This is a genomic window from Lederbergia ruris (assembly GCF_018332955.1).
Taxonomy (GTDB): domain Bacteria; phylum Bacillota; class Bacilli; order Bacillales; family Bacillaceae_C; genus Lederbergia; species Lederbergia ruris.
This window is the reverse complement of sequence record NZ_BORB01000030.1, coordinates 1-55,345: the sequence shown is the minus strand read 5'-3', so window position 1 is coordinate 55,345 and position 55,345 is coordinate 1. Positions and strand designations below refer to the sequence as shown.

The window sequence follows — 55,345 nt, the reverse complement described above, 5'->3', positions numbered from 1 at the left end:
ACAATCATTTTTCGGAAATCATCGTTATACCGTTTCCCATTATTTTTCTTACTCATCGGACACATCCTCCTTAAAAGTCATTGTATAAATTTAACTTAGATGTGTCCATGAAACTATACTAGCATCAATTATTTTTCTTTTTAATAATAAGAGGTAGAAATACATAAAATTCATTGGAAACCTTGGCGCTTAAATATAGATCAGCTATATCCTTTTACACTCCAACTGCGTTATCTTAAAAATGCGCCGAAAACTTTAATTATGATGATGCTCGATCTTTAACGAAACAGTGTATGCTATTGTAGGCAATAAATGTATAAACGAAATGTTTTGATTCAGTATTTTAAATAATTCCATTTTGTTATATTTCCATTAATCTAATTTAAAAAAAGATTTTCAGTAAAAAAAGGAATTAAAAGTCTTTCTGAAGGTGTTTTAACAACTAAATCCATTATTAACCACAAGGCAACGCTTCCTATTACAGTAGTATTAAAAGCAAATTTGTAAGGACTTCCCTTATTAATTTTATTTGAAGCTATACCGTAAATTATAAAATTTAAAATCAAAAGATTTCTAATAAGACGATAAAAGTGAACATTCATGATAAATAGTGGTATAAAAACAGTTGATAGTACATTAATCCAAAAAATCAAATTACTAAAATTTAGATCCCTATAACCACTTTCATTAATAAGTTCATGACCTTCCGTTGAATTAGATTTACGTGCTATAATTTTCCGAGCCCAATTAAGAAGCAAAAGATTCGTTATTTGTAATAATACCGGGATTAAAAAGCCGATATCAGTACTAGTACTCAAGTATTTTTCTGCCTTTTCCACATCAACCAAATTTATTATCTGCTGTATAAAAGGGATCTGATTATTATTAAGGACAATTACTATAGAAAAAAAGATTGTTAAAACTGCAATAGTTTTTATTAATTTATTTTTATGTTTTGTATTAACAAATATCAAAATAGCATAAAATATAAATGATGTATGAACCGCTGTAGCGACGAAAACTAATATTAAAAATTTTAATTTACCTTTAAACGAATCCTTTTCTAAAAATATTATAGCTACTAGAAGGATGGTCATTGCAATAAAGTTACGAAACTGCTCACTATCGATAATCATAGGATACATTATATACAATAGAAAGACATAGTTTGAATTACAGCTATATCTTTGAATTACTACTTTATAAATTATTATAAAACATATTCCGGTAAGAATGACTCGGAAGGTGAAAAAGTCTAATTTAAAGAGTGTACCAGCCTTCATAAGAGCAGTGTACAGAACCTGTAAATTATCAAAAAGCCCAGTTATACTAATTTCACCGTAATGTCTAAGGTAGTTATCATAATCGCTCCAAAAGGTATAGCCTGGACCAGCATTTCCGACTAATAATATTATTACAATTATAGTAATTATTGTTAATATTTTTGAACCCTTATTTCTAAACGCGAATATTAAGTTTAGGAATAATATTAAAAGATACACAAATAGAGTCATTTTTTTTCCTGCTTTTTATTTATATATTTGTTTAACTTTCATTAAAGAAACTAAACTACCACTTTTCCCCAAAGAGGGAATTATTAAGCTTTAACATATTCAATAATAGCTTACTCTTTCCGTTTCCATAAAGAAACGTGAACAGAGCTTGACTTGGGCTTTTCCTGAATATTTCCATTAAGCATTTATTATCTAGTTTATAATGAAGATGTGAATTTTCCCTGAGTGAAGATATTAATTGTATCTTTTCTTCCTTGTTTAAATTACAATCTTTATGCAAGAGCTGATATGTGATTATACTCATAATATATTTATTAATTGTACAGATAATCTCAATGTTATTTTCTTTAGTTTGATCTAGTTTTCTCCAGATTCTCTCTTCAGTTTTTGCAGTAGATATTAATGAATCAACTTTATTTAAATTGAACTTCCGTGAGGTTGAGGATGCATTTCTTCTAAAATGTGTATAACAAATATTCGGATTTAACACCAATACTTTTGTGTTAAGAAAGGCACGCATTGTAAAATCAGCATCCTCACTTCCAAATTTCATTTCTTCATCAAATTTAATCCCATTATCACGTATCATTCTAGTTCTATATAGACCATTCCAAACATTAATAAGTGTACCAAAGGATCTAATAAAAAAATAGTTTGTCTTTAATTCAGCATCTTTGTAAACTAATAACTCAGGTATGTTTGTTTCCCTCTCCCGTACTACTTCACCATTGTCAAGTACATCGACAAGTTTTCTACCAAATTTCACCATGTCGGCATTAAACTCTTTTGCCAATGTATAATTAGCCTCTAACAAATCTTGGGAGTAGAAATCATCATCATCACAAAATGCAATATACTCTCCTTTTGCAATATTTAGCCCACTATTTCTAGCTGCACAGATACCACCATTAGTATCATGATGAATAACTCTTATTCTAGAATCATTTCCACTTAACTTGTCACATAGTTTCCCACTATTATCATTAGATGCATCATTGACTAGAATCAACTCAAAGTCTGTAAAAGTTTGTTCTAATATACTTTGTACAGCTTCTTGTAAAAAGTCTTCAGAATTGTATACAGGCATAACAACACTAATTTTCACCATTTTATTTCTCCTTAAAATAATAAGCTAATTTTCCACAATATGAGGAACACCGACTTGAACCTTACTTTAATCAAGATTGTTCAAACTTTTGACGGTAAATCTCCCTTTTGCATTTCTAAATTCTTTAATAAAACCTCCCTTAAGATTGTAGAAGAAGTTCCTTTAGTATAAGAAAAGTACCTAACACTAACATTTCTCTTTGCAAATTCCCTTTCATACTCTTCCCACTTAGGAGTACCTTTCCAATCGTCCCCTTTAAAAATGACATCAAACTTCAAGTCGTTCCAAGCGGCCAACTTATTAGTATTATTTTCCGCTACCACTTTATCAACGTATTTTATTGATTCGACTATCTTTATTCGCTCATCAAAGGATACTATAGGTCTTTTATTCTTCACCCTAGAAACCTCGTCATCAGTGGTAACACCAACTATTAAATATTCACATTGGGACTTTGCCTTTTTTAATATATTTAAATGCCCCACATGAAATAAGTCGAATACACCTGTTGTATAACCTATTTTATATTTTTTCATAAAAAAAACCACCTATTCCTACACATTTTATTTTATTTGATCTAAGATATATTCCGCTACTTTTTGTGACGCCTGTCCAGTCTCTTTTGTTCCATAAAAGTTCAATATCTCCTTGCAATTTCTTCCAGTGCTTCCCCATTCTATATTTTTCAAAAGCTCAATTAATTCTTCATTATTTTCTGCAATCCAATATGGTGAATTATTTAAATCAAAATATAGTCTTTTGCCCCCCATTATATATTTTTCCCTGTCGGGCTGAAATAATATAATTGGTTTGTTGAGTAATGCGAAATCTCCTGCACTGGAAGAATAATCTGTTATGAGAAAATCTGATATTAATAATAATTCGTTCATATCATCAATTAAATTACCATTAATTATTTTTTCATTATTTTCTGGAATGTTATCTAAACCTCTAATAGAACTATGTGCTCGCACAATGCAGATCCATTCATTTTTTGTGAGATCCTCTAGTTCTTTAATGGTATTAAGCAAATTAAAAGTACTGGGTTGAAGTTTGTTTTCGTTTACTGCATTATGTCTGTAGGTTGGTGCATACAACAAAACTTTCACATTTTCTTCTATACTAAGTAGTCTTTTTATTCTTTTCTTCCTTAACGGATTATTTTCAATTAACATATCATTTCGTGGACAACCATACTTTAAAATTTCTCCCTGATAATTAAATGCGCTTCTAAACTTTTTATCTCCATAATCAGATCCTGACACCATTAAATCACAAATTTTACTTTCTAAAATTCTAAAGTCCTTCGTAACATGAGGGGAATCAAGAACAACCTTTTTAAAACCTCTATCACCATGCCACGTCTGAATGTATTTCTGTTTCTTACTTTTATATATAAATAAGGGCTTGCAACTATTATCTACCCACACTTTAGCGGTTGCTAAAGCCTTTATGCCTGTAAGTGAATATACTTTCTTTCTTATTACATATTTAGGAACTACATCATTCTTTTCATCTGGGTCATGAAATAACCACACAATTTTCAGATTCGAATCTAGTTGATTTAACTTCTCAGAAATTGCTTTTGGATTACCAGAGTAATATTTTCCTCCAAAACTAATAAAAACAATTTTATTATTATCAACACCCAAAATTTTATTGCAGGTAAACATAAATACCTTTAAGATTGTTCCAATTGAATTCATAAAAAGCTTTCTTATTAATGGTTTTCTTTTTATTCGCTGTATAATAACGTTCAAATTCTTCCACCTCATTTTTTAAACGGATTGATGTTAGAGTAGTCCTGCGAACATACAGCAGTTAGGTAAGTAATATTATTCCTAGAAGGTATGTCCAATTGTAAACAAAAATACAGGTAAAGGATTTAATGGAAATTTCAAAAAGAAAGTTGTTGTAATTTTTCATGTCGAAAACTTACCAAAAGACATTCTAATAAGCGAAATTCCTTTACTACATACCTTATTAATAAATACTATCAAAGGATATGAATCCTCTACGTAGAGGATAGGTATTATCAGAAACAACTTCATAGAAGTATTAGTACAGAAGTACACAGGATTGTTAGGCAGACAGCTTAATCATCTATCTAGCATCTAAGTCATGACTTTCCAGGAAATAACGGATAAATAAGTCCTGTTCGTCGCACCACATAAAAACTAGTTTACTGCAGAAGTATAGTAGCTTAGAGCTCTCAACTTCCCAAGAATCATTTTAATAACATCCATCACTTAACCTTTTTATCTATAATATTGCATTTTAGATTAGTGCCAGATAGCTTTCCTTCTTTTTAATATAAATTTTAAATTAGTACCAGTTATCAAATGCTTCATCATATCTATATGTTTAAAAGATTATATATTTTGTTTTACTTAGCTAGTATTGTATTTATTTCTTTTATGTAGGAATCTACTACAATTTCTCTATCAAATTCCCTTTCTACTTTTAACCTTCCCTTAAGTCCCATATTTATTTTTTCTTTATAACTGAGCTCTAAAAATTGTTCGATTTTTTTAATAAGATCATTACTATTTTTTTGTTCAATTATAAAGCCATTTATTTTATCATCAATAATTTCACGACAACCACTTCTATCAGTTGCTATAATAGGTCTACCGCACGCTGCACTTTCAAGTAATACATTGGACATTCCTTCAGGATAATACGTTGGATGGATTGTACAGTGACATTTTTTCAATACCTCTCTAATATCCCGAACCATTCCGTGATATTGAATAACTCCTTTACTTTGGAATATACTTAACTTTTCTTCGTAGGTTTCCTCACAGAATCCACAAATATGAAATTCTGTATTTGGATATTTATTCTTTATATATTGAGCAGCCTCTAGATATTGCTCAATTCCCTTTTCCTTCATTATTCTCGATATAAAAACGAAATGAATCACATCATTCGGTGGAAAGTCTAAAACAGTATATCTTTTAAGGTTAACTCCCGAACCTGGAATTAACTTATGTTTTTCAATAGATATCTTATTATCAATAAAGAATTGCATATTTTCGATATTTTGAAAAAAAACGCGATTAATCTTTTTAAAAGAAATTCTATATAATATAATTGATAGTTTTTGAATTAACCCCTTATTTTCAACAGCTGTACCTAAACCCGTAATATTAGCTATGTAAGGCACACCTAATAATCTACAAGCCATCCCGCCATAAATATTAGGTTTTATTGTAAAAGAAAGTACTACATCAGGGTTAATTTCTTTAATATTTTTTTTGTAATAAAATATTAGTTTTAAATCTTCAATAACATTTTTTCCATGACGTGCTAATGAAACAGGTATATATTTACACCCCATAGAAATTAACTCATCAATTTTCTCTCCATGGGGAGAGGAAATATATACCTCATATCCCTCATCAAGTAAACGTTCAACCAGTTCAAGTCTAAAATTATATATCACTACTTCGTGGTTAACCAAGATAAATATCTTTTTTGCCATTGTAATTATTCCCTGCTTTCAGTTTGCTCTATTGAGCTCCTAAAATTCCTAACCCTATAATTATCTTTGTATTTACTGATTTTTTGTTCATAAATTAAATTACCAAACACCTTATTAATCATACTACTTTTATTAATCAAAACTCTTAAAAACGGGTTAAAAATTGTTACTAATCTAATGCTTTTTCCATGAATCATGGCAATTTCCTTCACCATCTCACTTGTCTTCACATACTCCCTATTTTGTGGGAAAAACAAGCCACTCTCCTCATTCTCGATCATAAGCTTAATAAATTCACTTAAATTATCAATATGAAGCATACTTCGCTGATTGTCGACGTTAGGGAATATTGGTAGTTTCCTAGCTGCTTTTGCTAACTTTGGATAATTTCCTTTAGAATCTTTTCCATAAATCATTGGTGGGCGAATGATTACAATATTAAATTTGTTATCTCCAAATTCTTTAATGCCTTCCTCAGCCTGAAGTTTACTGTTTCCATAAAAATTACTTGGTTTAGGGATCGTGTTCCTATCGATTATTTGTTTATCCTTTGTGCTATCACCGTAAACAATGATGCTGCTTAGAAAAATAAATTGCTTTACACCCTCTGCTTTTGCCTTCTTTGCAATCTCTATCGTAAGATCACGATTGACTTTATAATATTGCTCTTCCATTTTGGGGTCTGTTGAAACATGCGCAATTCCAGCAACGTGCAAAATAACATCGAAGGATGAAAAGTCCTTGTTTCTCCATGAATCATCTCTCATACTCATTTTTTCTATAGAGTATTTGTCAGATTGATTAGCCACCCATTTTTCGAAAGAATTGCCAACATAACTATTTTTCCCAGTGATAAGTATTTTTTTCATTTGGATAGGTTCTCCTTACCGCTAGCTATTTCCTTTCTTGTACCAGTTCCACCTTCTACAACACCATCATGTTTCAGTACACTGATAATTGTTCCAAAGAAGCATCTAATATCCATCCCTAATCCAATTTTCTCTACATATTCCCCATCCAATCTAGCCTTTATATCAATGGGGAGCTCATCTCTACCATTAATTTGTGCCCACCCGGTTAATCCTGGTGGTATATCGTTCGCACCATATTTATCTCGTTCTTCAATCAAATCATATTGATTCCAAAGGGCAGGACGGGGTCCGATAATACTCATTTGTCCAACAAAGATATTCCAAATTTGTGGAAGCTCATCTAATGAGGTCTTTCTTAAGAACTTACCGACCTTTGTTATGTATTGATCTGCATCCCCCAGTAAATGAGTGGGCGTATCCTTCGGTGTATCGATTCTCATCGTGCGAAACTTTAAAATATGGAAATGCGTCTTGTGTATCCCCACACGTTTTTGTTTAAAGAAGACGGGACCTTTTGAATCTAGCTTAATCGCAATAATAAGGATCAAGTAGATCGGTGATAAAATGACTAATCCTATTAGCGATAATATAATATCTATTAATCTTTTTACTTTAAGATACATTTCTATTGCACTCCTTGGGTGTTTAGTGAATTAATACTTAGCTTGTACGCATAATCAAACTAACTACTAATTCACTAATTTATTTCATTTTTAATGCTCCAACTTAAAAAAAACTCTGTCCATATAGTTTATTTTAAAATGAACAGAGGTCCTTTATTATACTATTTCTTTCTCTTTTACAATCCCTTGTAAATAAGTGAACAGCTCATCCTTCAATTCATGATCTTGCAAAGCCATTTCAATCGTTGTTTGAATAAAGCCCATTTTCTCTCCTACATCATATCGTTTACCTTCAAAATCATAGGCATAGACCTTTTGTAATTCATTTAAATGTTGAATAGCATCTGTCAATTGAATTTCTCCACCAGCCCCGATTTCTTGGCGGTCTAAGAAAGTAAAGATTTCTGGAGTAAAGATATATCTACCCATAATCGCCAAATTAGATGGTGCTGTCCCTGCCTTCGGCTTTTCAACGAAATTCTTCACTTGGTAACGTCGCCCTTCTTGAGTGGAAGGATCAACAATCCCATAACGATGGGTTTCATTCCCTGGCACTTGTTGTACACCTACGACAGAGCTTTGTGTTTCCACAAATTGTTGAATCAATTGTTTAAGTCCGGGCGTTTCCGCTTGAACAATATCATCTCCTAGCAAAACCGCAAAAGGTTCATTACCGATAAATTTCCTCGCGCACCAAACAGCATGTCCTAATCCCTTAGGTTCCTTTTGACGGATATAATGAAGATCTACATTGGCAGGTTGCTTCACCTTCTCGAGCAAATCATATTTCTCTTTCTGGACAAGATTGTCTTCCAGTTCAAAATTATGATCGAAGTGATCTTCAATGGCCCGTTTTCCTTTTCCTGTGACGATGATAATATCTTCAATGCCAGAGGCTACTGCTTCTTCGATAATATATTGAATCGTCGGTTTATCGACGATCGGAAGCATTTCCTTCGGCATTGCTTTGGTTGCTGGTAAGAATCTAGTTCCCAGACCAGCGGCAGGGACAATGGCTTTTTTGACAGTTCTCAATGAAATATCCTCCTATATTTATCCTTAACTAATCCCAGCTTTTACTTTTTCTTTATTCTTCCAATTGGCTGTTGCTAGTACGGTATCTCGTGTTTCTTCTATATTTAAGTGCTCAAAGCGATCAATGATCTCAAATAGCTCAGCTTTATCCATTGGCTCAGCTTTCCCAATATGAATCTTCGGAAAGACCTGTTCCCTTTGTACTTCATTTTCATTAAGAAGTTCTTCGTACATTTTCTCGCCAGGGCGAATGCCACTATATTCAATGCCGATTTCTTCTAATGTATATCCTGATAAAGTGATTAGATTTTTCGCTAGGTCGGAAATTTTGACGGGTTCGCCCATATCTAAGACAAAGACTTCCCCACCACGGGCTAAGACGCCAGCTTGGATGACAAGACGTGAAGCTTCCGGGATCGTCATAAAGTATCTTGTCATATCCGGGTGTGTGACGGTGACCGGTCCACCTGCTTCAATTTGCTTTTTGAATAAAGGAATCACGCTACCGCGACTTCCCAGCACGTTCCCGAAACGAACCGCTACAAATTTCGTTTGGCTTTCTTTCGCCAAGTTTTGAATAATCATTTCCGCAATCCGTTTTGTCGCGCCCATTACATTTGGTGGATTGACCGCTTTGTCGGTTGAGACGAGTACAAATGTGTGAATACCAAATGTGTCACATGCTTCCGCCACATTTCTTGTGCCAAATACATTGTTTTTCACAGCTTCTCTTGGGTTATATTCCATTAGCGGCACATGCTTATGAGCGGCTGCGTGGTAGACAACATCTGGTTGATAGTCATTCATTACTTCGAAGATACGACTACGATCTTGCACATCGGCAATGATAGGGATAATCTCCATTTCCTGCCCATATTTCTTTTTCAGTTCCATATCAATATTATAAATGCTAAATTCACCATGTCCTAATAGCAATAGTTTTTTTGGTGCAAAATGACAAATCTGTCGACAGATCTCCGAGCCAATTGAACCACCTGCCCCTGTGACAAGAACTGTTGCCCCTGTAATCGATTCCGTAATTTGACTAATATCTAATTTCACTGGGTCGCGTCCTAATAAATCTTCTACTTCTACATTTCGAATCGCACTAACGGATATTTTACCGGTTATGACATCTTCGATAAGCGGCATGATTTTTACATCTGCGTCTGTTTGTGCGCAAACCTCATAAATTCGTCTAATTTCTTTTTTCGATAGCGAAGGGATCGCAATGATAATATCTTCAATCTCTCTTTTCTCGACAATGTCAGGAATTTGTTCAATGGTACCGCAAACGGTCAGTCCGAATATTTCCAATTTGTATTTCGTAAGATCATCATCAGCAAAGGCAACAGGAATTTGCTCCCCTTCTTCATGATGAAGCAATTGCCTAGCGACCGTTGTCCCGGCAGAACCAGCACCGACAATTAATGTCTTTCTCTTTTCCACTTTTGATTTAATCAAGCGATCACGGACCATTCGCCAGGAAAAGCGCGACCCGCCAATTAAGAGGATATGTAACATCCATGTAATAAACAGCACACGCGTATACACATGTCCAACTGCAATCAATTGGGCTACTGCCGCCGTTAAAATCGAAAATGTCACGGCTTTGGCAATACTCATTAATTCTCCAACACTCGCATACTCCCAAACTTTATTGTACAAACGATAGATAAAAGCAAATAGATGATGACTAGTTAATAAAATGAGCGAACTCATTAGGAGTAATTTTGATGTGTAAAAGTCTGAGTATGGGTGCAAAATAAAATACCCGATATAAATCGAAAACAACACAATGGCAGAATCCAATAGAATCAGCAACGATAATCGTTTTGGATACGTCAATGAACATCCCTTCTTTTCATCATGATATATGTATAAATAGGCAAATTTAAATGTCTAACGAAAAGGCAAGTTAGCACTTGCTCATTCGTTAGACATTTAACTAGGAAAACCGAAAGTTAAGGATCAATAAGGATGAATAAGGACCAAAGGCTAAGGTCGCGCCATCCTGGCGCAACGCCTTTGTGACCAACGTCCTGTTGGCCTCGGGCATCTAACCCGTCCTCACATCACCCTCTTGACAACGAATGTGTCTAAGGAGAAGGTTGTACTCCTCCCACAGGATGACCGAGTGCCCCCGTTGATAACGGATTGGAGACATAACCGAAAATCTATCTGCTTTTAGTCCTAGTTCCTTCGGGTTACTCACTATATCGGTATAACTTTATAATTGAATCGTCTATTAAGCAGAAGAATGAACAGCTAAGAACGCGCTGTTCTGACCAACATCCTGTCGGCCTAAAAAAGTCCTAGAAATTTCTTCTTTTTAACTGGCTTAGGGATATCGCGATCAATGTCTTGTCCATCTAGAATTAGTTCTGCATTTTGCAGAAACATGTCCACATAATCTAGACCGTATTTTGTTTCCACTAGATCAAATGCCTCGGCCATTTTAAATCCCCGAGTCGTTGTATTGTGCGCATCTGAGGCTAGAAAATGGGTTAAATTGTTTTCTATTAATTCAAAGCTAAACTTTTGGATTTTTTTGCCGAAGTAACCTGTGAGGCTTCCTGTTGTTACTTGGGAAGCAGCGCCATTTTTCACTAAATGATAGAGTTTGTTCGGGTGTTCGATTAATTCCGTGTTTCGTTCTGGGTGGACAATCACTGGAATTAATCCTTTCATCTGAATGTCATAGCAAAGTTGATCGGTATAACGTGGTACATGGTTGGTTGGGAGTTCGATAAATACGTAGTGAGAGACATTCCCTAGCGTGAGGATCTCTCCTGCTTGATAATCCTCGATGATCTCCCCGTAAATACGATTCTCTTGACCTGGCAATATCTCAAGATCAACATGTTCAGATTGTAGATATTCGTTTAATTCTTTTACTCTTTCAATTATATCTACCTTTGTATTGTCATAATGACCATTTTTATGATGGGGGGTCGCAATGATCGTATGGATCCCTTCACTTACGGCCTGTTTCGCCATTAATAAGCTGTCTGTATAATGACTTGCGCCATCATCTACGCCAGGAAGTATATGGCAATGGATATCAATCATTTACCTCTTCTCCCTTCATGAATGTAAAGTACTTTTTCTCAAACTCTCAACTGAATGTTGCAAAGTTTTAAAGCGTAACAGCCTGTTGGATATTTTTTAAAAAAGCGACTGGTTTTTTTAGAACGAACAAGTCTACTATCACGCTGATCTAAATGACCTTACGATCTCAATAGTCCAAATTGATCACGAAGGTCATTTTGGACTATTTCACGTAGGAATGTCAATCCTTTTTAAAAAATGTGAAGAAACGTTAATTTTTATGGAAAAATTTGGGGTTTTAATAGAAATATCAGGAAACTCTTTACCCTAAATAAAGAGATATCCCACTCTTTTAAAGTGGGTCTTTTCTAGGTTAATTGGTCCCATAATAATAGTAGTAATCGGTCTTTTCCATTTTCTTATTATTGAGAACGACTCCTAGTAGTTTCGCTTGTGCGGCTGATAGGAGTTCTTTTGTTTTTTGCGCAGATTCGAGTTCTGTTTTGCCACTTGCCACAACCAAAACGGTTCCATCACACTTATTTGCCAAAATCTGCGCATCTGTGACCGCTAATACAGGAGGTGTGTCAAAGATAATCAGATCGTATCTTTCTTTTGCCTTTTCAAAGAAAATCTGCATCCCTTTGGAACCAAGCAATTCCGCTGGGTTTGGTGGGATTGGACCGGATGGCAATACGTTTAAATTTTCGATATCGGTTGATCTTGCCGCTGCTTCTAAAGTCGCCTGACGAGTGAGAACATTCGTTAATCCTGTCGTATTGGTGACACCAAAGGTATAGTGTACAGTTGGTTTTCGCATATCGGCATCGACAATCAGTACCTTTTTCCCTTGTTGGGCAAAGACGACCGCTAAATTGGCTGTCGTTGTCGACTTTCCTTCTGCTGGACCGGATGATGTCACCATTAAGGTACGGATTTCTTCATCGACCGCAGAAAATTCGATGTTTGTGCGAATCGTTCGATATTGTTCCGAAATTGGTGATTTCGGATTCGCTTTGGCGACTAATTTACGTCGTCCCGATTGCGGTGTTAGATTTTGTTTAGCCAACTTGCTCACTCCTTACTCGTGTACTGCGACTACTGTTGACTTTCCTTTGAATTTTTTGATCTTCAATATTCGCTACAGCCCCGAGCATCGGTAATTCAAGCAGTTTTTCAATATCTTCGGCTGTTTTCACGGTGTTGTCAAGGTATTCGAGTAAGAAGGCGATCCCCACTCCGAGCATCAAGCCAACAACAGCGGCAATCGCAATATTTAGCAGCGGTTGTGGTTTGACTGGCGAGACCTCTGGGCCTACTTCCGCTTTTGTTAAGATATTTACGTTATCGACATTCATCAAATCGACGATGTCTTTTTCAAAGACGTCTGCGACTTTATTGGCAATTGTAACGGCTTGATTGGGATCAGGATCTTGCACCGTCACGTTCACAACTTGTGAGTCCGTAGCACTTTCCACACTGATTTTATCTTTCAATTCAGTTGCTGTCATATCGAGATCCAAATCCGCGATCACTTTGTCCAAAATTCTCGGACTTGTCATGATTTGATTGTATGTATTAATCAACTGCAAATTGGTTTGGATTTCCGATGGATTATAAGCTGGCTGATCATCTTTTGATTGATTGACTAATAATTGCGTTGTAGATTGATAGATAGGTGTAAGCACAAAAAAACTGACAGCTCCACTTAGGACCATTGCCACCACTGTAATCAGTACAATTAAGGTCATTCTTTTACGTAGAGTCTGCATCAGCTCTTTTAAACTGATTGTTTCTTCCATAATATCCTCCCTGGATGTTTGTCGACTATTCTATTAACGTGTATTATTATAGCATAGTATACAAGTTTTTGAATGACTATTTTTAATTTTACAGGGGAATTTATACTAGGTAAATATTTTCACTTTTGCTAGAAGAAGGAAGGAGATTGAAACGATGCGAAATTTGTTGACAGCCATTATTGTTTTGGCTTGTCTGGTTTTTCTTGGTTCAGGTTATTTGTATTGGAAAGATCGGACTGGGGTGGTCGCGTCTGAAGTCGATCAGAACCCAAAAAGTGATGACAGTTCAGAATCAGCTAATAAAGAAAGTGATAAGGAAAAGAAACAGAAGGATGTGGATCCTGCGGTTGTTGAGTTGGCGAGCAATTGGCCGGAAGAGGCGCAAGCGGACTTACGTGAAGCTGTTGAAAATGGGGAGCGCTATCCCATCGCGCTTGTCGGTTCCCTTGCCTTAGGTGGTGACGATGGTTGGGCCGCGATGTTGAAGGAGGCATTAGAAGAAAGCTACGGGGAAGATGTGGTTGATGTCAAGCTGTTTGAATATGATCTGACTTCAAGGCAATTTATTAATGAGGAACGATATGAAGAGGTTGTCGATTTTGCTCCTAAATTGGTGTTATATGAGCCGTTTATTTTAGAAGACAATGGGGTTGTCGATGTGGATGAGAATCAAGAAAATATTGAAGCCTTCCTCGATGCGATCCCAGATGCAGTCGTGCTTTTACAACCAGCCCGCCCTGTTCCTGACTCGAGTATTTATCCGCAGCAAGTGAAGGATTTAGAGGCGTATGCGAAGGCGCAAGATATTCCCTACCTTGACCACTGGGAAAATTGGCCAGAGGATGCCTCTGATTATGTGGTGAGTGGAGAAAGTGCTCCGAATAAGAAGGGACATGAAGTTTGGTTTGAATATTTGCAGGAATATTTTATTGCAGAATAAATGGGGCGATTAAGCGATTAGGCGGCGGACCTAGCTGTTAGTGCCTGAATAGAGAAGCTGTTTTACCTGAAAAGCGCAATTGGATTTTCACCTAAAATGTTTGCGGGGGGAAATCTAATTGCGTTTTTTTATGTTGTTTTTGTTTTGTGATTTAATTCACAGATGAAAACGGGGTCCGTTTTAACATTTATATTTTACATACTTTCAAAAAATCCTCATTTGCACTGGATTGTTTGTCCAATCTAATTGACTGCTTCACCGTAGTATATAGTAAGGTCGGCCGGCCTTAATAACTAAAGGGAGATAGGTATATGTATTTTTATGAATATGACGATGATTTTGTTGGCGGCGCTGAGGATAGGCGACGGAGAAGACGACGTGTATTAGTTTGTAGATGCCGCGAAGTAGATGATCGTGATTGTGACTGTGATCGCGACCATGACCGTGATTGTGAGCATGAGCATGATCGGGATCGTGACCGTGAGCGCGATTTTGTTTGTAGGTGCAGAAGGTGTCGCAGACATCGTCGCGATGAAGACGAGTATGGCTGGGACTGATAACTAGCGGGAAGGCTTATTTTTATCCATCACCTATTGGTTTTTGAATTTGCACAGCCGGATTCCATTTCTTCGTACAGAAATGGTGTGACTTTTTGTCTCATGCAGTCGAGATTGTATGCGGACGGAATACAACCTCGGATGGGATAGGTTTGGAGCCGGGTGCTTTGTCTAAACCACTCCTTGTCATGGACAAAAGTACCTACTTAAGATGTTACCCCTGTTATGTCCCTTGCTTGCAGACAACTGTTCACGATTTCCTGATTTAAATTCTTGTCATCGCTTCTATTTTGTTGATCGTTCTTTTCCTAAAGGCAACCGGTGGGCCGGTTGTAAATGATGGAAAAATCAGTAGGGTCTTCTGTGCCCCACTGATTTTTTTTCGTGTTTGGGTGGGAGGGCTAGTATTACGGGGAGGGCGGACATTCCCTGGGGAGAGAAGCCCATTTCATGGCCAAGGGACCCCATTTTTATGGGGAGTGGCGCATTACTCTTGAGGGAAACCCATTTGCCGGGTGAGAAACCCATTCTTCATGGTGGGAAGCCCATTTTCCGGGAAAGAAACCCATTCCTCTGACGGGAGACCCATTTTCCATGGAAGGAACTCATTTCTCCGACGGGAAACCCATTTTCCTAGAAAGAAGCCCATTCTTCCGACCGGAAACCCATTCACCTTGAAGGAACCCATTTCTCTGACGGGAAACCCATTTTCATGGAAGAAGCCCATTTTCCGGGAAAGAACCCCATTCTTCTGATGGAAAACCCATTTTCCCAGAAAGAAGCCCATTTCTCCGACCCGAAACCCATTTCCCTGGAAAGAAGCCCATTACCTCATTTCCAGATGAAAGCCCCTATACTTTCGTGATGAAAATCTTTCTGAAGTAGGCGTTTTATCTTTCAAGTGAATTCAAATTTTTCAATATGGAAGCAACCGGCGCGCCGGTTGCAACCAAATAAATAGGGCAAGGCCGTGGTTTTCGGCTTTGCCCCTTTCCTTTTATTCTTTTATTTTTTCCAAGTAGTCTAAGTTAATGAGTCCTTCAATATCATCACTTTCGATATAGTCGGCTTCTTTGCTAATTTCCGCCATTTCTTTGATGACTTGTTCGTTGACATCTGTGGTTACTTCTAAGTGTTCGAAGGCTGCGGCTGTTTCTTCCGCATTCACTTCTTTACCTGTTAAATCCTTAATGTGCTTGATGACAATTTCTTGTGCTTCTTCAGGGTTTTCTCGGATAAAGTTCACGGCTTTTTGATGGGCCCGAAGATAGGCATGAACCTGATCTTCATTTTTAAGGAAATCTTCTCGGGCGACGACCACGGTATTCGTGGAATCTTTCCCCCACGCAAAGTTTTCCCAATCCAATAAAAGTTTTCCATTGGCTTGTGTCTCGAGTATATAGCCCCATGGTTCCTGTGTTGCGGCGGCATCGACGGATTCTTGGACAAATAAAGAGGCGGTATCCGCAGGGGCTGCAGCATATAATTCCACTGTTCCACCATTTTCTTTTACATTTAGATCGACTTCCTGGAGTGCTTTACGTAACATGACGTCTTGCGTACTTCCGATGACCGGAATGGCCACTCTTTTTCCATCGAGGTCGGCTAATGTCTCGACACCACTATTTTCTCCGGCTACGAGCACCGCTCCCCCATTGACAGCACCTGATACAATATGGAACTGGGGATTTTTTACATAGAAATTAATCGCCGGTCCAGGACCGACTGTGCCAATATCAATTGCCTTCGTTGTCATAGCTTCCATAAAGAGACCACCATTGCTGACGGTCTTTGTCTCAATTTTTGTCTTCTCCCCAAGCTCCTCTTGAAAATACCCTTTTTCCAAACCAATTATCGTCGCAACATGTGTGAGGTTTGGAAAATATCCGATCTTCACGGTATCACTTTTCCCATTTCCGCAACCAGCTAAAACGATTAATAATAATAAACCGATCCATAATTTTTTCATTCCATTTCTCCTCTTTTTTCATATGAAATTCGTATTTTTGTGGGTCTGATCCTAGGGAAACCCATTACTATGAGGAAGAGACCCATTTGCCAAGGTTGGAAGCCCATTCCAAGTGCCGAGAAACCCATTCTTCATGAGAATAAACCCATTTATGCAAAATGAAACCCATTCAATGTGGGAAGTAATCCATTACAAGGGGTAGAAACCCATTCAACGAGCAAGGCCCATTTTTCCGGATAGAGACCCATTTCCTAAGGGAGGAAACCCATTTATCTGAAAGGAAGCCCATTTCCCATGCCAAGAAACCTATTGATACAGAATGAGACCCATTTGACGTGGGAAGTAACCCATTTCTCATGTCGAAAAGCCCATTCAACGCGCAAAGACTATTTTTTCACTGGGAAACCCACTTCCGTGAGGTGGAAACCCATTTATCCAAAAGGAAACCCATTTCCCCAAGGAATGGGCCCATTCTTCATGTTGAGAGACCCATTTATCTGAAAAGAAACCTATTCACCTAGGGAAAAGCTCATTCTTCATGAAAATAAACCCATTTTCCCGAAAGGAAGCCCATTTCTCATGTTGAGAGACCCATTTATCCGAAAAGAAACCCATTACCCACGCCAGAAACCCCATTAGTAGTCAACTTTTTAATTAAGTAACTCCCCATTTAGTTTGGACAGAACGTTCGAGACGCGTGAAGACGATTTGGTCGATGATGGTGCCGATGACGGCGATCATGATCATGACGGAGATGACTAGGTCCATTTGTCCCAATGAGCGTCCTGTTTCCAGTAGTTGGCCGAGGCCGCCGCCTGCACCGAGTAGTTCCCCGGCCATTAATGCGCGCCAGGAGAAGGCCCAGGCGATGCGTAGTCCTGATAGTAGTTGGGGGACCGAGGCTGGTAAAATGACCGTACGGATAAAGTGAAATCCTGTTGAGCCAAATGTTTTTGCCACCCTTTGGTAAAGCTGGGGGACATTTTTAAAGCCGCTCGTGGCACTGGTTGTCATCGTCCAAGTGGCCCCGATGGTGACGATGAATAGAATCGCCATGTCATTTAGTCCGAACCAGATAATCGCCAGTGGGAACCAGACGATACTTGGAATGGATTGTAGGGCTGTAACGAGGAAGCCCAGGGTATCCTCGACCCATTTATAGCGCCAAATGAGATAACCCATTAGTAGGCCGAGCACAATGGCAATCGAAAATCCGATAAGCAGTCGGCTCAGACTTTTTCCAATGGCGACGAGGATTTGGCCATTGAGGATCCCATTGTATAAAGTTTCGAATACTTGGATTAATGATGGAAACATGAAATCTGGTAGTCCTGATAATCTAGATGTGGCTTCCCATATCACCGCTATGATCACGATGAAACTGATTCGCCGTAAAGCGGTAGTCATCCCCCATCTCCTCCTTCAACACTTTTTCAATTTCATTTTGCAAGATTTTTAATACACGCTGTTCGGTATGGAGGGTGACACTATCCGGCATGATGCCATCCTTTGTGACCGGCACGTTGATTAATTCTTTTATGCGACCTGGGCGTGTAGCCATGACGACGATTTTTTCCGATAATTGGACGGCTTCGCGGATATTGTGAGTGACAAAGATAATCGTGACCTTCGTTTGCCGCCAAATTTCCAATAGTTCACGATGCAGCACCATCCGGGTTTGTTCATCCAATGCGGAGAAAGGTTCATCCATTAATAAAACTTCTGGTTCCATGACAAGTGCCCGCGCAATGGCGACCCTTTGTTTCATTCCACCAGAGAGCTGATGTGGATAAGAATCCTCGTAGCGACTTAAATGCACCATTTTTAGAACTTTCCGTGCTCTTTCCTCTGCTTCCTGCTTCGACATCTTTTTCAATAGCAAGCCATAGGTGACATTTTCCAAAACAGTGAGCCATGGGAATAATCCGGATTCTTGAAAGACGACGACCCGCTCTGGACTCGGTTTTTCAATTCTTTTTCCCAGGACTTCAATTTTTCCTTTATCTGGCTGGTCCAGCCCGGCGATTAAATATAGTAACGTGGATTTTCCACAACCCGAAGGCCCCACAACCGACACGAACTCTCCTTTTTCAACTTGTAAATCAATGGAATCTAGGACTAGCAATCTCTCATTCTGCTTATTTGTAAAATTCTTCTCAATCCCTTGTAAACTAAGATACATGCCTTCACCTCTATATATTATTAAACTTAGTGTTTTACTGTAGTTTATGTTTTAAAAAAAAGAAGGGGGAGTCCCCCTATTAAAATTGAAATAAATCACTAGACAAATAGCGTTCCCCTGAATCCGGGGCAATGCATACGACCGTTTGATCCGGCGCTAATCGCTGCGCCACTTGCAATGCCGCAAATACGGATGCTCCACTCGAGGGCCCCAGTAGTAATCCCTCTTGCGCTGCTAAATTCCGCGTTGTTTCATAGGCTTCTTCGTCCTTTATTTGAAAAATCTCGTCATAAATCTCTGTATTCAAAATCGGTGGAATGAACCCGGGGCTGGTCCCCACTAGCTTGTGTTTGCCTGGCTCCCCACCGGATAAAACCGGGGATCCTGCTGGCTCGACAACATGAACCGTGATGTTGGGATCATATGCCTTAAGTGCCTCACCTGTGCCTGTAATCGTCCCACCTGTGCCCGCCGTACAGACGAAGGCGGCTAATTTTTTCCCGTGCTCTTTTGTAGCGGCGATAATTTCTTGAGCCGTTGTTTTTCGATGGATATCAGCATTCGCCTTATTCTCGAACTGCATCGGGATAAAGCTATTGGGAATGCCTGCAGCTAACTCCTCCGCCTTGCGAATCGCACCCGGCATTTTTTCCTCACTCGGGGTCAGTACCACCTGAGCGCCATAGGCCTTTAAAATATTGATCCGCTCTAGAGTGGATGAATCTGGCATGACAATAATCGTCCGATACCCCTTCGCCGCCGCATTCATCGCCAGGCCGATCCCGGTATTTCCAGACGTCGGCTCAATGATCGTCGCCCCTTTTTTCAGGAGCCCGGCTCGCTCAGCTTCGACTATCATATTGTAAGCAGCCCGATCCTTCACACTTCTGCTCGGATTAAAATACTCAAGCTTCACCAGCACCTCCGCACCCGCTGGGGGATTAAGGCGGTTTAAACGGACAAGCGGGGTATCCCCCACCAACTCTGCGATTGACCCAACCTTTCTCAACATCGTGAACACCTTCCTGGTCGTAGAACTTGGTTATAGGAAATTTCGAATAATATTCGAAATACGTTTATTTTATAACTGATAATACATACCAAAATACAATGAATTAAGCGAATCGTCAAGTATTATTTTGACAATTTTTAAAATAGTCCCTTGGAGGGGGATTTATTTTGGGGGTGGGTGGGGTATGGAGGTTCTCTTTTTACATGGATATGGGTTTCTTATGAAAAAAATGGGTTTCTTACCTTAGTTATGGGCATCTTCAATAAGAAATGGGTTCCTTGCCGTAATTATGGGTTTCTTAATCTAAGTATGGGCTTCTCACGAAATGAATGGGGTTCTGACTTAATTCTGATAAAAATGGGGTTCCCGACCAAGTTATGTGCTTCTTACCCTAAGTATGGGTTTCTTATGAACAGAATGGGGTTCTCATGAAAGGAATGGGTTCCTGATTAAATAAATGGGTTTCTCAATCAATTTATGGGTTTCCCCCATTTTTCCCCATACGATCTTCTTCCCCCTGAAAACAAAAATGAAGCAACCGGCGAGCCGGTTGCCTCGATTCAGGGGAATTATTTTTGAAATCCTACATAATGGTAAGTTGTGCCTCTGTTTTTTCCTACTTTTTTTAGATTAGGGAATGAGTTTAATATTTTTTGTGCCGGATAGCGCGAGTGTAGGTGCAGGAATTTTCGACATTCTGCATTTGTGATGGATGGTTTTATAAGTAGGAAGTAGTCTAAGAGCGCTTGGATATGTGCGGTTATGGATGTTTTTTGGCATTTTGGACAGAGCCATTTTCCATATTTTCGCGCCATTGCCAGGTGGCCACAATGTGGACAGTGAACTCCGGTTTGAATGTCGGCAGGTTTGATCGCTAATTTGTTCATTAAATCATAGTTGGGCGGTTTGTGTTGTTTGACTAGTTCGCGACTTAGAAGGTTCATATCTTTCTTGCTAAGGCGATTTTCACGGAAACGTTTTTCTAAGTGGGTCATTTTTAGATAAAGTTGATTGCTGGTGAAGATATGCTGGTAATGTTCGGGATTGCCATTGATTTTGAGAATGGTGTGGGGGTCGCTGAAGATGATGAAGGAGTGTATGGGTAATTGAGGATAGCCATTTTTTCCAAGCCATTGCTTTAGTTGCAATTCGTGGTGCGCTGCTTGAACCGTTGGGCATGCATACCCTTTTTCCGTTCCATCGACAATGTGAATCATCTGTCTTGTCGCCTCTTCAAAAACTACCTTTTCACGGAAATTTTTAATGGAAAGGGGGATGATTCCATATTGAGCAACTAGGATCGTGTCGATTTGAAAATGCGTTCCCGTCATATTTTCGAGGCGCAAGTCGTTTACAATAAGGTAGGTGTTTGGATTTAATAACGAAAGGTGATAATCCACTGCCTTTTCCCCGTTATAGCCCGCTAAGCGAGTTTTATATTCTCTTAAAATTTCTTCCCGATTCCAATGATTTTCAGTTACTCTCCTCCTAATCGCTTCCATTTTTATTAATGCTAGTGGCTTCGTTCTTTGTTTCACAACCATTCCAATTGCTTTCTCCTCTCCTATTTTGGGATTCCCCCCTTTTTATAGGATTCTAGACCGATACTAAAAGTCCTTCTTTTTCATATAAAAGGTCTTCCTGAATTTAATCGGGAAGACCTTAGTTTGTTTTATGCTTTCACCCAATATGCTGCATCATGGCTGCTTGGGGATGGTGGAAATTGTTCACCTTTTTCAATGTCGATCGTTGTGTCATCATTATGAGAATTTCCATTGACGAGGCTGTCTACCTTGAACTTACCACTTTCGGGAGCTTTTTCACCAGTTTTGTATTTGTCTGCCATTTGAAGCACCTCCAAGAAGTTTGTCTAGTAGTTGTATTCCCGCATTGAGTGGGGGTAAACATTTGAGATTCATCATTAACCTCTTAGAAAATCCCCGCAAACATGTATTCTGTGTTATATTTATTTTAAGGAAATAAATTTTTAAAGTATCTTTATTTTAAAGGAGGGCATACACTATGGTAATGATGTATTCAAAGGAGAGAAAGAGGATGACAGATATTTCAGGAAAACGACTCCGCCGTGTCAAGGTATCTAAACAAAGACAAATCAGTATTCCTAAAGAGTTTTATGACGCTTTGAACATAGATGATGAGGCAACGGTAGAATTCACCGGAAAAGAGTTAATCATCCGTCCGTTAATCGCAGAGGAAGAGGATTTCTCAGAGGATATTTTAAGAGATCTGGTAAGACAGGGATATACTGGGGATGAACTTATTCAGAAATTCTCAAAAATGAAGCGAAATATTCCAAAGGCTCTAGACTATATGAAAAAAGAAACACAGAAACAACCTATGGTTTCTGAAAGCTTGGATGAATATTTAGAGTCTTTGGAGGACACTCCGGAAGATGAGTAAACAGCTTCCTATCAAAATTAGTAAAAGAGCTGGTAAAGATCTAAAGAAAATTCAAAGGTCAGACCAAGTTTTATTTAGAAAAATAAGTAAAGCAATTGAAGATATCAGGAAAAATCCCTTTATAGGCGAAGCGAAAAAGGGAGATTTAAAAGGTTGCTTTTGCCTCGATATTCATCACGTAGGAACGAATTATGAACTTTGCTATTCTTTAGAAGAATTAGAAGACGGACAGGTTGTTCTTATCCTTTTAATGGGACCAAGAGAGAATTTCTATTCGCAATTAAAGCGTTACTTAGATCTAATATGAAGCTAAAATGGAAATGAGCCACTTTTAATTTTAATGTATGCAAAATCATTACTTATACTAAAAAGTGAAGATCTAGGATAAAAAAATTAATCAAACGTTTGATTAAGAGGTGGCAATCGGCGCGCCGATTGCTTTCCTTATGGGATTCTTTCTTTTCTCAAGAAGCCTCTTTCCGGATGAAGAAACCCGTTTCCCTCTTGAGAAACCCATTTCCGGACGGAGGAACCCCATTTCTTCCGTGAGAACCCCATTCCCGAACGGAGAAACCCATTTCTCCCTTGAGAAACCCATTCCTGGATGAAGAAACCCATTCCCGAATGAAAAACCCCATTTCTCCCTCGAGAAACCCATTTCCCTTTTGAGAACCCCATTCCCAGACGAGGAACCCCATTTTCCCCTTAAGAAACCCTTTCCTCACGAAGCATCCCATTTTCCTAAACCCTTTTCTCCCCCTGTAGCCCCAACATCTCCGAGTATATCCCTCTCTTTTGACCTAAGTTTGTCAAAATTTAATGAAGTGGACGAGGTTTTTCGTTACACTGTAGGTAAATGTTTTCAGTTGTAAAAGGAGGAGAGGCGGTGGAGTTTCCTGTTTGGATTGATTTTGGTTTGTTCAGGCTGCATCCTCATGTGGTTTTTGAGGCTTTGGGTTATTTTCTTGGTTTTCGTTTTTACCTGTTCGCCCGGCGATCGGAGCGCTTATCTCCTTCTGTTTCCTTGTCGGTGCTGGCCGGGGCGATTGTCGGGGCAGCGCTTGGGTCTAAGCTTTTAGCGTGGTTTTATGATTGGACGATTTTATGGAGTCATCTCCAGCATCCCCTTTTCGATCCTGCTTTTTGGATGGAGGGGAAGAGCATTGTTGGTGGATTATTAGGTGGACTGATCGGCGTGGAACTGGCGAAGAAAATCGTCGGTCATAAGGAGTCGACTGGAGATGATTTGACCCTCCCCTTAATCACTGGGATGGCGATTGGCCGAATTGGCTGCTTTTTAACAGGGATTGAGGATAATACATATGGCATTGCGACCACCCTACCATGGGGAATGGATTTTGGGGATGGGATGTTACGCCACCCTACACAACTCTATGAATTATTCTTTCTCCTAAGTTTAGGCATCATCTTATTTTTAAAAAATAAGCATCCACATAAGGAAGGGGATCTATTCAAATTATTTATGGTCGGTTATTTGCTCTTTCGACTTATGGTTGATTTTATTAAGCCCTATCCGCGCGAATATCTAGGATTGGGAGCGATTCAGATCGCCTGTTTATTAGGGATTTTATATTACACAAAAGATATTCCCCGATTGCTAGGTTTTTTACGAAAAAGAGAAGATTTTAAAGAGGAGAGTGCGTGAATATGCCAGTTCGGCCCTATATTTTTCATGAATTGACGAATAGTATTTGCTCCACTTGCTATCGGAAAGTGGAAGGGAAAATCATTGAGCAAAACGGAAAAATGTATATGATTAAGCGCTGTGCCCATCATGGGACGGAAAAAGTTCTGATTTCATCTGATGCAGAATATTATAAAATGTGTCGGAATTATTTGAAGCCTGCTGAGATGCCGCGGCATTTCAATACCCCGATAAAATACGGGTGTCCTTATGATTGTGGGATCTGTCCTGATCATGAACAGCATAGTTGTTTGGCGATTGTCGAGGTGACGGAGTCTTGTAATTTGGAATGTCCGATTTGTTATGCCTCCTCCTCGCCTCACCGCAAGGCTTTTCGTAGTCTGGAGCAAATTGAAAATATGCTTGACGCTGTAGTGCGCAATGAAATCGAGCCTGATATTGTGCAAATTTCTGGTGGTGAGCCGACGATTCATCCCGATTTTTTCGCGATTCTCGATGCGGCGAAGGCGAGGCCGATCAGGCATTTGATGGTCAATACCAATGGACTGCGGATCGCACGCGATCGTGAATTTGTGAAAAAGTTAGCGACGTATATGCCGGGATTTGAGTTGTATTTGCAGTTTGATAGTTTTGAAAGAGAGACTTTAATGGAGTTGCGTGGCGCTGATTTACGGAAAATTCGTGAAAAGGCGTTGGAGCATTTAAACGAATTTAATATTTCTACGACCTTGGTTGTGACGTTGAAAAAAGGATTGAATGACCAGGAAATCGGAAAGATCATCCAATATGGGTTGCAGCAAAAAGCGGTGCGCGGCGTTACTTTTCAGCCGATTCAAGCAGCAGGACGGCTCGAAGATTTTGATCCCGCTGTCGACCGCCTGACCTTGTCCGAAGTGCGTAGAGAAATTATCGATCAATCCGATCTTTTTCAAGAGGAGGATATGATCCCGGTTCCCTGTCATCCAGACTGTCTGGCGATGGGCTATGCTTTAAAAATGGGTGGCCAAGCGATTCCGTTGACAGGATTGATTGATCCCAATGTCTTGTTGCAAGGTTCGCGTAACACGATCGTGTATGAACAAGATGAAACGGTAAGAGATCATATTTTTTCCCTATTTTCGACAAGTCATTCACCGGAGTCATCAAGCATGTCTTTGAAAAACTTATTATGCTGCTTACCGCAAGTCGAAGTACCGGAAAATATTCAGTACGACAACGTTTTTCGCGTGATTATTATGCAGTTCCTAGATCCCTATAATTTCGACGTGCGCTCCGTGAAAAAATCATGCGTACATATTGTCCATCAAGATGGACGCTTGATCCCTTTTGATACTTTTAACCTCTTTTATAGAGATGAACAAGAAGAGATTTTAAAAGAATTACGTGCAGAAATCGTACCGGAAAATCCGCTGACGGAAGTATAGAGGAGGACGAGCGTATGCCTGATGAAGAACAGGAGAAAACCTATGGAGGAGTAGGCTTTCTTATCCTTGTAGTGATCAATCTCCTTTTATTTATTCTAGTATTAAACTCCATGGATTTCTTGCCCGAAATCTTTTTTTTCTATTTAATGTTTATCGGCGTAGCCCAGCTCATTTACGTCATCCCGCTTATCATTTACGGGAAAAAGAAAAACCTACCTGGCTTCGCCAAAGGAATCATCATCGCCGCCGGGATTACCTTTTTACTGAATGCCGGGTGCTATGGAATTCTTCTCGTGCCACTGTCCAATTTATAAATGGTTAGGGAGCATATTGGAATGTGCTCCCTTCTATTTTGGGAATTTGGGATGGGGAAACCCAATCTTGGGCAGAGAAACCCATTTCTCGGACATGAAACCCATTTTCGAACGGAGAAACCCATTTGGTCCATGGGAAACCCATTCTTGGACGAAGAAACCCATTTCCCCCTTTGGGAAGCCCATTCCTGGACGAAGAAACCCATTTCTCCCATGAGAAACCCATTCCTGGACCAAGAAACCCATTTCCCCCATGAGAAACCCATTTTCGAACGGAGAAACCCATTTCCCTTTGGAGAACCCCATTCTTCGGACATGAAACCCATTTGAACCGCAAGAAACCCATTCCCGAACGGGGAAACCCATTTCCTCATGGAGAGGCCCATTCCTCGAAGGAAAAGCCCGTTTCCACTTTGAGATGCCCATTTCTTCCACTGGAAGCCCATTCATCTTTGTATGAAGCCATACCCGAATAGAGAAACCCATTACCCAATATAACGAATTAACGAAAATCCATTTCTTGATGAAGTAAAAAACGTCTACGTGAGTTATACTTATTATAAGGAGAGTGATATTATTATGATTAAGCATCGCTCGTTAAGTAAGATTGGTCAATTGGAACATGAAATTGATACAAAGCACAATGGCATTTATGCTTGGTCCTCTGGTACGGAGGAAGAACGGCAGAAAACCCGCGACTTAATGAAAAAAGCAATGAAGAAACATAAAAATAAATAGTTTAATTTCAAAATGAAGCAGTTTTTTCCTTTTAAGGAAAAGGGCTGCTTCCTTTTTTATTGGATGCTTATTTCTCCCATCCTTACATACGAGAGATCCATTTCCATGATGAGGAAATCCATTCCTCGGACATGAAGCCCATTTCCGGACAGAGAAACCCATTCCTGAACGAAGAAACCCATTTTCCTCTTGAGAAGCCCATTCCCGAACGGGGAAACCCATTTCCCCCACGAGAAACCCATTTCCAAGCTACAATCCCCATTCATAACGAAAGCAACCGGTGCCCCGGTTGCTATTCCAATCCCCTATAAAAGGTTTCCATGGCGATTTCGTTATAGTATTGGTAATCGAAGGGGGCGGGTTGAAGATTGGCCACTTGGTGCATGCCTTTTTGCAATCCTTCGATACTGTTTTCAACGAGGAGGCCGTATTTTCCATTTTCGAGGACGTTGCGGTTAGCGACGATGTCGGTGGCGATGATTTTCATCCCAAGGGTCATGGCTTCCAAAAGAACCATCGGCTGGCCCTCGTAATGGGAAGAGAGAATAAAGGCGTCACATTTTTTCATGAGCGCAAAGGGGTTCTCTACTTGCCCTAATAGATATACGGCATCTTCCACATTCAACTCTTCGATTAGCTTTTGCAAGTCCTTTTTCAATGCGCCTTCTCCCATGATATACAATTTACTCTTTGGGTCTTGCTCATGGTAGCGGGCAAAGGCTTGGATCAACTGGTCTTGTCCTTTTTCCGGTGATAGTCGCCCCATGTGGACAAAATTCATATTTTCCGGATCCGGCTCAGGGATATAACGTCCATCCACTTCAAAACCAAGTTCTTCTTTTACGTCCAAAGCCTTCCAATTCACCCAGCCGAGTTCATGGTCATCCACCCATATGTGTGCCGAACGACCTTTTTGCGTGATTGCTTCCCGATCCACTTTGACGATTTTTCCATTGTATTTTTGAGAATCGGCCACCTTCGTTGCTCCCTCGAGTCCATATGGTTTTGACCAAATGGCGCGGTTGCCATCCAAAGTCAACTTCGCTAGTTGCGATACTTCCCGCTCGCGGATCAAGGTAGGACGGGTGATTTTTTCAAAGGCACGCCCATCTAACCAGCCGACTTTTTGCTCATCTTTATAAAATAAATAAAAATGGCCTGCCCGAGTTTGAATGACGGCCCGAATGGTGACGACTTCCCCCTTCAACCACCTCGCTGGTCCCAATGGTTTGGCCTGCCAATGCGGATAGGCATGGGTCCAAATGAGATGATCTTCAGGTTTTGAAATATAGGCATAAACGGGTTGCACAATTTTAGCTTCTCTTAATGCCCGATTCTGCAGATTGCGGATAATTTCTCTGTTTTTCTGTTCATTTCTTGCTTGTAATAATTTTCTCTTTGCGCTGATTCGTGCTTTTTCAACGGCCGTTTGTCCTTCCGTAAAACTACAGGATGCAAATACATGTAAGGCTCTTTGATCAACCCAGCCAATGTTGGTGCCATTCACCGAGATCCGCTTATATGTACCATGCTGCGTTTTTGCCTCTTGATCAATGTCAACGAGGAGTCCCTGATAATCTCTGCTCCCCGAAACTCTTTCACAGCCAGGTACTTGATACGGTTTAGTCCAAATTTGATTTCCCTTTGGCCGGATGATTTTGCCGATTTGATTGACCTCTTTTTCCTGTAAAATTTGATCCGAAATCAGTTCCACCGCATCGGCTGGCAACCACCCAAGTACTTGATGATCAGCATGGCATTTGTAATATACATGCGTGCGATCTGTCGCTTTTCTAGAGATGGCAATTTCTTTGCCTTCCCACTCCTCTTCCAAGGAAAACGACTTTGCTCCTTTGTGAAAAGGTAAAGTGTTCCAAACTTCTCTACCTTTTAAAACTGCTCGTGCCTTAAAGTTTTCTACGAGGATTTCCTCTTCCGCTTCTTCTTCAGTGCCATGACTTAAAATTTTCTCTGGATTAAGGGAATTCATCACATAAGTAAATTTTTCATCATCCGCATATTTGAGCAAGTTTTTCCGATTTACCTCCATGTTCACCTTCGAAACGCCGACAATTTTATCAAATTGATCATAAACCGAAAATAACCCGCGTAAATTAATCCGGTGCGGTCTTCTTCCGTTGACAACCTTTTCACTATCCGCCCCTAAATCACTGTGCATAAAGCAAATCTTCTGTTTCGCTTCAGCGGCCAATAAATATTTTGCCCAATACAAGCTATATCCGCTGAAATCAATGACATAGTCAAATTGCGCTTTGCCAAACAAACGACGGTGTTCCCGCACGAAGGCTTGCTCTGGGAATAAACTGCTGGCCAAAAGCCCGTTTTTCCCACGATTATGGACAAGCTTATCCTGATATACTTCGAAGAATGTATACACAGGCAAACCCGGTTTAAAAAGCATGCGCACGTTGGGATGAACTTTTTGTAGATTATTCGATGCCTCTGCTGACTGCGGTGCCGCTGTAAAGCATGTCACATCATAACGGTCATAATCGATATTATTCATCAGATTCAGGAACGATGAAGTGATCCCGTTATTGCGCATGCCACCCGGATAAATTAAAATTTTCTCCTTTTTCGTCTGGAGATCGCTGATCGTATTCAATTTCCCCTTTTTTTGAAAAATATAAGAAACGATCCGCTCAGTGACGCTACCATCGTCATGACTCGTAAATCGCTGTTTCGCTTTTTCATATTTTTCTTGAAAGGAAGTTTGAATCTTGGCGATATTTTCGATTGCTTCAGCCAATTCCCTTATATTAAAAAGCATTGGCCCTGGCAGTTCGTCATGACGTAAATATTGGCCTCGCTCTTCGCTATACACATCCAGATCCCAGGTGTAAAAAAGAATCGGCTTATTGGTTACAAGAAAATCAAAGAAAATACTCGAATAATCGGTAATTAATACATCGATAGCCACAAGCAGCTCATTCGTATCGAAATAATCGGGGACTAAGTGGGCCTGGATTTCTGGATATTTCAGCGCCTCTTTATATAAAAAAGGATGAACTTTAATTAAAAAATTGTACTGATCCCCGACTCTTTTCACTAACGTTTGCATATCGGCATGAATCTGCAGCACATCATCATTGACTTTTCCGATATCCGTCCCCTTCCATGTCGGTGCATATAACACGGTCTTTTTCCCAGTATCGAGTGTTAAGCCAATCTCGCATAGTTGTTCACATGCAGCTTGCGGATTTCCATTTACTGTAAAATCAATTCTTGGGTACCCTTCTTCCACAATCTCGCCTGTATATAAACCATCTAGCTTATAACTATCCAAGAAAATGTTAGTTGTATGAGGATTGGGACTTAATATGTAATTGGTGCTCAAAAAATTCCGCACAACATTTTGCGAATTGGACGGATCCCCCGGAATATCATAGCCCATCCTTTTTAAAGGGGTTCCGTGCCATGTATTCACATAGATTTGCCCCTCTTTTGCAAGATAATAAGAAGGAAAGGTAGAATTATTCACCAAATAAGCGCAAGTCGCCAAAGCCTGTAGATAGCCGCGCGAATGGCGCTTGACAAATTTCACATTCGGATAAAATTTAAATCTTGCCATCACGGGCTCAAGAGCTTCCTCATTTTCAATCGACCAGATATGAGTATAATTCTGGAAATCAGGGTGCTCAAGCATAAAACGAAACATCGCATACGGACTATCCGTCATACTATTTCCATCACGACTCTCATATAAAACCGTATTTTCTTTAATCGGCATCTTCTCATAAAAATACGCATACTGATTCACCCGCCGATGCCCCGCCCTAAGCAGATAATTCGTCACCGGATTCAACAAATAATTGATTTTTCGCTTCAAAGCTTTTTTATTTAAAATTTCTTGCCACCACCTATCGTCGAAACTTGGAAATTTCTCCATTTCCCGGGCAATATTTGCAAAATATTCCCGACCTCATTATTCCCAAATTCAACAGAAAATATAATGATGCCTGGTGTGCTTGGGATTTTGTCGAACACGTCGTATCATCTAACGCGTCTATGGGGGCTTCAAGTTCTGAATGAGGTTCCTAATCGACTTATGGGCTTCTTAATGTTTTGAATGGAGGGTTCCTAGACAAAGTATGGGGAAATTTGCGTACGGAATGGGGTTCTTCATGCTTAGAATGGGGTTCTTGGAAGAAATATGGGTTTCTTTATCTCTGAATGGGGTTCTTGGAAGAAATATGGGGTTCTTTATCTCTGAATGGGTTTCCTCGCTCACGAAATGGGTTCCCCAATGGAATTATGGGTTTCTTCGCACAGAGTGGGTCTCCTCATGGATTTATGGGTTTCTTTGAGCACTGAATGGGGTTCTTGGAAGAAATATGGGGTTCTTATTCTCTGAATGGGTTTCCTCGCTCACGAAATGGGTTTCTTAACGGACTTATGGGCTTATTCGTATTCTAAATAGGCTTCCTTCATCCTTTCCACATCAAAAGTGATCCGAAAAGTTCCTTGTGTATAACTTCCCCCCAAAAAAAGCGGACGCATATAAAATGAAATTTCTTCCCTCAGAATAAGCTCGTTCAAAATTCGCCCGTAAATCTCCCATCAATTCCTTTGAGAAAAAATAATCTGTTCGCGGAATTCCGAGTGGAATGATATTTTCCACTGGTATATTAAAACAAAAAGCATTTGCAATCATTTCTCTCAAAAAAGAAAAAGCGTAAGGCTTTTATAATAGAAACACCTCACGCTTTTTCACCTAGTAATTAAAGGCCCGATAATTCAACTGATTTCTCTATTGCGGCTTTTCTATACGCATCTTTTTCCTCTTTAGACATTTTCTTATATTCTTTTAAGAATTTCTCGTATTTGGGAATAACCTCTTCTACAGAACCAAAATCCTTTACTCTTCCAAATTCTAGCCAAAGAATTTTTTCGCAGAATGTTTTCATTTGACCAATCGAATGGCTAACGAAAATCATCGTTTTTCCTCTTTGTTTAAATTCTTTCATTTTCTCCAAACTTTTATCAGCAAATGTCTTATCTCCCACTGAAAGAGCTTCATCAATAATAAGGATATCAGGGTCAACACTTACTGAGATGGCAAAACCAAGTCGTGATTTCATTCCGCTGGAATAGGATTTTACTGGTTGATCAATAAACTTTCCTAACTCGGAGAATTCAATAATCTCTGGTTCCAACTCTTTGATTTGTTGTTTATTGAAACCTAACATAAGGAGCTTTAATTCAATATTATCTCTTCCAGATAAATCCTCTTTTAACCCAGCAGACACTGCAATAAGAGCGGTATCCCCGTTGACGGTTACTGTGCCAGATGTCTCTGGAACAATTCCTGAAATTATATTGGATAACGTTGATTTACCAGAACCATTGATCCCGATAAAACCAACTACATCTCCTTTTTCCGCTTCAAAGCTAACATCCGTCAAAGCATAGAAATCTTCTCCATAGTCTTTCGGAGTAATGAGGTCCAAGATTCGTTCTTTCGTATTACTATATAATTTATATTTCTTCGTAATGTTTTTTACAACTATTGATTTCTCCATCACAGTCACAACCATTATAAGTAATCTATAAAATGTCTTCTGAACTTAACATGTATCACTGAACCGAACAAAAATAGCACAATCACTAGGCCCCAAAAATAGAGGCTATATTGCCAATGTTCCACAAAGTACCAATCCACTCCAAATAAAGCAGATCGGTAACCCTCAATAAGATAATAGAGGGGATTCAGTTTCATAAGAGTTGGTAGTGGTTCATCTAACATTGATACCTGCCAGAGTATTGGTGATAAATAAAGCACCATTCTTAAAGTAGCATTTAAAAACATATGAACATCCCTAATAATCGTTGACAAAGTTGAAGTAATCAAGGATATGGAAAACATTAGACAAAACGCAGCAAATATAAAATAAAATATTTGCAGAAAATAAATACTCAGATAAAAACCGGCGAATTGAAAGATAATCACCACAAATCCCAAAATAACTATATGGATATAAAACTGAGAGAACAACGCTATATTAGGAATAACGCTCATTGGAAAATTCATCTTCGATAACATCCGTAACCTTGTATAAATAGACTTAGACCCCTGAATGGTCGATTGATAAAAAAACGTCCATAAAACGAAGCCTCCAAATAGCCAATAGGAAAACGGAACTTCTATGCCCGGAGCAATCTCAATATCTGCCCTTTGACGAATGCTTCCAAATACAAACCAGTAAATCAGTACTTGGATGAGAGGATTCAAAAATTCCCATACCATTCCTAAATAATTGCTTTTATTTTGGCTTTCCAACTCATATAACGACAATCTTCGAATAAGATAAAAATGATCTATTTGCTCTTTAATAACCGTTATTGCAGCTTTCATACAATTTCCTTTCAAATTCCATAATCAAATCGTACGCTTCATAAATTATACAAGGTAGGACATGAAATGACAATAAAAGAGAGAAAAAACACATAACCTCCCCAAAATGGCTCGAAAATTTCAGCTATAATTGAGCCCTGACAACTTCAAACGATTGATCAGGGCAGTCTTTCAGGAGATATTCTTTTTTTGATAAAGTACAATTACAAAGTCATTCCGATTATCCCTCCAGCACATCCGCAATTCGCATACTTGCTGATCCATCCCCATATGGATTACTTGCCTGGCTCATCTTCTCATATTCGACTTGATCTTCTAACAAAAGCTTAAAGGTTTGATAGATAACTTCCTCTTCAGTACCCACTAGCTTCAATGTTCCCGCAGCTATTCCTTCAGGTCTTTCTGTGGTATCGCGCATAACCAATACAGGTTTACCTAGGCTTGGAGCTTCCTCTTGAATGCCCCCACTATCTGTAAGGATCATATGAGATCTTGAAAGGAAATTATGGAAGTCAATGACTTCTAAAGGTTCAATAATCCGAACGCGATCACAGTTCCCTAAAATCTCATTCGCCGCTTCCCTTACGACAGGATTCATATGTATGGGATAGATTGCTTTGATATCTGGATGTTCATCCACAATTCTCTTAATGGCCCTAAACATGTTTTTCATTGGCTCACCCAAATTTTCACGTCTATGGGCTGTGATCATAATGAGTTTACTATCTCCCACCCAATCTAACTGTTCATGTGAATACTTTTCATTTACAGTGGTCTTTAATGCATCAATAGCTGTATTCCCTGTAATATAAATAGACGCAGGATCCTTACCTTCTTTTATTAAATTCTCTTTCGACATTTCTGTTGGGGCGAAATTATACTTTGCTACAATCCCAACCGCTTGGCGATTGAATTCTTCAGGGTAAGGAGAATAAATATTGTATGTGCGTAAACCTGCTTCAACATGACCTACAGGAATTTGCAAATAGAAGCATGCTAATGCTGTTACAAACGTTGTTGAAGTATCACCATGAACTAATACGACATCTGGTTTTACTTCCTCTAAAACAGCCCTCATTCTGTCCAAAATATTAATCGTTACATCAAATAAAGTTTGCTTAGACTTCATAATAGAAAGATCATAATCAGGTGTAACGTGAAAAGCTTCCAAAACTTGATCTAACATTTCTCGATGCTGCCCAGTCACACAGACAACCGTTTCTAATCTTTCTCGTGTTTTCAATTCTTTGACCAAAGGACACATTTTGATCGCTTCAGGTCTTGTTCCAAAAACTACCATTACTTTTTTCATGAGATTTTCACAATCCTTTGAATTGATATTTTAGTTTTCAATATATATTTTCTTCCCAATTCGACTCTGTATTCAGCTTTCAATAAGAAATTGTGATTTCTCCGCGGAATCAAACTATATCAGTCATACAATTTAAATATAGACAAAAAAACAAAGCACTACTTTAAACTTTTTACTAATAGTACAATTAATGAAATGAAAGGCCTGATATCTACAAGATTTCAGGCACTATTTTTAATACATTATTTAAATTACTAGTGATAAGAAAAATCATTAATTTTCCATTGTCCCATATTTAATATACGATCTATAGTTCAGATTATTTTCTTGTAATAGTTTTAATTTTATTTTCAATCCCAATTAGTTCTTCCTGATCAACGATATATTTGCCAACCTTAAAATGAAGTTTAACATTTCCATTTTCGGAAAAAATTGGCGTAATAAGTCTATTATTAATTAATCGTGGCGTTAAAGTTTCATTCGTTAGCTTTATATTCTTTGCAATAAAACTATTTTCCCACGAAAAGCACAATTGTATATCCCAGAGTCCTTTGGTTAGATCTAAATGTTCGAAGTCAATCAAGGCATTAAACTGGAATTTATCTTCCTTTACTTTTTTCGTATCTCCAATAATCTGTTTTGCCTCACCTGTTTTTCTCTTTATCAGTTTAATATAGGCTTGCGGGGATGTATTGCTAAACATGTCTCCAATAGCTGTTAAAAGAACCTCCGCTTTAATCTTTCGGGTTTTCTCCCATCTGAAATTTTGAAGATGTAGTTCTATATCCTTTAGTTTTACCCTTGTAGCTTTATTCGCCATTAGAGTTTTCAAAAATTCATCCCATTTTTCAAAATAACGCAATTCTGTATATCGATCTATATTATCTTTTGCATAATTAGATATCTTCTGCAGATTTGGATTTTGCAGCAACAAGACAACCTTTTCTGCCAAATCATTAACAGAGCTATTCTTCACTATATAACCATTTTTCCCATGTTCTACTATATCATTTGTTTCAAAATTATAATCAAAGGATATAACAGGACAACCACTTTGTAGACTATTAATCATTTCTAATTCACTATTTTCCGCGTGGTTAACAAAGACAGCACATTCCGATAAGGAATATATATTTTCTTGTATATTATGCTCTTTAAATATATCAACATTCCCAATCAAGCTTAATTTTAATGTTAATTCATCTACTAAATCCCGCAATTCATCATTTAATCCATATATCTTTAACTTTACATCTGGAATCTTATCCGCAACAATCCGTAATGCTCTTAAAAGAATTTCGGCCTCCACAATATTCCCATTATGGAAAGTCGCCACTATCGAATTACTCTCCCTTTTATTCAATGTTGTATTGACTACCTTATCGGGAACCAACATTGGCAAAAAGAACATATTATTACGTTGGCCATATTTATCAAGATTCTCTTTCATTTCCTCATGCGTAGAAAACACAATAGCATCAGGATTCGATAAATACTCATATTGAGATTTTACCTTTAAATATTTTATAAACTTTTCTAGACTATAATTTTCAAAGTCATGTATAAAATAACTTTTATACAAATTATCATCCGGCAATTTTTCAACTAAATGAAAGTCCGTAATTCTATCCGCAGCAATAAATGTGGAAAATGTTTCACCAATTAGTTGTTCTAAAAAGTAAAGCCACAGCTTATCCGTTGTGTAAAACTCATGAATTCTATGTTTTTCATTATCAAACAATTGGAACTTCGGAATACTGTCATCCTTAAAATTTCTTTTCTTTATTAGAAAGAGACTGCCGTCCCTGTTAAAAAAATGCTCAAAAGTTACTTTATTGTTTACAAATATTGATCTTCTATATAAGAAACCTTCATCATCAAACTCATCAATATTATCTATTTGTCTTTTACAATTATAAAAATATATTGATTTCAATATATTTCTTTCATCATATATTTTTTTTATTTTAAGTATTCCTTTTTTAAATCCCAATTTTGAATAACCGTTCGACATATTTTCGGCATTTTCGAACCAATCAAGGTTATCGTGTTCCCATTCAACAGGTTTTGGAAGATTGGTATCAGGAACCTCACTATTTCTAAAAAAGTCATACATATTGATAAATATATTTGTTAGAGACTCGCCAGTAACTATTTCTAAGTTTTTAATTTTTTTGTAGAAGTCTCTATCATATTCCTTAATAATTATTTTCGTTGAAATGTCGCCGCTTCTTTTATTCAGTAAAATTGCTCTGTTTAATTGTGCACCCATCACTTTATCCAGAGTAGAAGAAATAAATAGGCACTGATTTATCATTTTATTCATACTCATTATTTCACCTTCACCCTTGTAGACAGTTAATCTGTAGAGCCTATATTCTCATGAGTTATACCATTTGTATTAGTATTAATATTATTAGTAGCAGGCATGCTCTTTTCTTTCCGTAATATAATCCAATCAATCACTCGGTCCGCTGCACCACCATGCAAAAACTCAAAGTTCTTCTTCCTAAATATCTCTACCTTTTCAAACTCATAATCCTCATTTTCCAAAGATCCTAATAATTCATCGAAGCTTTTTACAATTTTCCCAGGAACAAACCCTGTAAATTCATCATAAAAATCCCTTGATGCAATATATTCTTCTAAGTCAAAGGCGTAAAAAAGCATTGGTCTATTTAATAAGGAATATTCATATATAGTTGAAGAATAATCCGTAATCAAAACATCAGCTATAAACAATATGTCATTGATTTCTCTATAATCTGTTGCATCAATTAATACATCAGAATATTCATCAGGTATAGCCAGGCTATTTTTCACCAAGAAATGCATTTTAAAAATTACCACAGCATTATTATTTCTACAAAATTGGGCTAGACTCTCCATATTAATCTTTTTCATTGGATAATAAGCAGTTTTTGGCCCCCCTCCTCTAAAAGTCGGGCCAAATAAAATGACTTTATCCGCATTTTTTACTTGCGGATATAGATTTTTTAGCTTTTTGATAGTTTCTTTCCTGTAACCTTCATCAAAGAATATATCCGTTTTGGGTATCCCTGTAGCTATAACATTATCTTCCTCAATTGCAAATGCTTCCGCATAATATGGAATTACATGCTTTGAACTAACAATTGCCTTCGTATAGATTCTATGATTTTCACCATCTATCTTAGGTGAAGCCGGTTTACCTAGTCGGCTATAACCAAAAGTTTTAAATGCCCCATTTGCATGCCACAACTGTACAATTTCCGTATCTTCATCATATTCAAGGGAGTTCACCATAGGTTGGTAGTCCTCAATAAAAATATAATCAGCTATGCCTAAATAAAATGGTAATTTAAACTTATCCCACCATTTACTCCTTGCCCAAATGTTCGTTTTGAAAACTTTATATAATTTATACTCTTTATCTAGATTGCGTTCAATCATTCTATTGTAAACAGCCCCTAAATTCCCTCCTATTTTTGAACGAGAAGCTGAGGTAAAAAGAACTCTTTTTCCATTCTTTTTTACAATTTTCTTACTCAGATTAAAGATTGTAACGAATAGTTGCTCTCTAAAATTAGCAATCCTTCTTTTAAATGTTATCTTTCTCCTCTTCTTAGGTTGTGAACATTTGAAGTATACATCAAAATACAAATTATTCTCTTTATTATTGAGCAGTAGATGAAACTTATATACACGCTTTGCACCACTTTTGAAATTACGAGAATATACTTCGTCCAGTGCGTTTCCTCTTATTAAATTTCTAGCTATACCAACCTTTCTAGTATTATTTTTCGAGACAATTAATAAATCCCATTTTCCATTGGGCAATCTATCTTTATTAAATATAGTTGTTATATTTATAACAATTTTAAAGCTATGTCCTTCAAATGACACATTTTTTAACGGAATCAATAGGTCATCTGAGTAGTTACATAAGTAAAACGAAGATTCTTGAACATTACTTCCTTCCACTAAACCATATAGCTTTAATTTTATTCTTTCCCACTCTATCTCATGGATACTTGCCGAAAAAGTGGGGTTTGAATTAGCTGTTTCCATGATTTCCTCCTAACAAATATTCAAAGCAACTGAGTTAATTTCATAATGAGTAACTCGAATAAGATATATTAATGATTTTTAAACGGTAGGCGAAATTTCCTCTGGGAATAAATGCGTGGAATCCCTCGCAGTAACCACGAAGATGAGAGGCTGAAACTAATCCTAATCCCCATGGAATGTGTCAGCCAAAGTAAAACCAGCATTGTCGAATTTAATACCAACACCTCTATTATAGTGTTAAATTTAAATTTATAATATAAGGCCTTTCGTGAAGAAGCATAGATTTTCGCTCGAATCTTTTAGCAATTAATTTTTTTTAAAATTAATTGTTCAACTACTCGTTTACTTGAATTTCCATCCCTGTGATCATAAAAATGTTCCACAAACGGCTTTATTTTCTGCAAGTCGAAATTTCCACTTTTTATAACCTTTATTATCTCCTCGGTACTTCTAGTTAAAACACCTGGTATAAATGAACTGTAATTATAATAAAAATCTCTTTCTGCAATATATTCTTCTAAATCAAACGCAAAAAAGATCATTGGTTTGTTAAGTAACGAAAATTCAAAGCATACAGAGGAATAATCAGTGATTAATATATCGGTAACAAATAACAAATCGTTTATTTCTCTATAGTTCGAAAAATCATATACGAATTCTTTAAACTCCTCTGGTATTTTAAATTTCTCCTTAACAAAAGGGTGAATTTTTAATATAAGTACATAGTCATCGTGTAGGTGATTATATAATTCCGAGAGATCTAAGATATCTGACGGATAGTAGGCATTTCTTTTTCCTAACCCACGAAATGTGGGAGCAAAAGTTATTACTTTTTTTTCCTTTAAAAAAGGATATTGTTTGTATAAATCTTGTCTTTTATTCTTTTTATAATCCTCGCAAAAAAAGATATCTGTTCTAGGAATTCCAGTTGGAATAATCTTTTCCTTTTTTATTCCAAATCCTTCAGCATAGAAATTAATAACATTCTTTGAACTAACGATTGCTTTAGTATAATTTAGGTGGTCCTTTGAGTTTAATTGTGAGTCCTCGCATCGTTCCGTACGACTATATCCAAACTTCTTAAATGCACCTACAGCATGCCAAAGTTGTATTAATTCAGCATCTTTACGGATTTTCAAGGGATACACTATCGGATAGTAATCGTCGAGAAAAATATATTTAGAAGTAGCTAGATGATATGTTAATTTAATCAATTCAGTATAGCTTCTTTTACTGGACTTTAGGAAAAAATAATAATCTAAATCAAGATTTCTTCTACACATTTCTTTGTAGACAAATAAGAAATTCCCACTCATCTCTTCTCTACTGTCAGAGGCGAATAGTACTTTATTTTTTTGTAGCGGTAAGAATAGGAATACGTTATATATAGACTTAATTAAGAATGATTTTATAATACGCTTCTTAAATGGAAATAATTTCATCTCATTCCCCCAAAATCCTTGTGAAAGATACAATACTGCTTCATTTTATTAAAGGTAAAAAGGGATTAATTTAAATAATCCCTTTTTACTGCCTCATTTCTCGGAAAAAATATGTGAAACAATTTTTTGGCTTACTCGCTTATCACCATCAAAAAAGAAATCCTTAAATTTCAGTATCAAATCCTTATCATATTGCCCTTGCTGTATCCAGTTTGCCAATTGATAAGTATCTGTAAAAAATGGACCTGGTATAAAAGTTTCAAAGTCAAAATAAAAATCACGTTCTAGCATATACTCTTCCAAATCAGTCGCATAAAAAGCTATTGGCTTCTCTAATAAACTGAAGTCAAACACAATTGAGGAAAAATCTGTTATAAGGATATCTGAAACTATCATTAATTCCTCAATAGTAAATTCGCTATCCATAACCGTTACAAAATCCGACTCATCTTCGACAATCATACTTTCTTTCATATAAGGATGCAGATGAATTAATAGTGTATACTTTTCACCAAGTACTTCTTTTAATATCCTTATATCGAGAGGACAATCAAAGGCTTCTTGATTATGACTTCCACCTCTAAATGTGGGTGCATATAGAATGACTTTTTTATTTATAAATTCCGGGTATTGGAGAAAAAAACGTTCTTCCGCTTCACGTACATATTCTTGTTCAAAAAAGAAATCTGTACGCGGCACTCCTAATGGATGAATCTTATCCTCTTCCAATCCAAAAGCCTCCGAATAATAAGGAATAACATTTTTCGAGCTAACATATACTTTCGAATAATTAGAATGGATTTTCACATGATTCAAATATTCTGGACTAGGACCAAACGATTTTCCTACTGTACTTAACCCAAACTTTTTAAAGGCACCTGCAGCATGCCACAATTGAATAATTTCAGATCCATCTCTTGGTTTAATAACATAAATTGGAAAATAGTAGTCATCAACAATGAAATATTTAGAAGTCGCCAGCCCATAAATTGACTTAAGCATATGGAGAAAATAATCGACTTTACCAATAAATGAACCTTTAAATTTCTTTATGAGAAAATGATATTGATAATCCGGGTGTTGATTAACCATTTCTTTATATAAATATTTCAAATTTCCCTCTAACGACTTTGAACGATAGGAAGCAAACGTTACCTTTTTCTCCTTAATCGGGAAGACAAAAGCCATTATATTATAAATAAGTCGTAGAAAATATTTGACTATAATTGTAGGTAGAAATTTCAAGTTCACCTTTATGCCTACCTTCCTTCATTGCTGCTCCATTAAATGTTCCAGGCCAATACCGTTTTCCCCCAGGATACGGTTAAATCTTTTTCAAAGGCTTCAATAATTTCTCCAATTGTAGTAATGGATTGAACTGAACCAATAAGTGTGGTCAAATAATCCACAATATCAGGGAATTCTTTCATCAATTCCACTGTGTCGACAAAATCTTTACGACCACTTCGACTACTTCCAATAATGGTAATTCCCTTTTCTAATACCATTCTGGAATTCAATTGGATAGGATATTCAGATACTCCCATGATTGCAATAGAACCCTCTGGGTAGATATGGTCTATAATCTGGTTAATAGCTGCTTCACTACCTCTTCCACCTACCGCTTCAAAAGCATGATCGATCAATAAATCTTCAGGTATCTCATCTATTTGGTAGGCTTCATCTACAAAGGAAAAATGATCTAGTTTATATTGGTTTTTGCCGAAGATGATGATTTTGCTGTTCGGATACTTTTTCTTTAAAAGCAAGGAAGTGATATAACCTAAATTACCATCTCCCCAAACGCCCAATACATCTCTTCTTTTATGTGCTTTGGCTTCAAAGCGGGTAATGGAATGTGTTGCAATCGTAATTAATTCCGTAAACGCCGCTACTTTTGGATTAATATCTTCAGGTAATTCAACTAAGCGATCCGCTTCTAAAAACACATAATCCTGCATAAAACCATCATATCCACTTGACCTAAATTTGCTGGAACGCAAATAGTTTTCTGCACAATACTCATCAACTTCCGTAGGCGTATTAGGAATCATCACGACTCTTGTCCCAATTTTAAACTTACCCGAACGATCAAAAACAACTTTACCGATTCCTTCATGAATTAACGCCATTGGCAATTTAGCACTCATTGCCTCTTTACCTCTTGTGCCTGTGTAATAGCGCTGATCCGCAGCACAAATAGAGAGGTACTCAGGGCGAACCACTACATAGTCTGATTGTAAACTTCGATCTTTATAGGTAACTTCAAATTGTCGGGCAGAAACTAATCGATAAACTTGATTAATCATTGTGAAATCCGCTCCTGTATAATGGCATTTGCCACTTTTAGATCGTAAGGGGTTGTTACCTTTATATTAAATACCTCTCCCCTTACCAATTTTACCTTTTCGCCTTTTAAAGCGAATATCTTACATGCATCTGTCAAGATACTTTTTTCGTCTTCATCAAGCGAATGATAAAGTTCCACTAGCTTTTTAATATTAAAGCTTTGAGGAGTCTGTCCTTGGAACATCGTGTCTCGAACAGGAATTTCCGTGATTACTTCCTGGTCTTCGGATCGAATAATTGTATCAATTGCTTCAATCACCGTATCAACAGCAGAGTATTCTAGAGCGGCATTAATATTTTCATCTATAATTCTATGAGTTAAAAATGGACGCACAGAATCGTGAGTGACAATAATATCATCATCATTAATCCCAAAATGCTCGTCAATATAACGAACTCCGCTCATGATGGATTCGTTTCTATCTTTTCCGCCTGCAACAACCGCAATTCGGTCTGTTTCACCAATATATTTCTTTATAATATCTTTAGTGTGGTTAACCCAGTCTTTACGTGATACAATAATGATCTTATCAAAACGATCATTTAATAAAAACTTCTCGATGGTATGAATGATAATCGGTCGATTATTTAGCGACAAAAATTGCTTCGGCATATTGACATTTCCCATTCTTGAGCCGTTTCCACCCGCTAAGATTTCTGCATATATCACCGTCATATCTCCTTTTGTATATGTTTATATGAAACTAACATTTTTTGTTGAAAGATGTCACAAACTCATAGTAAATATACACTTTTTTAAAAAATTTATCAACATAGCTTCTATCTCATTATAGACCCGATCATAGTTATTCAAATATAGCACTTATGACCCGATATATACCAGTGAATGTCGGAAATTTCTACCACATGGTGTAAATCTTACCGCTCGTGTGTCCCGTTATTTATAGCATAGTGGAGATAGCCAATGCAAACGGATTGAATCCATATTAGTAAGGTATTAAATAAGAGGTTGTCTTTAATAAGTGACAACCTCTTAAGAGCACTATTACTTATTGTCTTTTAATGAATACTGTTTTTCAAAGTACTCTTTATATTCGCCGCTAATAATTTGCTCCCACCATTCCTTATTATCCAAATACCATTGAATGGTCTGAGCAATACCAGTTTCAAAATTATAAGTTGGTTTCCAACCTAGATTTTCTAATTTTGTAGGATCAATTGCATATCGTTTATCATGACCTAGTCGATCCTCAACAAACTTAATTAAGCTTTCTGGTTTGTTAAGGGCACCTAGAATAGTTTTTACCACTTCAAGATTTGTTTTCTCATTATGCCCTCCGACATTATAAACCTCACCATCAGCGCCCTTATGTAGAACTAAATCAATCGCAGAGCAGTGATCATAAACATGAAGCCAATCCCTAATATTTTCCCCTTTACCATAAACTGGAACACTTTCATCATTTAAAACCCTTGATATAGTAAGTGGGATTAACTTCTCTGGAAAGTGATATGGACCATAATTATTAGAACAACGAGTAATATTAATCGGTAAACCATATGTTTCATGATATGCGCGTACTAATAAGTCAGAAGAAGCTTTACTTGCACTATATGGACTGTTAGGTTGAATTGGAGTATCCTCCGTAAAGAATACAGTTGGATCAAAATCTAATTCACCATACACTTCATCTGTTGATACATGAAGGAATTTAGATACATGGATATGTTTAGCAGCATCTAAAAGTATTTGTGTTCCTAATACATTTGTTTTTATAAAGATTTCTGGATCTGTGATGGAACGATCGACATGACTTTCAGCCGCAAAATGAACAACATAATCAAAGTTTTCTTTTTCAAATACGCTAAAGATCGTTTCTCTATCACTGATATCTGCCTTTATAAAATGATAATTATCGTTGTTTTCTATTTGTTTGTGCTTTGTTAAATCACCTGCATATGTTAGCAAATCTAGATTATAAATATCATAATCTGGATATTTATCCACCATATACTGTACAAAATTTCCTCCAATAAAACCTGCCCCACCAGTAACTACTATCTTTTTCTTTGACATAACTATTTCACCTCATGTTTTAGCTCATTCAAATAGTGTGATAATGCATCTTGCCATTTTGGTAATCTTGTAAATCCATTATCCTGAAGTTTTGTTTTAGACAACCTTGAATTTTTCGGTCTTACTGCCGGAGTAGGGAAATCTTCTGTTGGAATAACATTAACTTTGACTTTTTTATTACTTTGTTTAAATATCTCCTTAGCAAATTCGGCCCAACTACAAAATCCTTCATTTGTGGCATGGTAAATTCCATACTTCTCTGTTTGAATCATGTCAATTATTAACTTGGCTAAGTCGTAAGTATAGGTTGGTGAACCAACTTGGTCTCCTACAATACTTACTTCCTTATTAGATTCTGCTAATCGTAACATAGTTCTTACAAAGTTTTTTCCATTCAAACCGAAAACCCATGAAATTCGCACAATAAAACTATCTAATGTTTCCTGAACTATTTTCTCGCCTTCATATTTCGTTAGACCGTAATAGTTAATAGGATTTGTTTGGTCTATCTCCTTAAATGGGGTTTCGCCGTTTCCATCAAAAACGTAGTCAGTACTGACATAAAGAAATTTAGCTCCAACCTTTTTTGCTGCTTCTGCTAGATTCTTTGTTCCTTCTACATTCACGTTCCAACAAGTTTCTTTGTCATCCTCTGCTTTATCGACTGCTGTGTAGGCAGCACAATGAATAATAGCATCTGGATTCAAATCTTCTACATATTTGTTCACTTCTTGCTGTACAGTTATATCTAAATCTTTACTTCCAACACCGTGAATCTCAAAGTTGTTTCTTTTACCTTCTTTTACCACATCATACCCCAGTTGCCCTGTGTAGCCTGTTACTAGAATCCTCATTCTACTTCTCCTCATAGAAAAAATTGATCTCTGCTTCTTCTAAACTTGGTGCATGTTGATCTTTTTCTGACAAAATAGGTTCGATATCCATAGGCCATTGAACTCCGATTGTAGAGTCATTCCATATAATTCCACGATCACAATCAGGTGCATAGTCGTTATCCACTTTATATTGGACTTCAGCGTCCTCAGTAATGGTCATAAAACCATGAGCAAATCCTCTTGGAACTAATAATTGTTTCTTATTTTCAGCGGAAAGTTCAATTCCATACCATTTACCAAATGTAGGGCTACCCTTTCTAATGTCTACTGCTACATCAAAAATAGCCCCTCTCGTACATCTTACAAGCTTAGTCTGTGCTTTCGGATTCAATTGATAATGTAATCCGCGCAACGTTCCTTTTGCAGCAGAAAAAGATTGATTATCTTGAACAAAATTTAAATCAATACCTGCTTCTTTTAATTTGGAATAACTGTGGGTTTCCGTGAACCATCCACGATGATCCCCAAAGACAACTGGTTCAATTACTTTGACGCCTTCTAAATTTGTATCAATAATTTTCATAATCTTACACCTCTAGTATTTAATGTTCCCATTGGCAACTTTTAATAAATATTGACCATAGCCCGTTTTAGAAAATTTCTCAGCAGAACAATATAATTCTTCTTGTGTTATCCAGCCATTAATATACGCTATTTCTTCCGGTGCTGATATTTTAATACCTTGATGTTCTTCTACGGTTCTTACAAAGTTTGTCGCATCTACTAGGCTTTGATGTGTTCCTGTATCTAACCAAGTATACCCACGACCTAATAATTCAACATGGAGATCACCAAGGTTTAAATATTCTTCATTTATAGAAGTAATTTCTAGTTCCCCACGATGAGAAGGTTTCACATTTTTTGCAATGTCAACCACACGGTTATCATAAAAATATAATCCTGTTACAGCATAATTTGATTTAGGTTCATTTGGTTTTTCTTCTACACTAATAACTTTCCCGTTTTCATCAAATTCTACAACACCAAACCGTTGTGGATCCGGAACATGATACCCAAAGACAGTAGCTCCGCTTTCTCTATTTGTAGCTGTAATTAATTTATTTCTTAAACCACTGCCATAATAGATATTGTCTCCTAAAATCATAGCAACAGAATCTTCCCCAATGAAATCCTCACCAAGAATAAAAGCATGTGCTAACCCCTCTGGTTTTTCTTGAACCACATACTGCAAGCTTATTCCATACTGAGAACCATCTCCAAGCAAGGCATTAAAGCGCGGAATATCTTCTGGTGTCGAAATAATTAATATGTCCCTAATCCCCGCTAACATTAACGTGGATAGGGGATAATATACCATTGGTTTATCATATACTGGTAATAGTTGCTTACTCGTTACCATCGTTAATGGATAGAGTCGCGTACCACTTCCTCCGGCTAAAATAATGCCTTTCATTAAATCATCCCCTACTAATATATAGATAAAGTTCCTAAAAATTTGTATCATGTACCTTCGTTTCTGCTTAATACCTAAGTATTACAGTTTTTAAACTAATCTTATGAAAAATCTTGTCAAGTTCTGTTACCCTTTGACATTATAACAAATTACATTTTAACATGCATAATTTATCTGATTGCATTTTCTGTTGCTTGCTCATGAAAATAAGCATCTAGGATAATGTTAAAAAGGTGCATTTTGAATATATTCAAAATGCACCTTTTCAGTACTAAATGTGGGATTCAGTTCAGACATAAAACCTATTTAACCACTATATAATCACCAGAAACCCAGCCTGCTTTACCATCCACTTTAACTTTATACCACCCACCATTCTGACCGATAATGGTTACTTTCGTATTTTTAGGTATAGTTCGGATAATGCTATTCGTCGTCTTTGGCCCGGTTCTAAAGTTAAGATTGCTTGTTGTAACAGCAGATTTACCCTCTAATTTACGGTCAAGAGCATATTGAGCATCGCCCGTTGGCTTAGGAGATGCACTTGGTTGATTTTTAAACTTCGGTACATCAAAGTGCAAAACATACGACTCTAGTAATTGGTATATATTGGCCATCCCTATGGTTTGGGATTCAGCCCAAGCTACATGTGTAGCATATTGATGGGTTGCCGGATTATCCGGATTCCAGCGCATTTTATATAACGTATTTTGACCACGGTCAATATATCCTTTCGATATAAACTGCGCACCCCCAATAATCGCATCTTCTACTTTAAACCAACCTTCTTGATACGCTCTTACAGAGCCCAAAACATTTGGATTTTGATCAAGAGCTCCGATGCCAAAAGCATTATATGTTGTTTTGATATTTTTAGCATTTTTTATATTAAACTTTTTATCTTTAGTAATTTTCCATTTACATGCACCGCTTTTGGTAACTTTACATTCTGCAATATACGCTCCTTTTGGTTGAATTGAAACCCATTTATTCTTGCTTATCTCTCCCACTTGAATAGTACCATTCGATAAAATCGATGAACCATTACCTGTCTCATGAAGAGCATGAGATATTAAGTATACTTCATTTATATTATATTTTTTACCAGCATTAATAAACGCTTGTGCTTGTGCTTTTCCAGAAAAAATCCCTTTACCTATAAGAACCTTATTATATAACTCTGTAACACTTAATCCAGCTGTTTTTGAAAGGTTAAGAAATTGTAGATAGCTACTAGAATCCTTTGAAATGTTGTTCGGATTGGCATAATATTCAACAAACTTCCTACTGGCATATAAAAGTCCAGCACCATCAGCCTTAGGACTCGCGGCCATTTGCCTATCAATCATATCTGAAAAATTAATAGGATAGTCTGTATACTGTTCAACTGTTCCTATTTTTTTGAATGCATCCTCTTTATTTACGGATTGACCTTTACCTTTTGACACTAACTTAACTTCAATGGCCTCTAAACGTTTTGATAAGCCTTGCGAACCTGCTTCCATTCCGTTCTTAGCCCAACCTAACCAGCCAAAGTTTTGGGCATGGACACGATAGTAAACATCATAATGTTTTGCCATTTCACCAGTAAGGTTAATTTTAATGGCTTCAAGACGCTTGCTTTCTCCACTTGTTCCGGATGCAGCACCGTTGGAGACATTTTTCAACCAGCCTTTACTTTGCACATGTGTGGAATATGTAATTCCTCCACTATAGGGAGCATCTTTCAAATCAATCTTAATCGCTTCTAAGCGTTTTGCTTTCCCAGTTGTTCCGCTTATTGCCCCATCCGATACAGAATCCATCCATCCATAAGTTTGAACATGTGTTGAATAAAGGACAGATGGTTTCGTAAGAGAAGGCCTAGCTGTTGGACCGGGAGCTTTTGTACCTTTTTCAACCAATTTAATTTCAATGGCTTCAAGACGCTTAGATAAACCTTCTGTTCCAGCGACTTCTCCATTTTTCGCCCAGTCCAACCATCCAAATGTTTGGGAGTGAACGCGATAGTATACATCATAGTTTTTTGCAACTTTGCCTGTAAGGTTAATTTTAATAGCTTCCAACCGTTTACCTTGTCCAGTAGTACCAGATGAAGAACTGTTGGAAACACTGTTTATCCATCCTTTACCTTGAACATGACTAGAATATGTAATTCCTCCACTGTAAGGAGAATCTTGTAAACCAATTTTGATCGCTTCCAACCGTTTGGATTCACCTTTGGTACCACTCATTGCGCCATCTTTAACAGAGCTCATCCAGCCGTGGGATTGAACATGTGTGGAATAGGTTACAGACGGCTTTGTAAGAAAAGGTTTATTTGTCGAACCAGGAGCCTTACCGCCTTTTTTCACTAGTTTGATTTGTATAGCTTCTAAACGTTTTGCAAGTCCCTCTGTTCCTGCTGGTTGACCATTTTTTGCCCAATCTAACCAACCAAACGTTTGGGAATGAACCCGGTAATAGACGTCGTAATCTTTTGCTTTTTTACCAGTTAATTCGATCTTAATTGCCTCTAGTCGCTTGTGTTTACCAGTAGTTCCACTTGCTGTTCCTGCTGAAACAGGATCTTGCCAACCATAAGTCTGAACATGTGTAGAATATTTCAAACCTAAGTCTTTCATATTACCGATCGAAATTTTAATAGCTTCTAAACGTTTGGCTTCTCCTGTAGTTCCACTTAAAGCTCCATCTTTAACTGTTTTCAACCAACCATGGGTTTGTACGTGAGTTGAATAGTTAATGGAAGGAGTTTGATTAGATTGTATCATATAGTTTTTCTTTACTACTGCCTCTGACTGTTCTTCAGGAGTAGTTAGAGCTTCTTCTAATGATGTTTCCTCTGATGGTACTTCTTCTATTGAATTTACCTCTTCTTCTTCAGTAACCTTTGCTTCATCTTCTACCATTTCAACTTCTGAAGATTCATCTTTTGTTTCTTTATCTTCCACAGGATTTAAAGGTTCATCTTTTATTTCTGGATCTTCCACAGCATTTAAGAATTCATATTCTTCTTCTGTGATTTCAACCTTTTGACTATCTTCATCTATTAAATAATAAACTGTTCTTTGATTCATCACAGTATTATACTCATCGATGATTTTTACCTCTTCAATAGATGTTCCATTTTCATTTTCAGTAATAATAGTCGTCTCGGCGTTTAATTCAAGAGGGTTAACCTTTTCAACCTTAAATGAATCAGATTGTGCTAATCTATAAACAATCCTTTCCTCTTCTGTTATAACAAGTTCACTGCGTTCGTCAGTAACATCAAGAGTGATCTCTTCAGTTGAATTAGACGTTTCGTTATAGATTTCAATTTTCCCACTAGCTAATGACTTCGATTCATCTGTCCATCCATTTAGGATTAATTTTATATTTTCATTAATGTCTATTTCCTGTTCTGCACCATCATATTGAATGAAATAATAACTAAAATCTTCTCCTAAATCTTCTGTGTCTAAACTATCTGATGCGTAAGCAAAAGTACCTTGAGCAAACAACACAGAAAACATTAATAATATACAACTTAGTAAACTTATCTTTCTTTGCATCATCAATCTCCCTAAATTTAAGTTTTACGTAATAGTAAATACAAAAGTCTTTCTCTTAATCTAGTTATAAGTAAAGACAAAAGTACCATTGAGACATTCTAAATCTTTTCTGTGCCTTTCACCTCTCTTACATTAAAAACTGAGACATATGGCCTAGTCTCCTTTTAGAATTTCAAATAAAAATAATGTGAATTATCCGAGTTAAACCTATAAATATAAATCCCCTAATCTAAGTTACTTATATGTTCTTATGTCGTAACTTACAAAACCCGAATCATGTCATATATTAACATATATTTCCACTTTACTCTATAGCAAATCAATAGAAAATTAGTTCCTTATAACCAACAATCCCGAAGAAACATTCTGTGTAGATAACTTTTTTACCGGTAGTATTTATCTACTTTTGTGCTAGAATAGTATATTGAATTGTAGGGTTTTGTTGAAAAACCAATTTTAAAACTTGATTAACAGGGAGAATCAGAATGCAAAAAATTTTACTTAGTAGTTTGTTGTTAATGCTTCTTATGTTTAAAGGAACTATTGCTTTTGCGGTGGAAAACCCTGCCGAACAAAAGGATGGAGAAGAAACTAACTATTACTCCATTCATTACGATGGTAAGGAACAAGAGTTAATACTTGAGGAAAATAATATTAAACTTATTTTAACAAGCTGGACGGATGAATCTAAGTCAGCGGTGAACGGTAAGTTAGAAATTAGTGATCATACATACTCAAGAATTACAGAAGAAATTATATTGGAAGTTACAGACCAACCAACCGAACTTAAAGTAACGAAAGATAGAAGTATTTATTATACCTTGCATCCTTCCGATTCATTTAATGTGGAAGAAATAAAGTTACCAGAATCGGACAATCCAACTACTGATGAAACTGAAATTGGAAATGAAGACGGTACTTCTGCAGATGAAACAAATGTTGAGGATGAACAAGTAACTGAAACTATAGAAGAAGATACCGAATCTGTAGAAGAGCAAAAATCGGAGACTTCGCCCGAAGAAAATGAAGATTTAAATTCAACAGATACAGTCTCTCCGACCAAGGACATCACAATCGATAGTGAACCATATTCCATACAAAACGAGGATCCTATTATCAGCTACTCCTCTCACGTTCAAGGAATTGGTTGGCAAAAATATGTTTCCAATGGAGAAACTTCTGGAACATCTGGTAAAGCTAAACGCTTAGAAGGAATTAAAATTTCAATCGATAACGCAAAAGATTTGGGTGTTAGATACTCTACTCACGTTCAAGGTTATGGGTGGCTCGATTATGTTTCTAATGGAAAAATTAGTGGTACCACAGGAAAAGCCAAACGGTTAGAAGCGATTAAAATTGAATTGACTGGTAAAAAAGCAAAAGATTACGATGTCTATTACCGTGTTCATGCCCAAACTTTCGGTTGGTCTGGATGGGCAAAAAACGGAGAACCTGCTGGAACAGAAGGGCTTTCTAAAAGACTGGAAGCAATCGAAATAAAAGTAATAGAAAAAGGATCTAATGTTAATATTTCAACAGGTAATTCGTTTATTAAGAAACCTACTATCGCTTACTCCACCCATGTGCAAACATATGGTTGGATGAGCCAAGTCAAAAATGGAGCATTGAGCGGAACGACAGGAAAGAAAAAGCGATTAGAAGCGATTAAAATTGATTTACAAGATTCCAATTACTCCGGGGATGTAATTTACTCTGCACATGTTCAGAATCTTGGTTGGTTAAAGAATGTCTCTAACGGTGCTGTTTCTGGAACAAATGGCCAAAGTAAACGGATGGAAGCTATAAAAATCAACCTTACAGGAGAAGTTGCGAAATATTACGATGTATACTACCGAGTTCATTCTCAATCTTTTGGATGGCTAGGTTGGGCAAAAAATGGACAAGCCGCTGGAACAGAAGGTTTATCCAAGCGACTTGAGGCTATTGAAATTAAATTAGTAGCAAAAAGGGGTAAAGCTCCTGGATCAACTGCTAATCGATTTCTAACTAAGCCTTCAATTGTTTATTCTTCACACGTTCAAACGTATGGTTGGTTAGATTCAGTTAAAAATGGAGCAATGAGTGGCACAAAAGGGCAATCAAAACGTTTAGAAGCGATTAAAATAAACTTAGAGAACTCTCCATACTCAGGAAATATTGTTTATTCCACTCACGTTCAAAGTTTTGGTTGGTTAAAGAATGTATCCAACGGTGCTATATCTGGAACGAATGGTCAAAGCAAACGAATGGAAGCCATTCAAATTAATCTCACAGGCGAAATTGCAAAACACTATGATGTATACTACCGAGTTCATTCTCAATCTTTTGGATGGCTAGGTTGGGCGAAGAATGGAATGAAAGCTGGGTCAGAAGGTATTTCCAAACGCTTGGAAGCTATCGAAGTAAAATTAGTACCTAAAGGTAAAGGGCAATCTGTAAAGGCAAGCAAGGCATTCAAGCAACCTGTTAAAATCAAGGTCTTTCTTGACCCAGGACATGGTGGTTATGATACGGGAGCGATAGCTAGAGGAATAAAAGAAGCCGACTTAAACTTGGCCGTTGCAAAAAAGGTGGAAAAGTTATTAAAAGGTCGTGGCTATTCTGTACATATGTCACGAAACAGCGATTCGTATGTTGGATTATATGACAGGCCAAAAATGGCAAATAATTTAGATGCAGATATATTTATTAGTATTCACCATAACTCAACTGCTTTTGCAACAACCCTCGTGAATGGGATTGAATCGTACTACTATAAATATGATAAAGAATATCCTTCAAAAATAAACAAGGATATGCATGATAATCCTGAAAGAATTAAAAAGAGTGTAACATTAACGAACTTTATTCATCAGAATATGCATAGGAATACCGGAGCAGTAAACCGTGGAGTAGGTGGAGCATCATTTGCGGTAATACGTGAAGCAAAAATGCCGGCAACATTATTGGAACTTGGATATATTAATAATGCATCTGAACGGATTAAATTAGTTACAAATTCCTATCAAAATAAATTAGCTAAGGCTATAGCCGATGGCGTAGATCAGTACTTTAAAGCCAACTGATAAAAACAAGGACCAGGAATAAGATTTTCCTGGTCCTTGTTTTATTTCAAAAACTTTATTTCAGATTCCGCAATAAACTCCGTATTCATAATACCATCTGTATCTACCGGACGAAGTTCAAACCATCCTTTTATTAAAGGGTACACTGTAATTTCATCATCTTTTTTAAATTGATTAACCTTAATCGCATTCTTTGAAGGCCTTGCATAGGAAAAGACATCGTTTTTTTTAACTATTGCTTTCTTTTTTGAATCTGCCAATATTATCATCCTTTTACTTAGTCATTTTTACATCAAATGAAAGATTATCATGATCTTTAGTAAAATATGCTCTAACTGTATATTTCTTTCCAAACGAACGTACAGGGTCAATTATTATTTCCTTTTTAGGGCCTGCTTCTTTCTCTTTATTAGAATGTGTAATTTTATCTATAAAACCTTTAGCTTCATGTATTTCTTCATGTTGTTTTATTTTTAGGTCATTATTTCTTGCTTGTCCCAACCTTCTTCTTTTCGTATATCCATCTATTATTCCTTCAATAAAGACATCCCAAGGTCCAACAGATTTCTCATCTACAACGAAATCGCGGTAATCAACTTTAAAACTAAATTGGCCTGACTTATTTAAAAGATTATTTTTAAATCTTTTTTCTATTCCAGAGCTCCTATGGACAAGAATTAACTCATTTTTTACATTCATATTAATTAAAAGGCTTTGATAAAACTGTCCAGATATTTCAAAATGTGTGTTATCTAGCACGATATCATCTACAAAAACATCTGAAGTATTTAGATGATTTACGGGATATTCACTATCATAAGCTAAATACTTTCTAGAATATTTAAAGTTTGCATAAATCCACCCGTTTTCAACTCTTGTTACTTGATTTGGACTCACTTTATCCATTTGCTTATGAACCATCAATAACTTTTGCAAATCATTTTCCTGTGCAATTAACACAAAATAATGGAATAGGGACGGTAATAAATTGATCAATTCATCATTTACGTGGTTATCAATAAATTTTTTCGTTTCATTTAACCAGTCTTTTTTTTGTTCTGCTGTTAATTTATTCGTTAAAAGGTATCTTCTTAATTTGCTCGTTTCATAGAATCTTTTTAAGAAAGCCGCAGATAATTCCGTTTTATATAAGGGACTTAAATCTGACTCTTTAATAGTCGTCATTATATTATTAAACGAATAATAAAAGTTTTCGGCTGGGAAATATTTAAAACTTAAATTTTCGTGTCCCCTTTTAACAACATAATAGTACTCATAATCAGTTAGAACAGTAATAACTTTAGCATTAATATAACACTGCATAACGAATAATTGATCTTCCCCTACAACCGCTTTTTCATTAAATTGAATACCATACTTTCTTATAAAATCAACATTAAACATTTTATGCGGGGCCAATGAAAAAACCAAATTATGTTCAACAATCTCAGCTTTTGGCAAATTTCCAAATTTAAACATAGACCGCGGGACTTTTCTCCCGTTAACCCCTACATATTTTCCAAATATAACATCTGAATTATTTTCTACTGCATTCTTATAAAATCTTTCTAGCGTTTCTTCCCCAATAAAGTCATCATTGTCTAGAAATAGAATATATTCCCCTTTCGCAGCATTAATCGCATCATTTCTTGGTAGCATTGGACCACCAGAATTTTCAGTTCTATTAATAAGTTTAATATTATTATGGTTTTTCATATAAGATTCTACAACCGCTGCGCTATTGTCAGTTGAGACATCATTCACGCAAATTACTTCAAACTCACTACTATCCATTGTTTGATTTATTAAAGAATCTAATGTTACATTTAAATGTCTTTCCGCATTATAGATTGGGATTGCTACAGTAATTTTCAAACCGTTCAACTCCTATAAGCAATTAGTATACTGATCTTTTAATAATCATTACATTAACATTTTATAGAAAAAAAATATATGGTCAAATTTTGCCTCATATAATTCGAATATTGTTTCTTCAGCTTTATTTGATCCCATATTCCGCGCCCCTTTAAAAGCCTAAAATCTTTTTTTGCAGGAATTCCCCCACGTCCTATCGAAGGGTAAGGGTATGAATACCGTGGGGTGATTGCAATGAATAATCCAATTCCGCAGATTC

General features: G+C 37.1%; 43 protein-coding genes. 8 read left to right on the top strand and 35 right to left on the bottom strand.

The annotated features are described in order from the left end of the window. Positions 1–377: 377 nt before the first annotated feature. The 12 genes from KI363_RS15510 to KI363_RS15455 form a co-directional block, all read right to left on the bottom strand. Positions 378–1,514, bottom strand: coding sequence for an EpsG family protein (locus tag KI363_RS15510; protein WP_212966924.1), 1,137 nt, complete (start codon positions 1,512–1,514; stop codon positions 378–380). Positions 1,515–1,569: 55 nt separating this feature from the next. Continuing rightward, a complete protein-coding gene (locus KI363_RS15505; RefSeq protein WP_212966923.1) occupies positions 1,570–2,622 on the bottom strand; it encodes a glycosyltransferase family 2 protein in 1,053 nt (350 codons plus the stop codon). Positions 2,623–2,702: 80 nt separating this feature from the next. Then, entirely contained in the window at positions 2,703–3,158 is a 456-nt protein-coding gene (locus KI363_RS15500; RefSeq protein WP_212966922.1) for an FAD synthase family protein, read from the bottom strand. A gap of 27 nt (positions 3,159–3,185) precedes the next feature. Next, entirely contained in the window at positions 3,186–4,382 is a 1,197-nt protein-coding gene (locus tag KI363_RS15495; RefSeq protein ID WP_212966921.1) for a CDP-glycerol glycerophosphotransferase family protein, read from the bottom strand. 626 nt (positions 4,383–5,008) lie between these two features. Then, positions 5,009–6,109, bottom strand: a complete 1,101-nt coding sequence (locus tag KI363_RS15490; protein ID WP_212966920.1) for a glycosyltransferase family 4 protein — start codon at positions 6,107–6,109, stop codon at positions 5,009–5,011. A 5-nt stretch (positions 6,110–6,114) separates the two neighbouring features. Next, the gene (locus KI363_RS15485) at positions 6,115–6,978 is read right to left on the bottom strand and encodes an NAD-dependent epimerase/dehydratase family protein (RefSeq protein WP_212966919.1); all 864 of its coding nucleotides are present in this window, start codon (positions 6,976–6,978) and stop codon (positions 6,115–6,117) included. Further along, complete coding sequence (locus tag KI363_RS15480) at positions 6,975–7,604, bottom strand: sugar transferase (protein ID WP_212966918.1); 630 nt, start codon at positions 7,602–7,604, stop codon at positions 6,975–6,977. The genes KI363_RS15485 and KI363_RS15480 overlap by 4 nt, the downstream gene beginning before the upstream one ends. A gap of 156 nt (positions 7,605–7,760) precedes the next feature. Next, the gene (gene galU, locus KI363_RS15475; RefSeq protein WP_212966917.1) at positions 7,761–8,639 is read right to left on the bottom strand and encodes a UTP--glucose-1-phosphate uridylyltransferase GalU; all 879 of its coding nucleotides are present in this window, start codon (positions 8,637–8,639) and stop codon (positions 7,761–7,763) included. A 24-nt stretch (positions 8,640–8,663) separates the two neighbouring features. After that, positions 8,664–10,487, bottom strand: coding sequence for a polysaccharide biosynthesis protein (locus KI363_RS15470; protein WP_212966916.1), 1,824 nt, complete (start codon positions 10,485–10,487; stop codon positions 8,664–8,666). 456 nt (positions 10,488–10,943) lie between these two features. Continuing rightward, a complete protein-coding gene (locus KI363_RS15465) occupies positions 10,944–11,711 on the bottom strand; it encodes a tyrosine-protein phosphatase (protein ID WP_212966915.1) in 768 nt (255 codons plus the stop codon). A gap of 352 nt (positions 11,712–12,063) precedes the next feature. Next, the gene (locus tag KI363_RS15460; RefSeq protein ID WP_212966914.1) at positions 12,064–12,759 is read right to left on the bottom strand and encodes a CpsD/CapB family tyrosine-protein kinase; all 696 of its coding nucleotides are present in this window, start codon (positions 12,757–12,759) and stop codon (positions 12,064–12,066) included. Next, positions 12,752–13,492, bottom strand: a complete 741-nt coding sequence (locus tag KI363_RS15455; protein ID WP_212966913.1) for a YveK family protein — start codon at positions 13,490–13,492, stop codon at positions 12,752–12,754. Before KI363_RS15455 ends, KI363_RS15460 begins: the two co-directional genes overlap by 8 nt. Before the next feature lie 154 nt (positions 13,493–13,646). Here KI363_RS15455 and KI363_RS15450 point away from each other — a divergent pair, with 154 nt between their 5' ends. After that, a complete protein-coding gene (locus KI363_RS15450) occupies positions 13,647–14,432 on the top strand; it encodes an SGNH/GDSL hydrolase family protein (RefSeq protein ID WP_212966912.1) in 786 nt (261 codons plus the stop codon). 1,554 nt (positions 14,433–15,986) lie between these two features. Here the strand turns inward: KI363_RS15450 and KI363_RS15445 are convergent. The 6 genes from KI363_RS15445 to KI363_RS15420 all read right to left on the bottom strand — a co-directional run bounded on the left by KI363_RS15445 (position 15,987) and on the right by KI363_RS15420 (position 21,998). Continuing rightward, a complete protein-coding gene (locus KI363_RS15445) occupies positions 15,987–16,958 on the bottom strand; it encodes an aliphatic sulfonate ABC transporter substrate-binding protein (RefSeq protein WP_212966911.1) in 972 nt (323 codons plus the stop codon). Between the two features lie 654 nt (positions 16,959–17,612). After that, positions 17,613–18,365, bottom strand: a complete 753-nt coding sequence (locus tag KI363_RS15440) for an ABC transporter permease (protein ID WP_212966910.1) — start codon at positions 18,363–18,365, stop codon at positions 17,613–17,615. Then, entirely contained in the window at positions 18,298–19,140 is an 843-nt protein-coding gene (locus KI363_RS15435) for an ABC transporter ATP-binding protein (RefSeq protein ID WP_212966909.1), read from the bottom strand. The genes KI363_RS15440 and KI363_RS15435 overlap by 68 nt, the downstream gene beginning before the upstream one ends. A gap of 79 nt (positions 19,141–19,219) precedes the next feature. Further along, the gene (cysK, locus tag KI363_RS15430) at positions 19,220–20,152 is read right to left on the bottom strand and encodes a cysteine synthase A (protein WP_212966908.1); all 933 of its coding nucleotides are present in this window, start codon (positions 20,150–20,152) and stop codon (positions 19,220–19,222) included. Positions 20,153–20,721: 569 nt separating this feature from the next. Then, the gene (locus KI363_RS15425; protein ID WP_212966907.1) at positions 20,722–21,696 is read right to left on the bottom strand and encodes a nuclease-related domain-containing protein; all 975 of its coding nucleotides are present in this window, start codon (positions 21,694–21,696) and stop codon (positions 20,722–20,724) included. A gap of 128 nt (positions 21,697–21,824) precedes the next feature. Further along, on the bottom strand, positions 21,825–21,998 hold the full coding sequence (locus tag KI363_RS15420; RefSeq protein ID WP_212966906.1) for a YjzC family protein: 174 nt from the start codon (positions 21,996–21,998) through the stop codon (positions 21,825–21,827). Positions 21,999–22,207: 209 nt separating this feature from the next. Between KI363_RS15420 and KI363_RS15415 the strand changes: the two genes are divergently transcribed. From KI363_RS15415 to KI363_RS15390, 6 genes are all read left to right on the top strand, one after another. Then, the gene (locus tag KI363_RS15415) at positions 22,208–22,573 is read left to right on the top strand and encodes an AbrB/MazE/SpoVT family DNA-binding domain-containing protein (RefSeq protein WP_158322385.1); all 366 of its coding nucleotides are present in this window, start codon (positions 22,208–22,210) and stop codon (positions 22,571–22,573) included. After that, a complete protein-coding gene (locus KI363_RS15410) occupies positions 22,566–22,880 on the top strand; it encodes a type II toxin-antitoxin system RelE/ParE family toxin (protein WP_158322384.1) in 315 nt (104 codons plus the stop codon). Before KI363_RS15415 ends, KI363_RS15410 begins: the two co-directional genes overlap by 8 nt. A 579-nt stretch (positions 22,881–23,459) precedes the next feature. After that, positions 23,460–24,239 (top strand): prolipoprotein diacylglyceryl transferase, encoded by a 780-nt coding sequence (locus tag KI363_RS15405; protein WP_212966905.1) that lies wholly within the window; start codon positions 23,460–23,462, stop codon positions 24,237–24,239. A 2-nt stretch (positions 24,240–24,241) separates the two neighbouring features. Further along, on the top strand, positions 24,242–25,663 hold the full coding sequence (locus KI363_RS15400; protein WP_212966925.1) for a radical SAM protein: 1,422 nt from the start codon (positions 24,242–24,244) through the stop codon (positions 25,661–25,663). Positions 25,664–25,677: 14 nt separating this feature from the next. Next, entirely contained in the window at positions 25,678–25,977 is a 300-nt protein-coding gene (locus KI363_RS15395; RefSeq protein WP_158322381.1) for a hypothetical protein, read from the top strand. A 579-nt stretch (positions 25,978–26,556) separates the two neighbouring features. Further along, a complete protein-coding gene (locus KI363_RS15390) occupies positions 26,557–26,715 on the top strand; it encodes a hypothetical protein (protein ID WP_212966904.1) in 159 nt (52 codons plus the stop codon). 292 nt (positions 26,716–27,007) lie between these two features. On the opposite strand, the gene KI363_RS15385 is transcribed toward KI363_RS15390, so the two are convergent. From KI363_RS15385 to KI363_RS15315, 15 genes are all read right to left on the bottom strand, one after another. Further along, the gene (locus KI363_RS15385) at positions 27,008–30,496 is read right to left on the bottom strand and encodes a CDP-glycerol glycerophosphotransferase family protein (RefSeq protein ID WP_246516902.1); all 3,489 of its coding nucleotides are present in this window, start codon (positions 30,494–30,496) and stop codon (positions 27,008–27,010) included. Between the two features lie 961 nt (positions 30,497–31,457). Beyond that, entirely contained in the window at positions 31,458–32,258 is an 801-nt protein-coding gene (tagH, locus tag KI363_RS15380) for a teichoic acids export ABC transporter ATP-binding subunit TagH (protein WP_212966902.1), read from the bottom strand. Between the two features lie 14 nt (positions 32,259–32,272). Next, positions 32,273–33,091: an ABC transporter permease gene (locus KI363_RS15375; RefSeq protein ID WP_212966901.1), complete on the bottom strand. Its 819-nt coding sequence runs from the start codon at positions 33,089–33,091 to the stop codon at positions 32,273–32,275. Between the two features lie 220 nt (positions 33,092–33,311). After that, on the bottom strand, positions 33,312–34,403 hold the full coding sequence (gene wecB, locus KI363_RS15370; RefSeq protein ID WP_212966900.1) for a non-hydrolyzing UDP-N-acetylglucosamine 2-epimerase: 1,092 nt from the start codon (positions 34,401–34,403) through the stop codon (positions 33,312–33,314). A 319-nt stretch (positions 34,404–34,722) separates the two neighbouring features. After that, positions 34,723–36,735, bottom strand: coding sequence for a glycosyltransferase (locus tag KI363_RS15365; protein WP_212966899.1), 2,013 nt, complete (start codon positions 36,733–36,735; stop codon positions 34,723–34,725). 26 nt (positions 36,736–36,761) lie between these two features. Further along, a complete protein-coding gene (locus KI363_RS15360) occupies positions 36,762–38,453 on the bottom strand; it encodes a CDP-glycerol glycerophosphotransferase family protein (RefSeq protein WP_212966898.1) in 1,692 nt (563 codons plus the stop codon). A 299-nt stretch (positions 38,454–38,752) separates the two neighbouring features. Further along, a complete protein-coding gene (locus KI363_RS15355) occupies positions 38,753–39,895 on the bottom strand; it encodes a CDP-glycerol glycerophosphotransferase family protein (protein ID WP_212966897.1) in 1,143 nt (380 codons plus the stop codon). A gap of 93 nt (positions 39,896–39,988) precedes the next feature. Continuing rightward, positions 39,989–41,146, bottom strand: coding sequence for a CDP-glycerol glycerophosphotransferase family protein (locus tag KI363_RS15350; protein ID WP_212966896.1), 1,158 nt, complete (start codon positions 41,144–41,146; stop codon positions 39,989–39,991). 32 nt (positions 41,147–41,178) lie between these two features. Beyond that, positions 41,179–42,204: a ribitol-5-phosphate dehydrogenase gene (locus tag KI363_RS15345; RefSeq protein WP_212966895.1), complete on the bottom strand. Its 1,026-nt coding sequence runs from the start codon at positions 42,202–42,204 to the stop codon at positions 41,179–41,181. Beyond that, positions 42,201–42,914, bottom strand: coding sequence for an IspD/TarI family cytidylyltransferase (locus KI363_RS15340; RefSeq protein WP_212966894.1), 714 nt, complete (start codon positions 42,912–42,914; stop codon positions 42,201–42,203). Before KI363_RS15340 ends, KI363_RS15345 begins: the two co-directional genes overlap by 4 nt. Before the next feature lie 336 nt (positions 42,915–43,250). Continuing rightward, positions 43,251–44,282, bottom strand: a complete 1,032-nt coding sequence (gene rfbB, locus KI363_RS15335; protein WP_212966893.1) for a dTDP-glucose 4,6-dehydratase — start codon at positions 44,280–44,282, stop codon at positions 43,251–43,253. A 2-nt stretch (positions 44,283–44,284) separates the two neighbouring features. Beyond that, positions 44,285–45,136, bottom strand: a complete 852-nt coding sequence (gene rfbD, locus KI363_RS15330; protein ID WP_212966892.1) for a dTDP-4-dehydrorhamnose reductase — start codon at positions 45,134–45,136, stop codon at positions 44,285–44,287. 1 nt (position 45,137) lies between these two features. Beyond that, positions 45,138–45,701 (bottom strand): dTDP-4-dehydrorhamnose 3,5-epimerase, encoded by a 564-nt coding sequence (gene rfbC, locus KI363_RS15325; RefSeq protein WP_212966891.1) that lies wholly within the window; start codon positions 45,699–45,701, stop codon positions 45,138–45,140. A 12-nt stretch (positions 45,702–45,713) separates the two neighbouring features. Beyond that, entirely contained in the window at positions 45,714–46,592 is an 879-nt protein-coding gene (rfbA, locus tag KI363_RS15320; protein ID WP_212966890.1) for a glucose-1-phosphate thymidylyltransferase RfbA, read from the bottom strand. A gap of 302 nt (positions 46,593–46,894) precedes the next feature. After that, entirely contained in the window at positions 46,895–50,146 is a 3,252-nt protein-coding gene (locus tag KI363_RS15315) for an SH3 domain-containing protein (protein ID WP_212966889.1), read from the bottom strand. Positions 50,147–50,631: 485 nt separating this feature from the next. Here KI363_RS15315 and KI363_RS15310 point away from each other — a divergent pair, with 485 nt between their 5' ends. Then, entirely contained in the window at positions 50,632–53,211 is a 2,580-nt protein-coding gene (locus KI363_RS15310) for an N-acetylmuramoyl-L-alanine amidase (protein WP_212966888.1), read from the top strand. Between the two features lie 41 nt (positions 53,212–53,252). Here the strand turns inward: KI363_RS15310 and KI363_RS15305 are convergent, their stop codons facing one another. Both KI363_RS15305 and KI363_RS15300 read right to left on the bottom strand, forming a co-directional pair. Further along, positions 53,253–53,471 carry a hypothetical protein gene (locus KI363_RS15305; protein ID WP_212966887.1) on the bottom strand — a complete coding sequence of 73 codons (219 nt, stop codon included), beginning with the start codon at positions 53,469–53,471 and terminating at the stop codon, positions 53,253–53,255. A gap of 13 nt (positions 53,472–53,484) precedes the next feature. Beyond that, a complete protein-coding gene (locus tag KI363_RS15300) occupies positions 53,485–55,086 on the bottom strand; it encodes a glycosyltransferase (protein ID WP_212966886.1) in 1,602 nt (533 codons plus the stop codon). Between the last annotated feature and the right edge of the window lie 259 nt (positions 55,087–55,345).

What these genes read in the sequence shown, in the direction of transcription:
- KI363_RS15510 (WP_212966924.1), bottom strand. Translation starts at nt 1,514, where the DNA reads ATGACTCTATTTGTGTATCTTTTAATATTATTCCTAAACTTAATATTC.
- KI363_RS15505 (WP_212966923.1), bottom strand. Translation starts at nt 2,622, where the DNA reads ATGGTGAAAATTAGTGTTGTTATGCCTGTATACAATTCTGAAGACTTT.
- KI363_RS15500 (WP_212966922.1), bottom strand. Translation starts at nt 3,158, where the DNA reads ATGAAAAAATATAAAATAGGTTATACAACAGGTGTATTCGACTTATTT.
- KI363_RS15490 (WP_212966920.1), bottom strand. Translation starts at nt 6,109, where the DNA reads ATGGCAAAAAAGATATTTATCTTGGTTAACCACGAAGTAGTGATATAT.
- KI363_RS15485 (WP_212966919.1), bottom strand. Translation starts at nt 6,978, where the DNA reads ATGAAAAAAATACTTATCACTGGGAAAAATAGTTATGTTGGCAATTCT.
- KI363_RS15480 (WP_212966918.1), bottom strand. Translation starts at nt 7,604, where the DNA reads ATGTATCTTAAAGTAAAAAGATTAATAGATATTATATTATCGCTAATA.
- KI363_RS15465 (WP_212966915.1), bottom strand. Translation starts at nt 11,711, where the DNA reads ATGATTGATATCCATTGCCATATACTTCCTGGCGTAGATGATGGCGCA.
- KI363_RS15455 (WP_212966913.1), bottom strand. Translation starts at nt 13,492, where the DNA reads ATGGAAGAAACAATCAGTTTAAAAGAGCTGATGCAGACTCTACGTAAA.
- KI363_RS15450 (WP_212966912.1), top strand. Translation starts at nt 13,647, where the DNA reads ATGCGAAATTTGTTGACAGCCATTATTGTTTTGGCTTGTCTGGTTTTT.
- KI363_RS15445 (WP_212966911.1), bottom strand. Translation starts at nt 16,958, where the DNA reads ATGAAAAAATTATGGATCGGTTTATTATTATTAATCGTTTTAGCTGGT.
- KI363_RS15440 (WP_212966910.1), bottom strand. Translation starts at nt 18,365, where the DNA reads ATGACTACCGCTTTACGGCGAATCAGTTTCATCGTGATCATAGCGGTG.
- KI363_RS15435 (WP_212966909.1), bottom strand. Translation starts at nt 19,140, where the DNA reads ATGTATCTTAGTTTACAAGGGATTGAGAAGAATTTTACAAATAAGCAG.
- cysK (WP_212966908.1), bottom strand. Translation starts at nt 20,152, where the DNA reads ATGTTGAGAAAGGTTGGGTCAATCGCAGAGTTGGTGGGGGATACCCCG.
- KI363_RS15425 (WP_212966907.1), bottom strand. Translation starts at nt 21,696, where the DNA reads ATGGTTGTGAAACAAAGAACGAAGCCACTAGCATTAATAAAAATGGAA.
- KI363_RS15420 (WP_212966906.1), bottom strand. Translation starts at nt 21,998, where the DNA reads ATGGCAGACAAATACAAAACTGGTGAAAAAGCTCCCGAAAGTGGTAAG.
- KI363_RS15415 (WP_158322385.1), top strand. Translation starts at nt 22,208, where the DNA reads ATGACAGATATTTCAGGAAAACGACTCCGCCGTGTCAAGGTATCTAAA.
- KI363_RS15410 (WP_158322384.1), top strand. Translation starts at nt 22,566, where the DNA reads ATGAGTAAACAGCTTCCTATCAAAATTAGTAAAAGAGCTGGTAAAGAT.
- KI363_RS15400 (WP_212966925.1), top strand. Translation starts at nt 24,242, where the DNA reads ATGCCAGTTCGGCCCTATATTTTTCATGAATTGACGAATAGTATTTGC.
- KI363_RS15395 (WP_158322381.1), top strand. Translation starts at nt 25,678, where the DNA reads ATGCCTGATGAAGAACAGGAGAAAACCTATGGAGGAGTAGGCTTTCTT.
- KI363_RS15390 (WP_212966904.1), top strand. Translation starts at nt 26,557, where the DNA reads ATGATTAAGCATCGCTCGTTAAGTAAGATTGGTCAATTGGAACATGAA.
- tagH (WP_212966902.1), bottom strand. Translation starts at nt 32,258, where the DNA reads ATGGAGAAATCAATAGTTGTAAAAAACATTACGAAGAAATATAAATTA.
- KI363_RS15375 (WP_212966901.1), bottom strand. Translation starts at nt 33,091, where the DNA reads ATGAAAGCTGCAATAACGGTTATTAAAGAGCAAATAGATCATTTTTAT.
- wecB (WP_212966900.1), bottom strand. Translation starts at nt 34,403, where the DNA reads ATGAAAAAAGTAATGGTAGTTTTTGGAACAAGACCTGAAGCGATCAAA.
- KI363_RS15365 (WP_212966899.1), bottom strand. Translation starts at nt 36,735, where the DNA reads ATGAGTATGAATAAAATGATAAATCAGTGCCTATTTATTTCTTCTACT.
- KI363_RS15360 (WP_212966898.1), bottom strand. Translation starts at nt 38,453, where the DNA reads ATGGAAACAGCTAATTCAAACCCCACTTTTTCGGCAAGTATCCATGAG.
- KI363_RS15355 (WP_212966897.1), bottom strand. Translation starts at nt 39,895, where the DNA reads ATGAAATTATTTCCATTTAAGAAGCGTATTATAAAATCATTCTTAATT.
- KI363_RS15345 (WP_212966895.1), bottom strand. Translation starts at nt 42,204, where the DNA reads ATGATTAATCAAGTTTATCGATTAGTTTCTGCCCGACAATTTGAAGTT.
- rfbB (WP_212966893.1), bottom strand. Translation starts at nt 44,282, where the DNA reads ATGTCAAAGAAAAAGATAGTAGTTACTGGTGGGGCAGGTTTTATTGGA.
- rfbD (WP_212966892.1), bottom strand. Translation starts at nt 45,136, where the DNA reads ATGAGGATTCTAGTAACAGGCTACACAGGGCAACTGGGGTATGATGTG.
- rfbC (WP_212966891.1), bottom strand. Translation starts at nt 45,701, where the DNA reads ATGAAAATTATTGATACAAATTTAGAAGGCGTCAAAGTAATTGAACCA.
- rfbA (WP_212966890.1), bottom strand. Translation starts at nt 46,592, where the DNA reads ATGAAAGGCATTATTTTAGCCGGAGGAAGTGGTACGCGACTCTATCCA.
- KI363_RS15315 (WP_212966889.1), bottom strand. Translation starts at nt 50,146, where the DNA reads ATGCAAAGAAAGATAAGTTTACTAAGTTGTATATTATTAATGTTTTCT.
- KI363_RS15310 (WP_212966888.1), top strand. Translation starts at nt 50,632, where the DNA reads ATGCAAAAAATTTTACTTAGTAGTTTGTTGTTAATGCTTCTTATGTTT.